This window comes from Halovivax cerinus (genome assembly GCF_024498195.1).
Taxonomy (GTDB): Archaea; Halobacteriota; Halobacteria; order Halobacteriales; family Natrialbaceae; genus Halovivax; species Halovivax cerinus.
Genome location: NZ_CP101824.1, coordinates 110,842 through 167,814 on the forward strand (window position 1 = coordinate 110,842; position 56,973 = coordinate 167,814).

Below are 56,973 nucleotides of genomic sequence, written 5' to 3' on the forward strand. Positions count from 1 at the left end.
CGTAGCGCTCGTCGGCGCGGCGGACTCGACCGACACCCACGATCGGCGAGCCGACACGCTCCGTCGACGAGCCGAACCCCGCCCTCACTCGGCGACGGAACCGGGGCGCCGATCCGCGGGCACCGTTCCCGGGGCCGACGCGACCGATCGGCTGAGTTCGACGTCGAGGTCGGTATCCGGATCGAGGACGAGTCGCACGGTGTCCCCGTCGACGGTGTGAATCGAAACTTCCGTCTCCCTGCGTCGTTCGAGCTGGACGCCGGCGCAATCGCTCGCGACCCGGCGAGCCGCCGAGAGCACGACGAGGCAGCCGACGGCGGCGACCAGCGTGACGAGCACGATCGGGGCGGGGCCGACAGCGGCGAGGGAGGCGAACGATCCGACGGCCGTCGCTCCCGCTATCCACCGCGAACGCGAACGAGTCCGTCTCGTAAGCGCTCGCGAGGCGACGCGGACCGGAGGGGTGAATCGGGTGCGGAGCGACGACACCGTTCGGGTCGCGTACTGCGGTCCGCCGACGAGCGCGCCCGGGACCCGGGTGGCGTCCGAGAGTACCCCACGGATCGATCGACTCGCTTGCTGGACTCGACGTCCCGGTCGGAGGCGGCGGGGATCGACGGCAGTTCCCACACCGGAGCGAGTGTTCATCGTCCGCGAGCATCGCCTGGCCGCGCGCCAGTTCGCCGCCACGACAGTTCGTCCGACCAGCCGGCCGAACCGTTCGGCCAGCCTGACGGGGCGAGTGGTGGCGGCCGCCCTCACCCCTCGAGCGATCGGGGCGAGCGGCCGATCAGTCCTGGTCGCGTACAGTCGATAGCACGCGTCGACGCTCGCCCCTGCCCAGCGTCCCAAGACCTGCACGCCGGACGTGATTCGCCACGCGAGCGTCGCCAACAGGGACCGACTCACCCAGTACAGGCGCCGCGACAGATCGTCGAACCACCGGCTCATCCCGGCCGACAGTCGCCGACTGCCCCAGAACGCGCGACGGGAGAGAGCGCCGACGGCGGTGTGGAGACGCCACCACGTGCTGGCGACCCATCGGCCGGCTCTCGCGAGCCCGGTCAGACGGGTTCGCACCCACATGGTCGCCCCAGTCGTGAGTCGCGTCGGGACGATGCGGCGACCGAAGAGAGCCCCGATCGTCCCGACCGTCGTGAGACAGACGAGGGCGGCCGGTATCCACGTCCCATCGGTCCGCCACTGGGCCATCGCGACGGAGAGCGCGACGGCGACGAAGACCGCCGACAACCCGCCGAATCCGCCGACCAAGAGCCGGCGATCGATCCCTTCGACGGCCAGTCGCGACCGCGTGAAACGCCGGATCGTGCCGATCGAGGCGTACTCCACGTCGACGAGGTCACCGGTCGGCGAGAGACAGAGGACGCGGCGGTCCGTGAGGCCGATCGCGACCGATCCCCGAACCGAGTCGTCGATCAGCCGTCCGTCGGTGACGACGCGCAGATCCTCGTCGGGGACGAGGCGCTCCTCGATCCGCCGCCGTGGTGGCTGCATCGACTCCCAGTGGGCCGTCGACGTGCTAAGTAAGTGACCCCCTAGCAACCGAGCCAACGAGGGAAACCGACGACGGACGGCCCACGGCCGCTGTCGACGAGTGGAACCCGGACACCCGAGGAGATTACAGAGCTAGAGCGGTTGTACGGCCGGTCTACGTACAAACCGCCGGCGTGGTCGGTCTATCGGTCGCGCAGGTACACCGCATCGGTGCCGTCGTGCGCTCTCGCCGTATACGCGTCGCCACAGCTGCACGTCCTCGATCCACTCCACGTCACCACAACTGCACGTTCCCGTTCCCTCCGCGTCACCATATTCGGGTGGACTCGAACCCCCGAGTCGACGTGTCAGCGTGTACTCACGCCCTTACGCGTCGACGGGTCAGCGCGCACTCACGCCCCCTACGCGTCGACGTCCTCGCGCTCTCGCAGCTTCGAGCGCTGGATCTTTCCCGTCTCGGTCGTCGGGAGCGTCTCGAGGTACTCGATCTCGCGGGGGTACTTGTACGGGGCGATCGAGGCTTTGACGTGGTCCTGCAGCTCCCGGGTCAGGACGTCGTCCGGATCGACGCCGTCCTCCGGGACGACGTACGCTTTGACGATCTGGCCGCGTTCCTCGTCCGGAGCGCCGATGACGGCCGTCTGGTAGACGGCGTCGTGTTCCAGGAGAACGTCCTCGACCTCGGGCCCGGAGACGTTGTTCCCGCCGGTGATGATCAGGTCGTCCGCCCGCGAGACGTACTCGAAGCGGCCGTCCTCGCGGTGGATGTAGATGTCCCCAGGGGCGCTCCAGCCGTCGTAGATCGCCTCGGCTTGCTTCTCCGGCCGCCCCCAGTACGTGACGCCGGTCGGGCCGCGGACGACGAGGAGGCCGGCCTCCCCGCGCGGGAGTTGCTCGCCCGTGTCCGTGTCGATCACCTTGGCCTCGTAGCCGGGGACGGGGAATCCGGTCGCAGTCGGGTCCATGTCGTCGTGGTACCGGTGACTGATGAAGATGTGGAGCATCTCGGTCGAGCCGATCCCGTCGGAGGCCTCGACGCCGAAGTGTTCGCCGATCTGCTCGTAGGTTCGCGGCGGAAGCGGCTCGCCGGCGCTCACCGCCCGGCGCAACGACGAGACGTCGGCCGCTTCGAGTTCGTCCTCGTGCTCGGCGAACAGCTGGTTGTACGCCGTCGGCACCGACGCGAGCATCGAGACGTCGTGTTCGTCGACGGCCGCGAGGAGGTCCGTCGGCTTCGGATCCTGGATGAGGACCGTGGTGGCACCGAACCGTAGCGGGAAGGCCACCTCGAACCCGTAGCCGAAGGTGAAGGCGATCGGCGCGTTACTCGCGAAGACGTCGTCGGGGTTCGGATCCAGGCAGTAGCGAGCGTAGCCGTCGCAGATGGCGAGCATCTGGCGGTGGGTGTGGACCGTCCCCTTCGGCTTCCCGGTCGTCCCGCTCGTGTACGCGATCATGACGAGATCGTCGCGGGTCGTGGTCGGCGCGGTGAGTTCCGGGCTCGCTGCGGCGATGCGGTCGTCGTAGCTGTGGTGATCGTGCTCGATATCGTTCTCCTCGACCACGACGATCTCCTCCAGCGAATCGAGATCGTGTTCCTCGCGAGCGATCTCGAGTTCGTCGAGCAGGTCGTCGTAGACGATGGCGACCGACGCGCCGGAGTCCTCGACGACGTAACTGATCTCGTTCGCCCGCAGGAGCTTCATCGACGGGACGGTGATCGCCCCGATTTTCTGCGTGGCCAGACAGCTCACCGCGTACTCGGGTCGGTTCGGGAAGCGCACGAAGACCCGGTCACCCGGCTCGACGCCCAGGTCGAGGAGGGCGTTCGCGAGCCGATCGACCCGTTCCTGGAGTTCGGCGTAGGAGATCTCCTCGTCCTCGAACACGATCGCCGGCGAATCGCCACGTCCGGCTTCGACGTGGCGATCTACCATCTCGACCGCCGCGTTGATCTCCTCGGGGTAGTGCAGTTCGGGAAGCGCGTGAAACAGGTCGGGTTGTACGTCGTCGTCCGGGAGTTTCTCGGTGGGAATCGACTCCTGCATATAGCGGGTGTGATTTTCTATGCCATACCATAATTGTACCGCTAGAGAGTGACGGAGGTCCACGATGTGAGGCACCAGCGTCAAATTCGGACATAATCGCCGGGAAATATATTCGATTGGTCAGAGATCGACACTCTTGTACAGATATGTGTCAGGTCGTGCTCTAAAGTTCGTAATCTGACACGTAGCCGCACGGTCGGATGAGTCACTCCATCGAGGTGTGATACCTCACAACGTACCTTTATTTTGCGGGCAATTGTTTCATCACTCGACCATGTCCAGTGGCACGTTCGGTGACTACGGTGGCAGACACGTACCGGAACCGCTCGAGGGACCGCTCTCGCAACTGGCGGAGGCGTACGACGAGATCGGCACGAGTGAGGCGTTCCAGGAGGAGTTTCGCGATCACCTTCGGGAGTACGCGGGGCGACCGACGCCGCTGTACCACGCACGGAACCTGAGCGATCGGTACGACGCGGAGATCTACTTCAAACGGGAGGACCTGCTCCACGGCGGCGCGCACAAGATAAACAATTGCCTCGGACAGGCCCTGCTGGCGAAGAAGGCGGGAAAGGAGCGCCTCATCGCGGAGACGGGCGCGGGTCAGCACGGCACCGCGACCGCGATGGTCGGCGCGCTCTTCGACCTGCAGACGGAGGTCTACCAGGGGAAGAAGGACGTCGAACGCCAGCGGATGAACGTCTTCCGGATGCGCCTCATGGGTGCGGAGGTGAACGAGGTCACCCGCGGCGGCGCGGGGCTGGCCGACGCCGTCGACGCGGCGCTAGAGGACCTGGTCGAGAACGTCGAGGACACGCACTACCTCGTCGGGAGCGTCGTCGGGCCGGACCCCTTCCCGCGGATGGTCAGGGACTTCCAGTCCGTCCTCGGCGAGGAGGCCCGCGAACAGTTCGTCGAGCGGACGGGTGACCTGCCCGACGCCGCGGTCGCCTGCGTCGGCGGCGGGTCGAACGCGATGGGCCTGTTCCACGCCTTCCGCGACGACGAGGTCGCCCTCTACGGCGCCGAAGGTGGTGGCAAGGGCGCCGCATCGACCCAGCACGCCGCGCCGCTTTCGGCCGGGCGGGACGACGTCATTCACGGCATGAAGACCCGCGTCATCGACGAAGACGTCGAGGTCCACTCCGTCTCCGCCGGCCTCGACTACCCCGGCGTCGGCCCCGAACACGCCATGTTCCGCGACGAGGGGCGAGTCACCTACGAGGCCGTCGACGACGACGCCGCACTCGCCGCCTTCCGCGAACTCAGTGAGACCGAGGGCGTCATTCCCGCCCTGGAGTCGAGCCACGCCGTCGCGCGGGCGATCCAGCTCGCCGAAGACGGCGACCACGACACCATCCTCGTCAACCTCTCCGGTCGCGGCGACAAGGACATGGAGACCGCGGCGAAGAAATTCGACTTCGCCTGAGTAGGGGGTGTGAACCCAACGATACGTCGCGACGACGGCTCGTCGCTCGTACAACCCCGCATCAATACGTCTCGACCGAAACGCCGAGCGCCTCGAAATCAACGACGGTTCCGGTGAGAACGGACTCGTCGAGACTCTCCGCCGTCGCCCCGATGAGCGCGTCGTTCCAGCTGACGCCACACCGGCCGCCGTTTTCGTCGTCGGCTTCTGCGAGGAGCGTACCGGCGATCCGGGCGATCTCCTCGTCGGCGTCGACGCGAGGGTAGCCGAGAAGGTGATTTCGCAGCTCGTCGACGGTGACGGTGCTGCGTTCGGTCGCCGCGCCGTAGTACGCCTCCGCCAGGACCGGGGCCAGAACCCACTGCATCTCTCCGTCGTCGACGAGTTCGACGCCGCGGTCAGGAGTTCCGCTCGCAAATTTCGATGGGTAAGCGAGAGCGAGGCATTACTCGGGCGGGTCGCCGTCGGCACCGAAACCGCTCCCGTACCGGTCGACGATTTCCGTGACGGTGACTTCGTAGGCGTCGTACCACTCGGTCCACCGTTGCTTCGCCAGTTCGTGATCCGAATCCGAGCCGAACGCGTCGAGCGCGTCCTGCGACTCCCAGTAGTAGACGACGAGCACCTCGTCGCTATCCGGATCGTGCCAGGTGCGTTTGCCGCGATACGCGTCCGACTGCTCGGCGACGGCCTGGATCGCGTCGTTCAACTCGTGGAATTCCGCGTCGTACTCTCCCGGATCGATCCGAAACGTGACGAGGTACATCGATACCCGTACACTCGCTTCCGCGGAGAAGAAGGTGGCCGTCCGTCGGCGAAGCGTCGTCGCGACACCCCGTTTCGAGACGGCCCTCGATACGACACTACAGGACGCCGGCAGACCGATTCACGCATCGAACCCGACCGCAAACGGGAGTGCGACCGGGCGGGTCCGCGACCGGAAGCGTTCTCGTGCCTGCGACGCATCCACCGACTGGAAGCGCTCGCGCACGTACGCTGATCGAACGAAGCCACGACCCCCGCCGTATCGCGTCGCGTCTCGGCTGGCCGTTCGCGACGGTCGCCATCTCCGTCGATCACGTGGACCCTCCAAAACCACCGATCGACGGTGCCACCGCCGTCGAGACCGCTGCCGGCGACAGTGAAACCACTGACGACGACGGAGACGGCGCTGGCGACACGCTGGCGATGTCGAGACGGTTCTCGAGAACAGAGTCGAGACGCGACGCTACCGGGACCGAGCGCGTGAGGGCTCGTAAGAGACGTTTATGTCTCGCGGGGCGGTACGGAATCATGGCTTCAGCCGATCAGGTTGGAAGCCACCGTCTCGGGTGTCTTCAGCACCCGGGACATTTCGCGCACGTCCCCTGGCGACGACCGATGGAGACGACGGCTTCCGGATTAGGCTACGACGGGTAGTGACATATATCCGACTCTAACTGACCGGGTTTTGGATCGCGAAAGCCGTTCGGACGGGATCGTAGAATTGCATCCCGACAGCGAAACGAGGTTCAGATCGTGCAAGAAAGAGCGGAACCGAGCCGGTATTCTCGAACGTCTGGATGGACGACTAGTGAAACGCGTCTTCGAGTCGGCGATGAGTGCGGAACTGACCACGTTCGCGTCGACATCCACTCATTCGTCGACCCTACACCGATTCCTCTTCGTCGCGCTTGCGCCCGCTTTCGTTGATCTTATCGGCTATTTCCTGCACGTCGCTCCCTGTGAGCCCGCTCTCGCTCGTGAGTGCGTCCATCACTTCGAGTGCGTCGACCGTTTCCTGGATGGCCAGCCGAATGACTGCACTCCTGGCGAAGCGACATTCGTTTTTCTGAGAGGGGCAGTGATACCTGCTCTCCATCCCGGATTCACGGGTCGACTGCGTTGGATTTCGAAGGCACGTCGCGCTCGATCCCGACTCACCCGAGCCTGTCCCGGATCGCGTCTGCCAACGCGTCCATCGCCTCGTCCGCTCGCGAGACGTCGTCGGTGAGACTCAGGAAGCCGTGGGTCATCGACGGGTAGTGATCGTGGCCGGTCTCGACGCCGTGATCGGCCAGCCGCTCGGCGTACGCCGCGCCTTCATCCCGAAGCACGTCGTAACCGGCGGTCACCACCGTCGCGGGTGCGACGTCGGCTACGTCCGGTGCGCGACAGACGGTCGCGAAGGGGTTGTGCTCGTCGACGGGGCTGCGGAGGTACTGGTCCCAGAACCAGCGGACGTCGGCCTCTGTCAAGAGGGGGCCGTCGCCGTGCTCGGCGTAGGACGGGCGACCGAAGCGACGATCGGTCATCGGGTACAGGAGGAACTGGCCGTCGAGGTCGAGTCCCCCGTCTCGCGCCCGGATCGCCGACGCGGCCGCGAGGTTCCCACCGGCGCTCGTCCCGGCGACGCCGAGGCGGTCGGGGTCACCGCCCAGTTCGTCGGCATGGTCGGCGGCCCACTCGAGGGCGGCGAAGGCGTCGTCCGTCGCGGCCGGGAACGGATGCTCGGGCGCGAGTCGGTAGTCCACCGAGAGGACCAGTGCGCCGGCGCGGCTGGCCAGTTCGCGACAGATGTTGTCCGAGGAGTCGAGCGTCCCGAGCGTCCAGCCGCCGCCGTGGGTGAAGACCAGCGTCGGCGGGTCCTCGCGGTCCGGCCGGTAGACGCGGATCGGCAGGTCGCCGCCGGGGCCGTCGATTTTGAGATCTCGTACCGTCCGCAGGTCGGGACTGGCCCCGCCGGAGAACACCTCGTCCTCGATGCGCCGCGCGCTGTCGACCGACAGCGCCGACCACTGGGGGACGCCGGCCGCCTCGATCTCGGCGACGACCGACGCGAGTTCCGGATCCAGTTCGTCCGTCGACGCGGCTTCTGGGTCGGACATACGGCCGACATCGGACGGGCGGTAGATGAGTCCTCCGCCCGACGGTGTCGGACGGACACCCGTCTAGAACAGTCCCGTCGAACTGACACCGAAGGTGCACACCAGCGGCGAAATTCGACCGTTCCGGCGTCGAACGCTACTTGTAGGTCGACGACGACACCCGACCACATGACCGGACGCGACGATGGGCCGACCACGGAGGCGGACGACGGCGGACACGATCACAACTTCGACACAGCGGCCGACGGCGGACACGAACACGACATCGAGGCGGGCCGTGAGTACGCCCGCGAGTGCGACGATTCCGATCCGCTCGCTGACTTCCGAAACCGCTTCGCCCTCCCGGACGCCTACTACATGGACGGCAACTCGCTCGGGCCCGTCTCCGACGCGGCCGAGGCGAGTCTGCAGCAGGCGGTCGACCAGTGGCGCGAGCAGGGGATCCGGGGCTGGACCGAGTCGGACCCGCCGTGGTTCTGGTACGGCGAACGCCTGGGTGACGAACTCGCGCCACTGGTCGGCGCCGACCCCGACGAGGTCGTCGTCGGCAACTCGACGACGATCAACATCCACACGCTGATCGGAACGTTCGTGGACGCGCTGGGTCCCGACGATCCACAGGGCGTCCTCGTCAACGACCTCGACTTCCCGACGGACCACTACGCGATCCAGTCCCAGCTGCGCCAGCGGGGGCTCGACCCAGACGAACACCTCCACCTCGTCGAGAGCCGCGACGGCCGGACGATCGAAACCGAGGACGTGATCGACGCGATGGACGCCCACGACGTGGGCATCGTCTTCATGCCCTCGGTGCTGTACCGCAGCGGGCAGCTGTTCGACCTCGAGACGATCACCGAGGCGGCCCACGAACGGGGGATCCTCGCCGGCTTCGACCTCGCGCACTCGATCGGCGTCGTACCCCACGACCTCTCTGGGATCAGCGTCGACTTCGCAGTCTGGTGTTCGTACAAGTATCTGAACGCTGGCCCCGGGGCCGTCGCGGGCCTGTACGTGAACGAACGCCACTTTGGCGAGGACCCCGCCCTCGCGGGCTGGTGGGGCCACGACAAGGAGACGCAGTTCGAACTGAACCTCGACTTCACTCCGGCCGACGACGCCGGTGCCTGGCAGGTCGGAACCGTCCCGGTCTTCAGCGCCGCGCCGCTGTTCGGCGCACTCGAACTCACGCACGACGCCGGCATCGAAGCGATCCGCGAGAAGTCCGTCGACCTCACATCCTACCTGATCGACCTCGTCGACGCACACCTCGCCGACCGCGGCGTCTCGATCGGGACGCCCCGCGATCCGGCCCACCGCGGCGGCCACGTCGCCCTGGAGCACCCAGAGGCCCGTCGCATCAGCGAGGCGCTGCGAGATCACGAAGTGATCGTCGACTTCCGCCCGCCGAACGTGATCCGCGTGGCCCCCGCGCCGCTGTACGTCCGGTACGAGGACGTCTACGACGTCGTCGAGATCATCGCCGACATCATCGACGAGGAGCGCTACGAGGCGTACGAGGCAGAGAACGAAGTGACGTAATCGGCGTACTGGTCAGTGACGAATCGGCAGGCCGAGAGAGTGTCGTGATCGGCGTACCGGGATCGACCGGTTCGAATCACCGCGTCTGGGCCGCCGTCTCCTCCTGCATCACCTGCAGGAACTCCATGTAGTCCGTTCCGCCGGTGCCGGTCGTGTCGCCGGTCACCTCGCGGATGTACTGGATGACCTGCCCGAAGTGGACCCGCCGGAAGGTGGCGAGCGCCTCGGTGCAATCGTTGTACGCTGCGGTGAGATCGTCACGACCCGTCTCGTCGACGTAGGCCCCGATCGCCGGCCCGCGATCGAACGCGTCGATGACCTCGCGGTGGGATTCCGGCATGTAGCTGCGCATGTCGGTGAGCTTCTCGATGAGCTCCGTGGTCTCGTGGTGGACGCCGAGTGCGGCGTCGATCGAGGGGAGGATCGAACTCTGGGCGCCGGATCCGCCGCGGTAGGTCCGCGCCTCGCCGTCGAAGTCGTCGACGCCCTCGTAGACGAGTTCGTCGAAGCCCTCGTAGTACGGACGGTACTCGTGGGCGAAGACCTCGGGATCGTTGCGCTCGGTCATCCGTCGCATGATCTCGGTCTGGGCGTCGATCGAGTCGGCGAGCGTCACCAGTTCGGACCGCAACGCGTCGGGGGTGCCGGCGCGTACGGCCTCCTGAGCGTTCGCGCAGGCGCGGATCGCCTCACCGGCGCGCGCTTCGATCGCGACGTGGATGGCGACGAACCAGCGCTCGTCGTCGTGGTCGGTGAACTGCAAGAGCGCCTCGAGGGACGTCGGGTCGGTGAGCCCGGCCTTCGGTTCCCGACGGGCCCAGTTGTGCAGACAGAGGAGATCGTACGAGAGGACGGGTTTTCGACCGAAGCGGCGCGACGTCTCGACGAGCGGGACGGCGACGGCTTCCGGCAGGCGGTCGACCGGATCGGCGTCGACCTGGTGGACGTACGCGCTCGCGAGGAAGCCGCTTTGTGTGCACAGCCGGATCGCCTCTCGATCGGACAGCGTGGCGATCGCCTCCGGCGAGATAGTCGGAAGCGCCTCGACGGCCGCTCGAAGTGAGCCGTCCGACAGCCGTCGAGACAGCGTGTCTCCGAGTCGATCGAAGGCCTCGAGGTTGGCTCCGAGGCGCGAATCGTGGTCGGTACGGTCGAACGCGCAGAGCGGATCCCGCTCGGGAAGAAATCCCCGGGCCGCAGAGATATCGTGCCGATCGAGCGCGGCTGGGGCGGAGCCAGACATTGCAGAAGCAGTACGAGACGATACGCCATCAATATTTGTCCATATAAAGACACATCGATGGCAGGCGATGCGAGGTACGACGGAGAGTCGGGCGGGAGTGTGAGGGAGTGGGCGTTCGGGCCCAGGTCACGACATCGATGTAAGGTACGGTACACCCATCGGACGGGAGTGGTTCGCTGTCTAACACACCTCGACGGCCGCTACCGTCAGGTATACGTGAGCACATTCCGAGCCTGTGTGTATGCAGGTAGGAATCGGACTGCCGAACACGCTAGACACCGACGGAGAGACGCTCCGGTCGTGGGCCCGGCGCGCCGACGACGGACCGTTCACGAGCGTCGGCGTCTTCGATCGGCTCGTCTACAGAAGTACTGACCCCCTGACGACGCTCGCGACCTGTGCCGGCGTCACCGAGGACGTGCAACTCGTCACCTCGATCGTCGCCGGCCCGTTGCGCAGCGACGCGTTGCTGGCCAAGCGAGCGGCGACCGTCGACCAGCTCTCAGACGGGCGGCTGTCCCTCGGGCTCGCCCTCGGTGCGCGCCGCGAAGACTACGAGATGGCAGACGCGAGCTTCGACGACCGCGGAAAACGCTTCTCGCGCCAGCTGAGTCGCCTCCGCGACATCTGGGAGGACGACGATATCGGCCCCGAACCGGCCACCGACGGCGGCCCGGAGCTGCTGGTCGGCGGCGACAGCGATCCGACGTTCAATCGAGTCGGCCGCTACGGTGACGGCTACATCCACGGCGGCGGCCCGCCGCGAGCCTTCGAACGGAAAGCGGAACAGGCCCGCGCCGCCTGGGACGAATCCGGCCGACCGGGCGATCCGGCGCTCTGGGGGCACGGCTACTTCGCCCTCGGCGAGGAGGCGGCCGAACGCGGTCGCGAGTACCTCCTCGACTACTACGCATTCACCGGACCCTTCGCCGAGACCATCGCGGACAGTCTGTTGACGACCCCCCAGGAGGTGCTCTCGTTCGTCCGCGGCTACGCCGACGCGGGCTGTGACGAACTCCTCTTGTTCCCCACCGTCGCCGACGACGAACAGTACGACGAACTGGAGACGCTCATCGAGACCGAGTGGCGGTGATACGATGCAGGTAACCGTCGTCGGCGGCGGTCCCGCCGGCCTGTACGCGAGTCTCCTGCTCAAGAAGGAGTACCCCGACTGGAACGTCACGGTCTACGAGCGCGACCCCGCGGACAACACCTACGGCTGGGGCGTCGTCTTCTCGGACGCGACGCTGTCGAACCTCAAAGAGGCGGACACGGTGAGCCACGAGCGGATCACCGACGCATTCGTCCGCTGGGACCCAATCGACGTCCACCTCAAGGGCGAGTCAATCCGCTGTGGCGGCCACACGTTCGCCGGCATCATGCGGGCGGACCTCCTCCAGCTCCTCCAGGAGCGCAGTCGGGAGGTCGGCGTCGAACTCATCCACGGCGAGACGATCGAGGAAGACGACGTCGACGAGCTGGCCGCGGAGGCCGACCTCCTGATCGGCGCCGACGGGCTCAACAGCACGGTCCGGGAGACTCACGAGGAGTCGTTCCGGCCGAGCGTCTCGGACGGTAGCGCCAAGTTCGCCTGGTTTGGGACCGCGAAACCCTACGACGTCTTCACGTTCATCTTCCGGGAGAACGAACACGGGCTCTGGCGTGTCCACGCCTACCCCGGTCGGATGAGCACCTTCATCGTCGAGTGTACCCAGGAGACCTGGGAGGCCGCCGGGCTGGACGAGAAAGGAGAAGAAGAGGCCCTCGCGTACTTCGAGGACCTCTTTTCGGATCACCTCGAGGGGTACGACCTGCAGAGCAAGCTCTACGGCTGGCGGAACTTCCCGGTCGTGTCGTGTGGCTCCTGGTCCAGCGGGGACGACATCGTCCTGCTGGGCGACGCCGCGCACACGGCGCACTTCTCGATCGGTTCGGGGACGAAACTCGCGCTGGAGGACGCCATCTCGCTACTCGATGGATTCCGTGAGCACGGCACCGACGTCCGGTCGGCGCTCAACTACTACGAGAAGGAGCGTCGTCCCCGTGTCGAAGGGTTGCAGGACGCCGCAGAGCGGAGCCAGACGTACTTCGAGAACGTCGAACGCTACTGGGACATGGAACCGGAGCAGTTCGCCTACAACATGCTGACGCGCAGCGGGCGGATCTCCTACGACAGTCTCAAACAGCGCGACGTCGGGTACGCCGACGACTACGACCGGTGGTTCGAAGCGAACGCGACCGATGCGGACGTCACGCCACTCGCCGCGCGTCAACCGCTGAACCAGTCGCTCACGCTCCGCGAGACGACCCTCGACAACCGGTTGACCGTCACCCGACCGCCGAGTAATGGGTCGACCGACGGCCGCCCGGGTGCCGACTATCTCGACGACCTCCGCGACCGGGCGCGCGACGGACCGGGCCTCCTGCTGACCGATCCCGTCGCCGTCAGCCCCGAGGGGCGGATCACACCGGGGACGCCGGGACTGTACGACGATTCGCACGTCGACGCCTGGGCCGCGTTCGTCGACGACGTCCACGCGGAGACGGACGCCGCGGTCGGGCTCCAGCTGGTCCACGCCGGCCGGCGCGGGGCCACTCGCCACCGCGAGTACGGACTCGACCGACCGCTCCCGTCGGGCGACCGCTGGGAGCTGTACGCCCCGTCCGCGAAGCCGTACGTCCCCGGCGGACCGAAACCGACGGCCGTGGACGCCGACGACTGCGACCGGATCCGCGACGACTTCGCCGAGGCCGCCGAGCGCGCGGCCGAAGCCGGGTTCGACTACCTGCAGCTTCACGCCGGACACGGCTACCTCCTCTCGTCGTTCCTCTCGCCGCTGACGAACGACCGCGAGGACGAGTTCGGCGGCTCGCTCGAAGCGCGGATGCGATACCCGCTCTCGGTCTTCGACGCGGTCCGTGAAGCCTGGCCGGACGAACGACCGCTCGGAACGGCGCTCCAGGCCACCGACTGGAACCTGAGCGGGCTGAAGACTCGCGAATCGCTCCAGGTCGCCCAGGCGCTCGCCGACCGCGACTGCGACCTGCTCTCGATCGTGGCCGGGCAGGCGACCGTTCGCGAGCGACCCCGCTACGACCCGACCGTCCTCGCCGACTTCACGGAGACCTACCGGAACGAGACCGGAGTCCCGGCGCTGTCGACGAACTACGTGACGACCTACGACGAGGTCAACACCCTCGTCGGCGCCGGCCGCGCAGATCTCTGCACCTACCGGCCCTGATCCGACCGCGGAGTCGATCCCGATCGAGGGTGCATCGGTCGATTGGGGTTCGAAACCGCCCCGTTCCCGGAGTGCCCGGACCGAATCAGCTATCGGTCGCCAGCCGACCCGATTCGACAGCCAAACCCGTGGACTGCAATGGCGCTTTCACCTAGCCGGTGGCTTATGCCGATCTTCGAGTACGTCTCGGTATGGACCGCCGCACCTACCTCGCAGGCGTCACCGCCGGATCGTCCGCCCTCTTCGCCGGCTGTAGCGCCGTCCTCGGCGACGGAGAGCCGTCCGCCGACGAGACGAACGGACCGGGTGACGATCCGGACGCGTACGACGTTCCGGGCGTCCTGGACACCCCGACCGTGGTCGACTTCGAAACCGCCCGACTAACGGCGAGCGTCGTCGGCGGTGGCGTGCACGTCGACGACAGGCTCTCCGGACGGATCGGGTTCGTGGAGCCGGCGACGCCGGAAGGCCCGGCTCGGCTGGTCGCGTCGCTCAGAAACGACGCGTCGTTCGCCGAAACCGTCTACGCGGAGCGGATCCCCTTCCTCGACAGCCCGACGACGGGGCGGACACGAGAGTACGACACGATGTACCTCGCCCCGACGGCCGAGTCGGACCTGGTGGCCGCCGCACCCGAGGCGACACGTGACGAGACCGGCCGGTGGCGGCTGGTCGAGGTCGGGTCGGACTGGTTCCCCGAGGCGGTGACGCTCGATCCGGGCGAATCGATCGAACTCGTGTATCGACTGCTGGGCCATCACGACGCGGACAGGGCGCCGATCGAGGCGGGTCGCTACCGGTTCGGCCACGGCGACGCGTCGTTCTCGATCGCGGTGTGGCCGACCGGCGAACCAGGCCCGACCGATCCGTCGACCCACGTCGGTGTCGACGTTCCGCGGCTCCCGACGCGTGGTGACGAGTCGACGAAACGAGCGACGCGCTGGTTCCACGAGGCGACGAGCGAGTCGGCGGTCTACCTGGAACCCGACGTCGAATCCATCGAGCTCCCCGGCCGCGTCGAGTTCGACTTCGTCAACCGGGCCCGCGAGTTGGCGACCGGCAATCCCTACTACTGGCGCCTCTACAAACTGGTCGACGAGCGGTGGTACCCCGTCTACCCCTGGGGCTGGAACACGCCGCTTTCGTCGGTCCCGCCGGGCGACGTCGACGAGACGGCACTGCACTGCTATCACGAGAACGCGCTCCCGACAGCCGACGGCCGGACGGTCGGCCACCTCGGCGGCGGACGGTACGCCTACACGGTGGATTACAGCGTCGATAACGAGTGGCACGCGGCCCTCTTCGACGTCGAAGCAGAGCCGATCACTGTCGACGTGGCGGACGACGCGACCGTGGCCGACGAGGGCGATCGACTCGTCGTGACGCTGCCGAATCACGCAGACGCGCGCGAACCGACGGCGGTGACCGTCAACCCCACCGGGTCGGCCGGCGAGCGGGTGATCCCCGAGCAGCTGGTTCGACGGCCCTTCCGCGCCTTCAGAAACGCACTCCCGCTGTTCGAACCCGGCGTCGAGCGCGTCGAGGTCCGGACGGATCGCGCCACCGGACTCGGACCCGTGGGGTACGAAACCGACGGAACCCGGACGATAAGCTACGACGGCCGAGTCTACGAGGCGACGGGTGACGAGATCGACTGACCCGAGGGAGAGACGAACGAGTCGAGTGGATCGACAGTCACACAGGTCGACGGCCGTAGCCTGCCGACATAGGAGCGTTTTTCACGCCGGTCGACTCATACCTGTGCATGCTCGACTACGTCTCGCTCGAGGACGACCTCGATGCCGAGGAGCGCATGATCCGCGACACCGCGCGTGAGTTCGTCGACGAGAAGGTCCGCCCCGACATCGCCGACCACTACGAGGCGGGGACCTTCCCCACCGATCTGATCCCCGAGCTCGGCGAGCTCGGCTTCTACGCCCCGAATCTCGAGGGGTACGGCCTTCCGAACGTCTCCGAGACGGCGTACGGCCTCCTGATGCAGGAGTTAGAGGCCTGCGACTCCGGCCTGCGCTCGATGGCGTCCGTCCAGGGCGCGCTCGTCATGTACCCGATCCACGCCTTCGGCAGCGACGACCAGAAGGACGAGTGGCTCCCGTCGCTGGGCGCGGGCGAGGCCGTGGGCTGTTTCGGTCTGACGGAACCCGAGCACGGTTCGAACCCGTCGGGGATGGAGACGTACGCTGAGCGGGACGCGGACGGCTACGTCATCAACGGCTCGAAGACCTGGATCACGAACGCCCCGATCGCCGACGTGGCGGTCATCTGGGCGCGCGATCGATCGGCCGACGGCGAACCGGTCCGCGGCTTCCTCGTCGAGACCGACCGGGACGGCTTCACGGCGACGAAACTCGACGAGAAACTCTCGCTGCGCGCCTCCATCACCGGCGAGATCGGCCTGAACGACGTTCGCGTCCCCGAAGAGAACGTCCTCCCCGGGGTCGAGGGCATGAAGGGGCCGCTGTCGTGTCTCACGCAGGCGCGCTACGGCATCGCCTGGGGCGCCGTCGGCGCCGCCCGCGACGCCTTCGAACAGGCCCGCGACTACGCGCTCGAACGCGACCAGTTCGACGGCCCCATCGCGCGCTTCCAGCTCCAGCAAGGGAAACTCGCCGAGATGGCCACCCAGATCACCACCGCCCAGCTGCTGGCCTACCGCCTCGCCGAGCTCAAAGAACGCGGCGACCTCCGCCCGCAGCACGTCTCGATGGCCAAACGAAACAACGTCCGCATGGCCCGCGACCAGTCTCGCGTCGCCCGCGAGATGTTGGGCGGCAACGGCATCACGCTCGACTACTCGCCGATGCGCCACATGGCGAACATGGAGACGGTCTACACCTACGAGGGCACCCACGACATCCACACGCTGATTCTCGGGCAGGATCTCACCGGGATTGCGGCTTTCGAATAGCGAGGGTTGAGCGTAGCGACGTCCTCGGTTACGCGAACGGTGAGGAACGACCCGTGAGCCCCGAAGGGCCGAGAACCGCGGGATAGCGAACGGGGAGCGGAGGCGACTCGTGAGTACCGACGGGCCGAGTACCGCGAAAGTACGAGTGAGAAGAGCGAGTCAGCTCGTCGACCGGTTCACTGGCCGCGCTCGGTGATGGTGAGGCTGTACTCGCCCCAGCCCTCCTCGGCGTCTACGAGGAGGCCAAGGTCTGTCGCTCCGTCGAGCGAGGCCTGGACGGTTTCGTCGCTTCCAGCGCCAGCCGAGCGGTCGTCGTAGTCGTCTCGCGTGGGTTCGCGGCCGTCGTAGGTGACGAAGAGGTCGAACTCCGCGACCGCTGACGGACTGGTCAGTTCGATCTCGATCCCACACGGTGCGTCGGTGGTCGTGCTGTACGTCGCGGTGTCGCTCCCGTTCCACCACGCGAGAAAGCCCTGTTCGGTGGTGGTCTCGGTTTCGCCGCCGCAGTCGCCACCCCCGTCGTCGCCGTAGTTGTCGAGGATCGACTGGACGCACCCCGGACTCGACTGGTACTCGAGGTGGCCGCCGACGGCGTCGGTGACGTCGACGTCCGCGTAGTTCTCCGGCGTCTCCGCACTCGCGCAGCTGGCGCCGCCGGCGCCCAGGCGGGCGAGGCCGTCGTTGGCCGACCAGTAGTTGTACATACCACCACAGGAGTTGGCGATCGCTTCGTAGTAGCCGACGCCCTGGCAGGGCGCGTCGGCGTACTCGTAGGAGCCGATCATGTCGGCGTTGGCGACGGTGAAGGAGCCATCGATCGCCGCCACGGTCTCCATGGTGACGATTCCACCCATCGAGAAGCCGAGCAGTCGGATCGTCGTCTCGGGGTTCTCCGCGCGAAAGCTGTCGAGCCAGTCGGCGACCATCGGGCCGGTGTCCCGGGCACTTTCCTCGGCCCAGCCGGGAAGGCCGCTGTCGTCCCAGGTGATCGCCGCGACGGTCCCGTCGTAGCCCTGATCCCTGGCGGTCGACCGGAACGTCTCCGCGATCCCCACGCTGTTGCCCGACTGCGTGTAGCCGTGTGCGTGGAAGACCACCTCGTCTCGTCCCTGGGGGCCGTCCGAGACGGGTGGGGTACCGTCGCGGAAGTCGATCTCTTCAATCTCGGCGGTTCGAGAGCCCGTCTCGGCAGGTGCGACACCTGCAATCGACGTGGCTGCGACCGTCACCGACGCGGCGCGCAGGACGCCGCGTCGCGTGAGTGGTCCGGTCGGTTCGTCGGCGTTCGCGCTCTCATCCGTCCGTCTCTGTCGTATCATGGTAGTCACACCGAGCAGTTGTATTATTATCCTTTAAGTAAATATTTATATTTAACCATCCATTTCAGTCTGTGAATTCTCACTGCTCAGTCCGTGCCGATACTCGCGAGTCGTCTGCGGGAAGTACGTGGTCCATCGCTACAGGCACGGCTCTCCCGAGCGGACCGACCACTCGAGGAGTATCGATGAGCGGCCGGTGATTCCACATCCGGCCGTCGTACAGGCGGTCTCCACATCCGGACGTCGGACAGACAGTCAGCTACATCCGGCTGCTGGGGTTCCCGCTGGACGGACGTGCGCGACGATCGACCGGACGTCCGTAGCGGGGCGACCGCTCGTATCGGCGGCCGGTGCCGGAACCGACGATCCTTTTTCCCGACGTCATCAGAGTCGGGTACAGAGGCCGGTGAGAACGCGAATGAGATGGTCCTACAGACGAACGGTACTCTCTCTGTGTACGCTCGCGTTCTTCGCGACGATGGCGGCGCGAATGGCGATCAGCCCCGTCGTTCCACAGATCCGTGCCGACTTCGGCGTCTCGAACACCGTCATCGGCGTCGCGCTGACCGGCCTGTGGATGACGTACTCGCTTTCGCAGTTTCCGAGCGGCGTGCTGGCCGACCGGTTCGGTGAACGGCGCGTTATCCTCCTCGCGCTCGGCGGAACCACGCTCGCGAGTCTGGCGCTCGCGCTGGCTCCCATCTTTCCGGTCTTCGTGCTGGCGACGCTCGCGCTCGGGTCGCTCGCCGGGCTCCACTACAGCGTCGGGACGACGCTCCTCACGCGAACCTTCGACGACGTCGGGAAAGCGATCGGTGTCCACACGGCGGGCGGGCCGATCGCGGGACTGTCGGTCCCTGTTCTCGCGGCCTGGATCGGCGTCCGGTACGGCTGGGAGCCCGCTATCGCCATCGGGGCGGTTGTCGCCGGGGTCACCTTCGTGGCGTTCGCGAGGTTCGTCCGACCGACGGAACCGAAACGACCGGATCAGCCGATGCGCGAGCGGTTCCAGGTCGGGCCGCTGTTCGAACTGCTCACCCGGCCGCCCATCGCGTTCACCGTCGTGATATCGATCCTCTCCGCGTACGTCTGGCAAGCGACGGCATCGTTCCTCCCGACGTTTCTCCACGAGTTTCGCGGCTACCCCGAACCGGTCGCTGGCACCCTCTTCGCGGCGTACTTTCTGGTTCAGGGGATCGCCAGTCCGCTCGTCGGGACGGCGTCGGACCGGTACGGTCGCGACGGGACGACCGCGGTGGCGCTCGCTGTCGCAGCCGCGGGGTTCCTCGTCCTCCTCGTCGTCCCGGGCTGGCTGGCGATCGGAGTCGGCGTCCTCGCGCTCGGCACCGGCCTCAGCTGGACGGCCGCGTTCCTCCCGCGCTTCTTCGACGAGTTCGAACCGGAAGAGGAGGGGACCGGGTTCGGATTCGTCCGGACTGTCTACGGCGTGCTCGGGGCGCTCGGGTCCGTCGGGACGGGCTTCGTCGCAGACCTGACGGACTGGGCCGTCGCGTTCGGCCTGCTCACCGCGCTGCTGGCCCTGATCAGTCTCGTGCTGGCGATCAATTACCGGTTCGACACGGGGTACTGAACGGCCATCTCCCGGTTCGTCCTGAGCCCTGTGACCGCGTCACGACCGGTTTCGACGGAACCGCGATGGTGGTCCGGACATAGATTTAAGGGCCGGCGGCCAGACACTCCTGCTAGCGATGGCCATCGACCCACAGTTCCACGAAAATCGCGAGAATGTAGACGAACACGAGGGACACGCCGTCTGGGGCCCCGTCGACGAACCGGAGGAACTCGGCATCCACGGAACGCACGTCGCCGTCGACTTCGACATCTGCATCGCCGACGGCGCGTGTCTGGAGGACTGTCCCGTCGACGTGTTCGAGTGGGTCGACACGCCCGGCCACCCCGAAAGCGAGGAGAAAGCCGACCCGACCCACGAGGCCCAGTGCATCGACTGCATGCTCTGCGTGGACGTCTGTCCGGTCGACGCGATCGACGTCGACGCCGGACGGACGGCGTAGGAACTTCCGGCGCGCCACTCTGCGTACCCGAACGACTGGTGTGATCTCCACCGAACAGGATTCAAAGCGGTAGCGATTCAGCCGAGATTCGACGATTCCAACCGAACAGTCACGCCGTTGTACTCCGGTGGGTTCTACCACGCTAGCACGGGCACGTGAGGCGGTGCCGGACGACCGACACGGCGACCGACCGTACAGCGAGCGCACTTCGACCGTTGAGTGCAGGCCAACCCGTTCGTCGTCCGTGTCGCTCAGTCAAGGTCGTGGTCGGGGTCGTCCTCGACGGAGCGTTTGAGCGAGTCGCGTCGGGCCTTCGCGTCGCGACCCGTCGCCTCGAGCAGGAAATCGTTCTTGGCGTCGACGGCGTCTGCGGCCGCCTCGAGTTCGTCGGGACCGAGTTCCGTCGGATCGCGCTCGTGGAACTCGACGGCGAGTTTGTCCTTCTTTCCGGAGTACTCGACGGCACCGACGACGATACGTTCGAAGACGGGATTGTCGGGTTCTTCGACCACGTGTAGCGAACTGCCCCTGAACTCCTCGGTCCCGGTGATCGGGCCGAAGTACTCCTCGATGGAGCCTTCCATGTCGGGAATTCGTTCTTCGAGGTACTCGCCGCGACGCATCTTGTACTCCTTCATGGATCGTTGGAAATACGGGAGGCTCTTTACCTCTTTTCATCCGACCCGGGCGCCTCAGCGCTCGCGTTCACCGAGGTAGCCCTTCTTACACTCGGGACAGATGTCGCCCGCCCGGAGCGAGCTTCGGTCACCGGGGGCGACGAACGAACAGCGCGGGCAGAAGAACTCGACGGGGACGTCGTCGCGATGGGTCGTCTCGCCCGGGGTAGGAGCGGCACCCGCACGCTCGATGCCGGTCGCCGACCCGGACCCCTGTCCGCCCTGGTGCGACGTCACCGTCGCCGCGCCGGTCTCGATCGCCGGATCCTCTGTCGATTGCTCAGGATCGTCGGTGGCGTCCGACCCGACCTCCGGCCACTGGGCCGGTTCTTCTGAGCCGGGGCTCGGCTGGCCGACGTCGTCGGAGTCGGGCCAGGCACCGTGTTCGCGCTCGCGAGCCGGTTCGTCCGTGGCGTCGTCCAGGATCTCCGCATCGTCGGTGATCGGGTCGCCGTGGTCGTCGGTCGGAAGCCCCTCCGGGTCCGAATCGTCGGCCTCGGCGTCGAGTGTGGCCGGTTCTTCGGCGGAGTCGGGTGACGGGTCGATCTCTGGGTCTGTCTCGTCACGAGCCTTGGTCGGGTCGACGTCTATATCGTCACGGGCGCCTGTCGGGTCGGCGTCGGTTGGGTCCGGTTCGACGGGCTCCGGATCGAGTCCACGGACCTCCGTATTTTCACTCTTTACGTTTCGCGTCCCACACCGTGTACAGGCCTCGTACTCGGTGACGGTGACGACGACCTCACTCCCGCGCTCTTCGCGCTCGCGCTCGACTTCGGTCGCACCGAAGTCGTGGCCGAGCAACGAACATCGGACAGCCATTGCAAGGGGTAGCCGACGCGGGAGTGAAAAGCGTACCGCCTGTCGTCAGACGGGCGTCGCATGCTGCGACAACAAACGTCAAATCCTGCCGGCACGAAGGGGTCGCTATGCGAGCCAAGCGCGAGTACCGCGACCGGGAGGAGACACAGGTCGCGATACTCGACGCCCTGGTCGACCGGGTGGACGATGGGATGACGGTCTTCGAACTCCGGGCGGCCGCGTCGGTCGACATCGATCGACTGGAGACGGCGCTTGCAGACCTCAAGGCCGACGACCTCATCGTCGTCGACGGCTCGTCGAACGAGACCGTCATCAAACCCGCGGATCGCGTGGTGCCCGAACCGGGGGACACGGACGACGACACGGTCGTCGAGCGGCTCCGCGATCGATTACCGTTCTGACCCGGACCCACGGCGGCGGTCGACTCGGCGAGCTGGCGGCCCAGGCGCGGTCGCGACGGTGTGGCCGGCGGGTACCGCCACGTAAAAGGGTACGCAGGCCCCAGAACGAAGGTAATGACGAGCATCGAGTCGGTTCACGCCGATCACGGGGCGACGTTCGACGAACGGGGCAGGCGGACGGTCGTCTCCCACTACGGTCGGCCCGATCGCGCCCACCGCGCCGTGCGAAACGGCGTCGGGTTGATCGAACCGGCGTACGGTATCGTCACCGTCGCGGGTGACGACCGGGTCGAGTACGTCGACAACGTGGTGACGAACGACGTCCCGACGACGGACGGAACCGGCCGGTACGCCCTCTTGCTCGATCCGCAGGGCCGGATCGAAACGGACCTGTACGTCTACGACGCCGGCGATCGACTGCTGTGTGTCACGCCGCCGGGTCGCGCCGGGCCGCTCGCCGAAGAGTGGGCGGAGAAGGTGTTCATCCAGGACGTCGAGATCGATCACGCGACGGACGAGTTCGCGATCTTCGGGGTCCACGGTCCGCAGGCGACCGAGAAGGTGGCGAGCGTCCTCGGCGGGAGTGCGACCCCGGACGAACCACTCACCTTCGTTCGCGGGACCATCGCCGACGCCGGCGTAACCGTGACGAGAACCGACGGCCTCGCGGGCGAGGAGGGCTACGAGGTCGTCTGCGCCGTCGAACACGCCGAATCGGTCTACGAAGCGCTTTCGGTCACGGGGATGGGTGCCGCACCCTTCGGCTACCGGACCTGGGAGTCGCTCACGCTCGAGGCCGGGACACCGCTCTTCGAGACGGAACTCGAGGGGACGATCCCCAACGTACTCGGACTCCGAAACGCCCTCGACTTCGAGAAGGGCTGTTACGTCGGGCAGGAGGTGGTTTCACGCGTCGAGAATCGCGGCCAGCCGAGTCGTCGGCTGATCGGGCTGGTCGTCAGCGCGTCCGACACACCGGACCCATCGGACTCGACCGCGGACGAGCAGGACATCGCAGACGAGCGCCCCGTCCCCGAGGTCGGTGCGGCCGTCTTCGACGGCGATACCGCCGTCGGAGCGGTGACGCGAGCGGCGGTGAGTCCGTCGCTCGACCGGACCGTCGCGCTAGCGCTGGTCGAGTACGACCTCGACGTGACCGACCTCACCGTCCGCGTCGACGGATCGGAGCGACCGGCCGAGCGACGACCGCTTCCGCTCGTCGAGGGGTCGGCGTCCTCGGCGCGTCGTCCGACCTACCCGTAACCCGATAGCTCGTACCGAGCAGGTACCGAATCGAACCGAACGGCACGCCGCCGGTCACCGGAACGAGAGCATCGCCCGGAGGTGTTCGCGAGAGAACATCGACGTGGGCCGGTCCATGTGGACACCGACCTCGCCGGAGAGCGCCCGAAGACCGACGTGCTGGACGCCCTCCGGAAGCGAGTACGCCCGCCGGAGCCAGTGGCCGAGCGTCTGGTCGCTGCCGATGTCTCGCCGCCAGGCTCGTTCGTAGGCGGCCGTCGACGCGGGGTGATCGGGGTCGACCTCGCGGGCCGCGTGATCGCCACAGCGCATGCCGTAGAGGATACCGCCGCCGGTGAAGGGTTTGGTCTGGGCCGCCGCGTCGCCGACGAGGAAGCCTCGATCGCTCGTGACGCGGTCCGGTGGACCGATCGGGATCGCGCCGGAGCACCGGTGCGAGACGGAGACGCCGTACTCGTCGACGAGGTCGTCGAAGTGGTCTGTGACCGCCTCGCCCGGCGGCGCGGCCAGGCCGTACTCGACACCGGCCTCCCCGCGCGGGATGCGCCAGGCGAAGAAGGTCGGCGCGGTGAGGTGAACGTCGACGAAGTCGTCGTGATCGGGTTCGTCGGCGAAGGCGAGGACGCCGTGGAGGAATTCGTCGGGTTCGGGGAGCGAGAGGGCCTCACGAACCCTGGACCCGGGACCGTCGCAGCCGGCGACGAGCTTCGCGCTGACGGTGTCGGTACCGTCCGGTCCGGAGACGGTGAGGACGACCCGGTCCGGCCGTTCGTCGATGGCCGTCACGGTGTGGTAGTCCCTGACGTCGGCGCCGGCCGCGCGAGCCAGGTCGGCGAGGTGACGATCGAGTTCGACGCGGTCGATGACGTTCGAGATGGGAGTCTCGCGGTAGAACGGGTAGGCCTCGCTGCCAGGTCCGTCGACGTGAAATCGCGCGCCGCGAACTTCGTTCTGCAGGAGGGTCTCGCGGGCGCCGTCGCCGGTGAACCCCCAGACGTCGGTGCTCACGTGGCCCGAACAGGCCAGCGGCTGGCCGATCTCGCCGCGCTCGAACGCGACGACGTCGTGGCCGGCTTCTGCAGCCCGCCTGGCGAAGCGCGCGCCCGCCGGCCCGACGCCCACGACCGCGAAGTCGTACATAGGTGAGATACGGTCAGCGACCACTAAATAACTTCTCGACGGCGTCGATCGACGCGACGCACGTGGGCTGGCCGACTCGGCCGACCGGCGCTCGACGGGACGGTCGCGGACCGCCCGGTTTCTTTGTGCTGGCGACCGAACGCGACGTCACGATGGCACCCACGAGCGTAAATTACGCGGACGTCGAACCGACCGCCGGCGCGCTGCACTTCCTGCGCGACGAACTGGACTGCGACCGACTCGGATTCACCGTCCTGGAGTGTGAGCCCGGCTGGGAGGGGATGGAACACGACCACGCCGACGACGACCACGAAGAGATCTACTACCTCGTCGAGGGGTCGGCGACGGTCGACGTAGACGGCGAGGAGCTATCGATGGATCCCGGCGACGCGGTCCATCTCGGCCCGGAGGAAACGCGCCAGATCCGAAACGACGACGAACCGAGCACGTTCGTCCTCGCCGGGGCGCCGTAGGCGTCGAAGCGGGGACACCCGCCGACAGGAAGAAACGTCGACCACGCGACCGAGAGATCACGCTCGACCGGTAGTCGTATCCACGGAATCCACACTGGCAGTCTGGCCTCGACGGGCCCTCACACCGCCAGTCGACTCCCCTGACGGCCCACACCGCCAGTCGACTCCCCCCGATCGACCGTCACCGCCAGTCGATTACACAGCAGGGTCGGAGACTGGGAGCCGATCGCACAGGAGGAGCGCACCTCCCGGCAACGTGCTTCGACGAGACCGCACACTCAACAGCCGTTCGTTCAGCGATGGGAAAGGATAATAGTAGCCCCGCGTCCGTACCCAATATGGACGTTCTCGAACGTTTCAACGATCGGTATCCGTTCGGCGAGCACCTCGGTGTCGACGTCACGCACGTCGAGGAGGGCTACGTCGAGGGGAAGATCGAACTCGACGACCACCACTCCCTCTCGGAATCCACCCAGCTCGCCCACGGCGCGGTACCGTTCGGGCTCGCCGACTCGCTCTCGGCGGCCGCGATCGCTTCCGTCGAAGGCGCGCCGGGTCCGACCCTCGACGTGCGGATCGACTACTTCCGCCCCGCGACGGGCGACATCTACGGCGCCGCGGAGGTCGTCAGGTACGGTGGCGACACCGGCGTCGTCGAGGTCGAACTCACCGACGCCGACGAGCGCCGCCTCGCGACGACGCGTGGGGTCTACAAGACGAACCTCGTCGAGGGCGAAAACCCGTTCGTCGACTCCTGAGCGGTCGTGACGAGTCGGTGCCGGACCGCATCCGGGGCGGCTGGGCGCTCCGGCGGCGCGTGTCGACACGTTCGTCGGTCGTGTATCGAACACACACACACACACACACACACACACACACACCGCTTGACGTGTACCGATCCCGTTCACCTGGCGTGGTTCGAACCCGCTCACCGATCGAGGATCGAAAACAGCGCCTCCGTGTCTCCGTCGAATCGGGCGAGGAGCGAGCGGATCTCGGCGCGTACCTCGTCGGTGACCGTCACCCGGACCATCCCTTCGTCGGGCTGGCCGTAGACGACGCTCGCACCGTTCGGTGCGGCGACGATCGCCGGGAGTGCCGCCAGGTCCTCCTCGCCGTCGACCACAATCGTGACCGGGTCAGGGTCGTCGATCGCCGCGACGACTTCGCGGGCCAGCGCGGCCGTGATCGTCCCCTGTGGGTTCGAAACGTCGACCGTCTCGCCGGTCGTCACCGTCTCACGGATCGTCTCGTCGACCGCCTCGCGTTTCGTGATGCCGTCGACGAGCGCGACGTCCGGCCGTCGCCCGGCCGCTAGCAGGTGGTAGGTGACCACGTCGCCGACGGTCACGATCGGGTCCCCGGCGGCGGCCCAGAGGGCGTCGGGATCCGTCTCGACCGGACCGATAGGATCTTTGAGTTCGTGACGAAGGGGTTTCGGAAGCGAGACCAGCGGCTCGGAACGGTCGTCGGCTGGGCCGTCCGACGTGGAGGGATTCGTCACCGATCGGGTCGCGTCACCGCACCTTCAGCGCGTACGCGCCGGGCTCGGTGACCTGCATCTCGGTGGCGATCTCCGACTCCTCGGGGTGGGCGATGACGACGTAGCCAGCCCAGTCCTCGGTGAGCGACGACGACGCACAGGACGAACAGGTCTCCGCGTCGGCGTCGTTGACCAGGTGACACTCCCGACAGACGAGTCGATTCGATGCCATGATTATTCACCGGCGGTGGCTTCGCGCTCCTCGCGCGCTTCCTCGAGCCAGCCGTGTTTGCCGAGGCCGGGCTGTTTGGCCGTCAGCCCGATCTTCGAGTCGCGCGGGTTGCGCTCGTCGATGCTCTTCGTGACGATGCGGGTCCGAATGGCGTCCTCGACGCCGAGGGCCTGGTCTGACTCCGACGAGGAGAGGCGCTGGTTCTCGCGATCGAACGCGAGGTACTCGTCGGAGATCTGCGAGACGTGCAGCAGGCCGTCGACGGGGCCGATCCCGACGAACGCACCGAACTCGACGACCTCGACGACGGTCCCGTCGACGACTTCCTGCATCTTCGGGTCGAACGTGACCGCGTCGAACTCCGCCTCGTAGTAGACCCCGGGGCGGTTCGGCAGGACGGTCCCCTCACCGATATCTTCGACGTCGGTGACGGAGACGATGGAGCCGACCTCCTCGTCCATCCGGCCCTCCAGTTTGTCCTGGAGCAGTCGCTTCACGAGGTCGGGCGTAACGTCGCCCAGTTCCTCCGGCGGCACTTCTACCGTGTCTTTCAATCTAACCCGTTTGTACATCTATGGTCGAGTGAGTCCCAACTTGTTTCTCCCGCGTAATGCAAGTACCGGTATTCCCTCCGCGAGCACTCGTTCTCGCAGCGGCCGGTCGTTCGTGACGACGGCGTCGACCATCCCCTCCCGGGCGAGTTCGACGAGCGCGTCGTCGGCGTACGATTCTTCGGTATCGACGGGCAGGCATCGCTCGGTCGCCAGGTCGTGGCCGACCGACGCGGCCGTCCCCTCCGTGCCGCCCTTCTCCGACAGACGGCGGAGCTCTTCGAGCACCGGTTGCGGCGCCACCGGTTCGTACCCGCCCGCTTCCGTGAGTTCCTCGGCCCCCTGGAGGTCGATCGGGCGCGGCCCGCTGGCGAGCAGTCGGTCGAGTTCGTCGAACAGCCGTACGTCCAACTCGACGGGCATCATGAGCGCGCTCGTATCGAGGGCCACGCGCGTCGCCATCTCACTCCGTGAGGGTTCCGACGCCGATCAACCGCCAGCGGGCGCCGATGCGGCGGTTGATCGCGATCTTCGCGCCGGGTTCGGCACAGACTGGTCGCTTCAGGTTCACTTCCGCCTCGCCGGAGCGGGCACTCGTGACCGCCCCGACGGTCGTCGCGGTCCCGACGGTCATCATGAGTGGCTCGCCGGTCGAGATCTCGTCGATCTCGCCCTCGGCCTCGTCGGCCCCGACAACGCGGTCGAGTAGTTCGACCGACATCGTGAAGGATTCCCACGTCGGTGGGAGCGAGCCAGGCGGGCCGGCGAGGCGCCCGGCCAGCGCGTCGCCCTTCGTCAGCGACGGGTCGAGGCCAGTTCCAATGCCGAGCAGGCCGCCCGGCCGCGCCGTCTCGACGGATTCGCCGCCCGCCTGCAGCGATCGGATCGACGTCTCGATGGGAACGTACTCGGACTGACCACCCTCGGTGACCTCGCGGCCCGGACGGACCTCGATGTCGTCGCCGACCGCGAGTTCACCCTCGACGAGGCTGCCGCCGAGGACGCCGCCCGAAAGCTCGTCGGCCGTCGTCCCTGGCTTGTTGATGTCGAAACTGCGAGCGACGTGCAGCCGCGGGTCGGCATCCGGGTCGCGATCGGGTGTCGGAATCTCCGCCTCGATGGCCTGGATGAGCAGGTCCATGTTGACGTTCTGGCCCGCGCTGACCGGGACGACCGGCGCATCTTCGGCGACGGTCCCCGCTACGAAGTCCTGAATCTCCTCGTAGTTCTCGCGGGCGCGACTCGCGTCGACGAGGTCGACCTTGTTCTGGGCGATGACGATGTTGTCGATCCCGATGATGTCGAGCGCCATCAGGTGCTCTTCGGTCTGGGGCTGCGGGACGGGTTCGCTCGCAGAGACGACGAGGACGGCACCGTCCATCAGTGACGCCCCAGAGAGCATCGTCGCCATCAGGGTCTCGTGACCCGGCGCGTCCACGAACGAGACGGTCCGCATCGGCTCGCTCTCCGAGCCGTCCGGACACTCCTCCTCGACGGTGTAACACTCGGGTTCGTCGACGTCCGGACACTGCCGGAACGTCGCGTCGGCGTAGCCGAGGCGGATGGAGATACCGCGCTTCATCTCCTCCGAGTGCTGGTCCGTCCAGGCGCCCGAGAGCGCCTGCACCAGCGTGGTCTTGCCGTGGTCGACGTGGCCGACGAGCCCGATGTTCACCTCCGGTTGATCGTTTCCTGACATAAGACGAGAGTAATCTCTACCGGGTTTTCGCCGTCTGCGATTGATAAACCTACTGTTCCGACCCAGTACTCCGCACGCGCCGTGCGAATACGTGTAATGTACCCAACGTAAACGGGGTTTGGCGAACGTTTTAGCGGGTGTGGGGGAAGATTCGAGTATGAGCGGAACGAACGAGGCGGCGTTCGACCCCTTCACTGAGGAGAAGACGAGACCGGCGGACGATCCCGCCTTCGCGTGTACGGACTGTCTCGATCCGGCCGAGGCGTTCGCGCTCGTCGGCAACGAGACGCGACTTGCCATCCTGCAAGCGCTGTGGGCGGCCGACGAGCGCCCCGTCTCGTTCTCCGATCTGCGGCGAGCCGTCGGGATGCGCGACTCGGCGCAGTTCAACTACCACCTTCAGCAACTCGAGGGGCACTTCGTGACGAAGGTCGACGGCGAGTCGGGAGCCGACGGACCTGGCGCCGGGTCCACCGCCAGCGGCTACGACTTCAAACACGCCGGCGAGAAGATCGTCCGATCGGTCATCGCCGGCTCGTTCAACGAACACCCGACGATCGAGCCCTTCGCCGTGCGGGGGACCTGCGTGGACTGTGACGGCGCGCTCGAAGCCCGCTACGTCGAGGAACACCTCTCGATCGTCTGCAGCGAGTGCGGGCACGGGCACGGGGAATACCAGTTTCCACCCGGCGGCCTCTCCGGTCGCTCCCGCGAGGAGATCGCCGACGCGTTCGACCAGCGCGTGCGCCACCTCCACTGCCTGGCCGCCGACGGCGTCTGTCCGGAGTGTAGCGGCCGGATGGCGACCCGCGTCGTCGAAACCGACGGCGAGTGCTGTCTCGGCGCCGAGACCCGCGTCGACCACGAGTGCAGCCAGTGTGGCCACACCCTCTGTTCCGCACCGGGCCTGCGCCTGCTCGATCACTCCGCCGTCGTGACCTTCCACCGCGAACGTGGCGTCCGCCTCGATGACCGTCCCTACTGGACGCTCCCCTGGTGTGTCTCCGACGAGTACACCGACGTCGTCGGGCAGGACCCCGTCCGGCTCGAGGTTCGCTTGCCCGGAGACGGCGACGAACTCCGCGTGACTATGACCGAGAGCCTCGAGGTCTGCGAGACACGCGTCGTCGAGGCGGTCTGACCGGGAGCTGGACGCAGTCGGTCACCGGATTTCCGTGAGACAGAGCCCGAAATCCGGTCGAAGGAGCTGGATCCGTCCCGAGGTGATCGCTCGCATCGAGTCCGCCGCCACGACGAGCGCCAGCCGAACGACGTCAGTTTCGAGAACAGGCCCCTGTGTTTCCAGTTCTGGATCGACGGAGTTGGGACACACATAAAGTCATTGGACAGTAACGGTGCACCGCCGTCGTCGCCATCCGCTGGATCCCTAGCTCGCCGCCCTCCATCACCCGCTGGGCGGTTGCCTCGGCTTCGCGCTCCAGTTGCGGATCCGGGTCGATCACCAACTCGACGGTCTGCTGGGGCATCATCGAGATCGCCCCACCGGTCTCGCGTGTCGTCACTGCGTTCCTCCCGCTCGCTCCTCCGGCGGCCCTCACTCCGTTCGCGCCGCCCGGCTGTTGTCGAACGTGGGCTAATTCGTGGGCCAGCAGGTGTTGGCCCGCTGCACTCTCCGGATCGTATTCCCCGGCGGTGAACGCGATGTGGTTGCCGACCGTAATCGCCCGCGCGTTGATGTCCTCACAGGCCGTCGCGGCTGTCAGAGCCGTGTGAATCTGTACGTCGCCTATCCGATCCTCGACCGCCCGCTGAATCGACGCGTCGAGCGACACCCGAATACGAATCGCGCGGGCGCGAGTGCTACCGCTGTGATCGCGGCGTGACACCCCAGTTCCGCTTCCGGGTCACCGTCGAGTCGCCAGTCACGCTGTCGGGGACGTACACCCACGGCGTCCAGTACGTCGTGAACACTGCGCCGCCGCGACGACCCGCTCTCAATTCTCCTGCCGAGTCCGACACCACGATCGCCAGGGTAACGAGTCGACGGAGAACTGGTGAGGCGCAGGCGGTGAGGCGACACCGGAACGGTGAGGGCCACCGGGGAAGGCGAACGGGCGCGGCCGACGCTCGAATCCGCTCATTCGATCTCGTCGCTCGTCGCGCCATCGGGGTCCTCCGTCCGCGAGAGGCGGAGGTCGCGGTCGCTGACGCGCTCGAACGGAGTCCGGACCGTCGAGTCGATCAGGATCGGGCCGACGCGGTAGGTCGCACACGGCTGTTTCGGGACGTCCGTGAACGACCCCCAGAGGTCGAGTACGTCGATCTCGTCCAGGTCGCCGTGCGTGATCGTGAGTTGCCCGTCGCCAACCGACGGCGGGACGTTCTCGGGTTCGATGACGCTGTTGTCGTAGAGCGCCTGCATCGCCGTCCCCAGGATCAGCTGCTGGTCGAGGACGCTGTTGACCGCCTCTTCGAGCGTCGTGTCCGGAAACACCGTGAGCAGGTAGTGAGCTTCGAGCCGAAGCGGCGGCCGGGTCTTGTGGCCGTCGTCGATCTCCGGCGACTCGCTCGCCCGGCCGGTGTCCGTCGAGACCGAGTGCAGGTAGAGGCCGACGCGGACGTTCGAATCGTCGTCCATCGCCGCAGGCGACAGCGGCTTCACCTGGTGCTCTTCGACGAGCGGCTCGTCCCCGCCAGTGAGCCTGGCCTGCAGCACGTCGAGCAGGAGCGTCGTGAGGTCGCGAAAGGCCGACGGCGACCCCATCAGACACGCACCCCGGTACTCGCCGCCGGCGCGGACGGCGGTTCGTCCCGACAAGTCGCCCGCAACCCCGCTGGCTTCGATCTCATACGTCGGAGTGGACACCCAATCTACAATTACGTTTGGGTGTGGAACCAACGCCACCTAGACCCGCTCAAAAGCCGAGCGACGGCCGGGATCGGCCGAGGGCCGATGATCGACGGGGACCCCCACGATCGACGGTCGGCAACGGTGGCTGGCCGAGACCGCGACTAAAGCGATTTTCAGTACAGCCGCCAACAAAAGTGTTTTTCAGAAATCATTTATGGCCGGTGCCGACCGATTCTCGACCGAGTGATGAACCGAATTGTCGCGGTCGACGACACGGTATCGACGCACAGAACGATCGGCCAAACGGCGGTCGTCGCGCTGGTGACGAGTCTCACATTCGTCGGTGGGTCGGTCGCCGCCGTACCCACGTGGTCGGTGACGAGCGGCGTTCCCGTCGTCGGGTACGTGATATCGCTCGCAGCCACCATCGCCGTCGTGGTCGGTCTCCCGGCCTGGGCCGATCGAATCGCGCGATAGTGCCTCGACGCAGTGTCGAGATTGTAGCGTCACGTCGACCGTCACCGTCGCGGCGACCGTCACTGTCACGTCAGCCGTCACCGTCGCGGCGACGAGTCGGCGAACCGCCGACCGACCGAACCAGCGTCTTTTTCGTCGCGAGGGCCGTTTCCCCATCCGTGCGCGAGTTCGCCTTCGAACTCGAACTGTGTGCAACCCTCGAAGAGCGTCGTGACGGCATCGTGGCCCGGCAGCTGGGCGCGAGCGTCGCGAATCCCGGCGGGCGCATCGTCGACGTGGTCTGTGTGGAACCGGGACCCCAGTTCGACCGACGAACCGCGCTCACGCCCGAGACGGTTCCCGATAGTCTCCTCGACGCCGACCTCGGCCCTGGCCGGTGGACACCGGTGCGAGCGGCGTTCGACTGCCATCCCGACCGGGCCGAGGCGGCCGTCGAACGCGGCATCGAAATCGGCTTTCTCGAGCGGACGCGCACCCGTGGCCGCGACTGTATCCGACAAGGTACCCGCTATCCGTCCGACTGGGCGGGTCGGATCGTCGGTATCGAGAACAAGCCCGATCTCGGAACGCCGGGCGACCTCGAACGCCAGCTACGGACGGACGTCTCGCTCGCACTCGTCGACGAGATCGTCCTCGCGACGGAGAGTTACGTCACCGGCGCCCACCGCAACCGGCTCCCGGACGCGGTCGGCATCTGGCGTGTCCACCGCGACGACACACTCTCGGTACCCCCCGAGATCGAGGTGGTCCGCGAGGCGAGGCCGCTCCCGGTCGACGAACCTGGCATCGAGCCGCTCGCAACTCACCCGGGACGAACGGAGGTCGCGATCGTCTCCGCAGACGAGAAGGCAGCAGCCCGGAGACGGATCGCGGAACGGGCCTACGGCAAGGGCTGGCGAACGTACGACTTCCCTGCGTGTGCGAGGTGCGAGCCAACGGGCGTCCACGGCGTCACCGGAGAGAGCGTGACCGACAGGACGGACGAAGCCGCAACCCTGCCCCACTGTCCCTGGAAGGGGCGAATCGTCGACGCCGCCTCGGAGTGTGACCAGTCCTGTCCCGGGCACGAGCCGGCCGAACCATCGACCGTCGATCTGGCGACAGAGCGCGACGCGCGAACGCCGTGGACGGCCGATCCGGAGACGACGACACGACGGCAGGTCGGCCTCGACCGCTTCGGTGACTGACGAACGACGGCGTCGCTCCGACGCGAACGCCGCGATCAGGATAGCCGACCGGCGTCCTCACAGATCGTAGACTTCGCCGTCGACGGCGAGCGGGTCCTCGAACGCATCCTCTACGGGGTAGAAGTGTGCGAGATGGACGAGGCGAGTTTCCCCCGCGCCGAGCGCGTCGGCCAGCGCGAGTGCGCCTTCGCGGGTCATGTGCTTGGTCCCGAACGTCCGGGGTGTTCCGTCAGGAGCCTCGTGACGGCCGCCGAGTGGATGGTACTCACAGAGCGAGGCGGGGACGATAGCGTCGGCCAGAAAGAGGTCCGGGTCGGCCATGACAGCCCGGGATCGATCGGGGACGGCGTAGGAGGTATCGCCCGAGACGGTCAGTTTCGCACCCGTTTCTGGGTCCTCGACGACCACCCCGTAACAGACCAGCGGCGGGTGGTCGACGGGAACGAGCGTGACCTCGAAGCCGCAGGTTTCGAACGGCTCGTACGGCGTCCGGGCGTCGGGCGTAATGGCGTCGAGGTAGTGGTAGTCCGCGGCGACCGTCTCGGCGACGCTCTGCCCGGTCTCGGGATCGGTCTCGTCGGCCGCGAAGACTGGGACGTCGTCCAGCAGCCGGAAGACGTTGCCCAGCCCGTCGAGGTGGTCGAAGTGAATGTGCGTGATTACGATCGCGTCCGGAAGCGAGACGTCCTCGCGGAGGAACTGGTACCGGAAGTCTGGGCTGGCGTCGATCAGGATCGCCTCGCCGGTGCGCTCGTTTTCGACGTGGACGGAAAATCGGGTCCGCTCGACGTCGCGCTCGCGAGCGGCGTCGCAGGTGTCGCAGTCGCAATCGACGGTCGGCGTCCCGGTCGTATCGCCGGTTCCGAGCAACGTCACCCGCACGTCAGCATCCCCTCCGGCGGCGGTGGTGCAGGATGCCGGCGTCGCGATGACCGTCTCGCGCTCGTGCCGGTGGGGATCCCGTCATTACCTCGCCGTTCGAAGCCGCGATATAAGGGTGTTTCTCGACGGGAACGGCATCACCATACCCGACCGATCGAACGTCACCGGTGACCTGCTCACCACGAGGTGATACCGCCCACCTGACCGGTTTCACGTCGATTGGGACGGAGTCTCCGTGGGACGTGACGAGGACGCCGGGTGTACGATCACTCCGATCGATCCGACGAGTTATCCGTCCGAACAGTACTCGCTCGAGAAGTCGTCAGGACTCGTCACCGCCTGGAGGTGACTCTCGAACCACCGGTCCGCGTCGGGATCGACCGGTTGCCCCGGGTGCCAGTCGCTCTCGAGATCGGCGTCGATGTACGCACAGCCGTTCCACGAGAAGTCGTCTGCGGGAAACTGTCGCTCGTACGTCGCGTCACCGGTCGCCGCCGCGAGGTCGATCCGGTACCGGGCCGGTTCCACCGACCACGCGGGCTCGAACGAGGCCACCGATCCCGGTTCCCCAAGCGGTGCGAGCGACAGGTTCTCGGCGAGAACAGATTCACCGTCGCGGAACAGTTCCAGGCGAATGTCGGACCCGTCGTGCGTCCAGTTGTGGACGCGAACGCCGGTCACGGCGACCGAGGGCCGGTCGAGAACGCGACCGACGCACCCGCCGGTACTGGCGGCCGTGAGTACGCCGAGAACCGTTCGTCTGGAAAGCGGAGCGCGTCCCATCGACCGGAACACGCCTGCGGAGGCACAATTACGTTTCGGCATTCCGTCACGAGAGGGGCCGGTTCGGTCGGATCGAACAGCCGAATCCCCCGCGCCTTCGCCACGGCCCGTCAGTGGTCGTGTGCGTGGTCGTGGCCACCGCCATCGCTCGCCGCGCCACTGCCACCCGACGCACCGCTGATGTCACCGCCCGCGACGAGGGCGTCGTGGTCGCCCTCGATCATATCCATGTTCTTCAGGTTGTCCCGTTCCTCGAAGCCCTCGACCGCGTCCTCCAGGTCGTCCTGGGTCAGCGTCGTCCTGTTCTCGGTGAGCGCCTCGAGGACGGCCTCGCGCATCACCATTCGGAGGTCGCTCCCTGTCAGGCCCTCGGTGATCTCCGCGATGGCCTGCGGGTCGAACTCCTCGATGTCCATCGTGCGTGTGATCACCCGCAGGATGTCGCTTCGCATCCGGGTGTCGGGCTTTGGGAAGTTGACGATCTCGTCGAAGCGGCGCCAGGCGGCTGCGTCGAGCTGGTCCGGGTGGTTCGTCGCGCCGATGAGCAGGACGTCGTCCTGGATGAGCGAGACGTCGTCGATACTCTTCAGGAGGGTGTTGACCGCCCGCTTGAGCGCGGCGTGTTCGTCACTGCGGCGGGTCTTGGCGACGAAGTCGAACTCGTCGATGAAGAGGATACACGGCGAGAGTCGTTTGGCCACCTCGAAGGTCTTGTCGACGTTCTTCGCCGTCTCACCCAGGTACTGTGAGGTGATCATCGACAGTTTCACCTCGACGAACGGCAGGTCCATGTCACGTGCGAGTGCCCGTGCGGTCGAGGTTTTCCCCGTCCCCGGCGGCCCGACGAACAGGAGTTTGCCGATCTCGCGCAACCCGATGTCGGCGAGGTAGTCGCGGTGCTCGATCGCCTTCGCGATCTTGTTGATCTCGGCCTCCTGGTCGGCGGTGAGGACGAGGTCGTCGAGCGTGATATCGACCTCTTCCGGCGCGCGGACGTCGACCAGATCGAGCATCTCTTCGTCCTCCTCGCCGTCGAAGTACTCCGCGAGCAGGCCGTCGATCCAGACCCGATCGGCCTGGATCGGTCGGTTCCGTTCCCGGGCCGTCTCGTAGTCGGCGTCTACACCCTCCGCATCCGCGAAGGCCTTCGCGAGGACCGGATTGTCGAGAAGGCGGTCGTCGTCGACGCGATCGAGGTACCACTGCTCCGCCATCTCGCGGTCGGTGAGCGAGATCGTTCCGGAGAAGTCGTCACGATCGGTGAACAGCAGCTCCGAGATCGTCTCCCAGGGCTGGGTTACGCCGGTCGCCTCGCGAGCGGTCGTGTTCGTCGTCGAGAGCGGCCGCTCGATTCCACCGTTGGTCACGCCGCGCCGATCCGGCTCGGTCCCGTCGTCACCGTCGTCGGACCCGCTCGGAACGGTCCAGAACACCCGCCGATACGCCGGCGGTACGTCGTTCTCGTCGAGCGACCGATCGTCCGTATACTCGTTCGCCGTGAGGAGAAACTCCACGACGTCGACTGCCCCGTCAACCATTCTCCGGAACTTCACCCCTGACGGCCTTAACGGCGTCGTCTCCGAGACGGGGTGGACGGAGACGACCGATACGAGAACCGACCGGTCCGTCTCGGAGACGACATCGCCCGTCGAGGACGAATAGCGTGTTCGATCGTCTCCAGTTCCGATCGATCGGCGCTCACGCTCACGGGGTGAAAATTCGAATAACGATCGGTCCGACGCGGTCGGTTACTCGACGACGATAGAGCCTTCCATGCCCGAGTGGGGCCGGCAGCGGTAGGTCGTGATCTCGCTGGTCGCCTCGAACTCCAGGACCTGGTCGTCGCCCGGCTCCATCGCGATCTCCGTCGCCAGGTCGTCGACGACCGAGCCGCTGTCGTCGCGCAGTTCCATGTTGTGGCCCGCGCCGTTGCCCTCGTTCCACCCGATCGTGTACGTCTCACCCTCCGTCAGCACTAGCGTCGGGTTCCGAACGCCCTCGATCGACGACGGCGCGTTACCCTCCCAGTGCGTCGTCAGACCCGCGAACATGATCTCCGTCCCCGGGTCGATCGTGTACTCGTCTCCGCCGCCACCGCTTCCGTCGCTTCCGCTCCCCCCTGATCCGCCCGAGCCGTCCTCCGGATCGCTACTCCCACACCCCGCGAGTGTGACGGCCGCGAGTGACGCGCCAGTCGCTTTCAGTACCGTTCGTCGGTTGGACGTAGAATCGTGCATGATCTGTACACCCGACCGTTCGAACGGCTACCCGTTCTAAAGCGGGTACGATTCCCGTTCCCCGGGACCGGGCCCGAACATATTAGGGTTCGGCCCCGCCCGTTCGATTCGAGGAACGTCCGTCGTCGGCTGTCCGATTGGATGACGGCCGCTATCACCCGCCCGTGTCGGTGACGCGGACGGGGCCGCAAGGGGTGAACGGTGGTGGCTCGCGACGTTCTCACTCCTCTGTGCTCGTCCCAGCCGACACCGGTTCCGGGTCGTCGATCGCGTCCGCCGGCGTTCCGGACGGTCCGCCCGGGTCGTCGATGTACTTCTCTCGCCAAGTTCCGCGACTGAACCACGCGACGCCGACGATCGCGCCCACGACGTTCCCCAACGCCATGCCGATCCAGAGACCACGCGCGCCGAGACCGAGCGCCCCGACGGTGATGCCGACGAGAGGGAGCGTCACCGTCCAGGAGAACGCGAGCACGAGGACGCTCACGACGCGTCCCACCCAGAGGGTGACCATCGAGATGACCATCGCCGTCTTCGTGTTCCCCGCGCCGCGGAACCCGCCGAGGATCACCTGCGAGACGCCGATGAAGGCGAACTCGACGGTCCGTGTGCGGACGTACTCGACGCCGTATCCCTCGGCGATGGCGGCGTTCTCCACGTCGGGGCCGATGAAGACCGAGACGATCGGTTCCGTAAACGCGAGCGCGAGCACGGCGACGACGAGCATCACGCCGGCCCCTGTCGAGGCGGCGAGCCGAACGGCGCGGGCGGCACGATCTGGGCGGTCGGCACCCAGATTCTGCCCCACCATCGTGTCGATCGCGCGTCCGAGTCCCATCGCAGGGAGGAAGACGAGCGAGATGAGCCGGTTTCCGAGTCCGAAGGCGGTGACGACCGGCGGCGAAAACGTGACGACCATCGCCGTCAGGGTGATCATCGCCAGTGCCGACATCGACTGCTCGACCATGCTCGGCGTGCCGAGGCGAACGATGTCCTCGACGACGGCCAGGTCGGGGACGAGGTGCCCCACGTCGATCGTCGGCCCGCGCGACGTCGCGAAGAGGACGTAGATCCCGATCGCGGTCGCGACGGCACGGGCACCGACGGTCGCGGCGGCCGCCCCTTCGATTCCCATCCCCGAAAATCCGGTCAGCCCGTACAACGACGTCTCGAGGGCCACGAAGTCGATCGCACCGATACCCGGGAGCCCGTTCAACATCCCGAACAGCGGGTTGTCCGCGAACCCGAAGATCAAGAACGGATCGGCGACGACGTTGACGACGACCGAGACCACCATCACCAGCATCGGCGTCCGCGTGTCGCCGTACCCGCGCATGAGCGCGGAGAAGACGAAGAACCCGCCGATGAGCGGCATCCCGAGGAAGAACACCTCCATGTAGTCGGCGGCGAGCGGAATCACCCGCGCCGCCGTCTCCGGGTCGCTCGGCAAGATCGACAGCGCCGGTCTGGTGTAGAAGTAGCCGACGACGGCGATCAGGACCGAGATGATGCCGACGAACGAGAGCGTCTGGCCGGCGACGAGTCCCGACGATCGTTCGCCCCTGGCGCCAGTGTACTGGGCGACCAGGATCGCCCCGGCGGTCGTAAAGCCGCCGGCGATGGCGATCAACAGAAAGATCAACGGGAACGCGAGGCTGATCGCGCCGACGGACTCGGTGGAGAGACGACCCAGCCAGATCGTATCCACCACGTTGTAGGTGACCTGCAACAACTGGATGACGACGATCGGCCACGCCAGCTGGAACAGCGGTCTGATGAGGCTCCCCTCGGTGATCGAACTGGACGCCGACGGTCCAGGTCCGCCGTCGGTCGCGCTGCCGTCCGCGTCGGGAACGGCTGGGTCACCGTCGCCGACGGGGTCGGTTCGGCCGGCGTCGGCCCCACCATCGTCGGCAGAGTCGGTTCGGCCGGCGTCGGCCCCACCATCGTCGGCAGAGTCGGTCCGGTCGGCGTCGACCCCACCATCGTCGGACGCGGCGCTCTCGCCGGGAGCGTCCGTCGGGTCGGAGTCGGCTGGATCGGTCATGGTCGAAAGGCGTTCGATCGTCGGCGATGGGACGGCGTCGCGGAGGGGCGGTTCGGCGGATCACCACGGAGGGGTCGGTGGAACTCGACTGTGCAGAGTGTGGGGGCGTGACGGCCGTGAACGCGGGGCCGTCGGCCCGGCATCGTGACGTGCTGGTCGAACTCGGCGGTGAGGCCGGGCTCGAAACGTACCTACTCGTCGGTCGGAGCGCCCGCCCATCAGTATTGTGATACGCGTCCGTCGACCGCCGAACGGATCGGTCACCGTCAGGATCGACGCGGTACTTCGTGGCGGCCGAATCCGTACCGCAGGCGGTTCGCGAGTCGGCGTGAGAACCGGCCCTCGTCGGCCCGCGATCCGAATCGTTCGCCGAGGGCGGTGTAGATGAGCGGGAGTGGAACCTCCTGCTCGAGACCCTCCTGGACCGTCCAGGTGCCCGTCGACCCACCCTCGACGCGATCGGCGACGTCGCCGAGGTCGGTCCCCTCCTCACGGAACGCCTCCTCGCAGAGTTCCAGCAACCACGAGCGGATGACGGCCCCGTTGTTCCAGACGCTCGCGACGGCCTCCAGGTCGAGGTCGTACCGTCCCTCGTGTAAGAGTTCGAATCCCTCGCCGTACGCCTGCATGAGCGCGTACTCGACGCCGTTGTGGACCATCTTGACGTAGTGGCCCGACCCCGCGGGACCCATCCGTGCGTGGCCGTCGGGACCGGTCGCCACGGCGTCGAACGCGGGTTCGAGCGCCTCGTACGCCCACGCCGGTCCCCCGATCATCAGCGAGAAGCCCAGTTCCGCGCCGGCGGGACCGCCGGAAGTGCCGCAGTCGAGGTAGGCCGCCGAACACGACTCGGCGCGACGGACCGAGTCTTCGTAGTACGAGTTACCACCGTCGACGACCACGTCCTCGTCGGTGAGGTGCGGTTCGAGGTCGTCGAGCGCCGCGTCGACCGGTTCACCAGCCGGGACCATCAGCCAGACGTACGCCGGACCGTCGGTCGCGTCGAGTCGATTCGCGAGGTCGGTCACCGAGTCGGCGGGTTCGGCGCCCGCCTCGGCCGCCGTCGCGACGGCATCCGCGTCGAGATCGAACGCTACCACGTCGATTCCGGCGTCGAGACAGCGATCGGCGACGATCTGGCCCATCCGTCCCAGTCCGATCAGACCCAATTGCATGGTGACACCTCCTCGGGGTGGCGTCGTGAGGGTTGCGGTTCGTGGAATCGGTGTGGCGGCTAAAAACGCACGGTGTGCTGTGGCGCGACGCACGACGCGTCGGCACCGTCGATCGATCAGTGCGTCGGCGTCTCGACGTGGGCCCAGCCGATGGCATCCAGCACGACGACTCGGTCGCCCCGTCGGACGTAGACGCCGTTGTACTCACCGTCGTCGCCGTCGTAGTACGGGAACGCCCCGCGGAGTGCGTCGACGACGTTCCAGGCGCCGTCGTCCGAGAAGGTCACCTCCGTCCACTGTGAGGGGTCGTCCGCGCACACGGCACGCTCGATCGCGCGGCGGGCGCCGGGAATGTCCCGCAAGCGTTCTGACGAACTGTCGACGACCGTCGCTGCGGTCGGGACATCCTCGACGATACGGGCACCGATACTGGCCCGAACGCGTCCGCGAGCGCGCGTCCGGCCCGAGCGAAGGGCGTATCCGACGACGGCTGCCGCGCCGACGACCAGCGCGGACAGCCCGAGTGTCCTCCCGCGTCGCATCATGCCAGTACCTAAAATCGGACGGGTAAGTATCTTTCGTAGAGATTTTCAAATGTGAGAACCGGTAGCGAACGCGCGACAGGCCGCGAACGGGGCGAAAACGAGCGCTGTAAGCTCAGTGTACGAGCGCTTGCTGCTCAGAGCAGGGTGGCCGCGTTCGAAGAGATCGCACCCGCCACGACGAGGAGCGCCAGCGAGACGACGGCGGCGGCCCGAAAGAGGCCGAGGGTCTCTCGTGCCGGCCCGCGAAGCTGCTTCGCGTCGAGACCCGTCTCGAACCGCTTCGCGGCGACCTCGACGAGAATAGTGAGGACGAGCCACAGGGCAGTCATGAGCAGGACGAGTTGCCCGTTCACCGTCGAGACGAGCGTCTCGCTGGTGTATATTCGCCCGGCCATGTGTCCACCCGTCAGCAGCAGGAGGACCGAGCTCGCCCGGGAGACACGTTTCAGCGTCCCGAGGAGTGTGGTGAGCGGATCGGTGGTCGTGAACACGCCGTCGCGAGCCGCCGGAACGACCGACAGCGCGACGAAACAGACGCTACCGGCCCAGATGGCGGCGACGAGCAGGTGCGTCGTCCGGGCGAGAACGAGATCGATCATACCCGAAGGACGTGACGACACGCAGTTGAACGTTCCGATGCGTCCAACCGGTCGGGACAACCGCCGAACGAGACAGGTTCGGGACCGGCGTCGGGACGGGGTCCGGGTTCGACGTCTTGCTGACGGAGGGACGCGGAACGGAAACGGGAGAGTGAGTGAGGGTGAGTAAGTAAGAGAGTGAGTAAGAGTGGGTGAGAGCGGTCGACTCACCCGTGAGCGTCGAGCCAGGCCGGAATTCTGCGTCTGACGAGCGCGTACCCGAGCGAGAACGCGAGCCCGAGGACGACCAGCACCCGAACCCACCCGTCGAAGACGACGAACGCGGGAATCGCGAGTGCGACGCCGAGAGCGGCGTCTTCGGGCGCGCCGTCGTAGCGAATCCACCGTCTCGGGCGGATCCACCGGCCGCGCCGGTGGTCGAAGACGGCCCGGTCGATCGGGTCGGTCCAGGGATCGAACCCGGAGCCGCCGCCGACCGCATCGCTCGCGGCGTGGACCCAGGCAGCGACGAAGAACGTCGCGATCGCGATCGCGATCGGTGACGGCACGAGGGCCACGACGGCGAGCCCGAAGACCGCCGGACCGGCGCCGAGTACGGGGAAGTGAAGCGTTCGTCGGTGCTCGAACGCGACGTCCAGATCGGGCGCGAGTCCGCCGGCGACGGCACCGATGGAGAGCGGCGTCGCCAACTCCGGCGCGACGGTCGCGACCGGCGTGACGAGCGCCAGGGCGACGAAGCCGTGGGTCGTGGCCATCACGGGAGTCTCCCTCCGAACATACGGCACCTCTGGCGCGAGACGATAAAACTCCGTCCGTCGAACGCGCTCGGCCGAGCGGACGCCAGGTGACGGGACGCGTCGCCGGGACCGGCGTGCAGTATCGGACCCGATGCGATCACGGTCCGGCGCGACGGGTGTCGGACGGGACAGGATCACGGTCCGGCGGGACGTGTGTCGGGCGAGATAGGATCACGGTCCGGCGAGACGTGTGTCGGGCGAGTTGCGGTCGGGCAGCTACAGGTTCTCGCCCTGGTAGCTGCCGTCGTAGACGTCCTCGTGATCGGCTTCGGCGAGGACGAACTGGGCGACGCGGGCGCCACGTTCGAGTTCGACGTCGTGGTGGACCTGCAGCAGGCCCTCGCCGCGGCCCTCGTAGCCCGCGTCCCAGACGGCCGTGTTCAGCATACAGGAGTTGCGCATCAGCGACGAGCGCGGGTAGACGAACCCGACGTGGCCCTCCGGAACGCTGATTTGCTCGCTGTAGCGCGCGACGTAGGTGCCTTCGGGGAGGTAGAACGTCGCCGGTGCCTTCTCCTCGAGTTCCTCCAGCGGGCGGGCGACCCGATCGCCGATCTCCTTCCCGTCGCGTGTGATGCGACCCGGCTCGAGTTGCTCGAAGACGACGTCGAGCGTGAGGTCTACGCCGTTCGGCTGGATCTGTTCGTCCGTCGTCGGTGTGACGCACTCGGCCACGAACGCGCCGGAACGGTACATAGAGGAGAGAGTCTTCGGTACCGGCAAAAACGTATCGCGTTGGGAGCGCTGCGCCGATCGGCCACTCGGCTCACGCCCCACGCTATCTACCCCCAGCGAGTCGGTCGTCACCACCGATCGATCCGCCGACGGCGACCGATTCGACGCGGTACTCGCTGGGCCGATCGCCGCCACCGCGTGTCGTGGAACCGTCGTCGAACGTGCGTACGTCAGCGGTGCCGAGAATGTCCGTCCGTTCTACTGGGTCCGTGCGTGCAGGCACGAGAGGTGGGGACGGAGACGACGGATCGACGAAACCGACCCGGCGAGACCGGTTCCGGAACGGCCAAGTAGTTGACGTCTCGAATCGGAGAGACGAATGACGGTCCCCGATTCATCACGATGCAGACGCCGGTTCCTCCAATCGGCCGCGTGCGCTGGAACGGCGTCACTCGCCGGGTGCACGACAGCGCTATCGAACGCCCTCTCCTCCGGTCCACCGACCGCAGAAACATCGATGACGGCCGGTCCCGACGACGACGGCCTGACGGACGACGAGCGGACCCGGTACGTCGACCGGATGGTCGACCGGTACGGGTCGGCGGCGGCCGAGCGGATCGGATCCGGCCCCGAACCCGTGGATCTAGGACCGGGCGTCACGCTCGGCGACCGCCGCTGGGCCGACGAGCACTCGCTCGTCGTGACAGACTCGTCGGGTGACGCGCTCGCCGAATCCGACAACTACGCCGCGGTGTACGAGAACGTCTACCCCTCCTCGATGGAGGAGGATCGCTACGTCTACTGGCTCTGGTCGGCAGCGCGTCCGGCGGATGGGTGCGTACTCCGCGAGTGCTGGTCGCACGTGGACCTCTCGGACAGTGACGTGCTGCTGTACGATCCGGGTGGGGACCGACAGGACAACGGGACGATCGGTCCACACCCCGAACGGACGGGAATGGACGACGACGAGTTCGCCGTTCGGTGGCGCGGCGAGCACGCCGGCGTGCAGGTCGTAACCGCCAGTCTCTCCGAGGGACGGGAACCGGGAGCACCTCGCGCGTTCGAGTGGAGCGTCCATCTCGCGGGGGAACCCCGCTGACCCGCGCACAACGGTCCGTCGTATCGGATCGTCACGGGGTGTGGTTCTCCGGACCGAATCGTCACGGGGTGTGGTCAACCGGACCGGATCGACACGGGACGTGGTCCGCCGGATCGAACCCTTCCAGCGTAGCGAGCACCGCGTCGGCCCGACCGTCAGCGATAGCGTCGCGCGCCCGGTCGACCGCCGTCGAGAGCGTCGACGCGTCTCCGCGGGCGTAGATCCGAACGCCGGCGTTCAGGGAGACGACGTCCGCCGCGGCGTCCCGTCGCTCGCCGCGGACGACCTCTCGAGCGAGTCGGGCGCCGTCGGCCGCGAGGTCGTCGCCGGGAGACGGGACGTCGCCGGCCACGCCGAATTCACCGGTTTCGATCTCGGAGAGTTCGACGGTCTGGTCCTCGGTCCCGCTCCCGGTGTCGACCGCCGACGGGCCGTTCCCGCGGGCGGTCCACTCCACGAGTCGGACCGTCCCCGGGCGCACGTCGTCGGACCCTTCCTGGCCGTTGACCATCACGACCCGATCGACGGCGAGCGTCCGGCTCTCGCGGAACGTCGCGATCATCCGCTCCGCGAAGGGGCGGTGGAAGAACGAGCCGAGGTGGACGTCGGTCTCCGTCGGGTTCGCGAGCGTCTCGATCGTGTTGACAAACGTCCTGAGGCCGAGGGCTCGCCGACGGTCGAGGAGCGCGTGAAGGCCCGGATTGAACCGCACGGCGTCGTAGAATCCGAACCCGATCTCGTCGACCATAGCCGCGCTGGCCGCGGGCGAGAGGTCGGTCCGGACGCCGAGTTCGTCGAGGACGTGTCGATAGGTGACGCCGTCCGTCGTCGGAACCCGGTCGGCGCTGTGGACCGCGACGGGCGTCCCGGCGGCGGCCGCGACGATCCCGCTCGCGACACCCAGCGGCGGAGTGTCGGCTTTCCCGTCGTAGTTCGCGCCGATATCAACGGGGTCGGTGTCCGGGACGGCCGGCTCGACGGACGCCGTTCGCATTGCGTCGACGAAGGCGGCCAGTTCGGTCGGCGTATTACCCTTCCACCGGTTCGCGATCCAGAAGCCGCCCAGCACTGTCGGGTCCGGCTCGCCGGTCAGGATACCCTCCATGGCGGCGAACGCCTGCTCGTAGGTCATGTCCGAGGACGATCGCGGTCCGGATCCAACGACGTCGCTCAGCAGCCGATCGAGGGGCGAGTCCCCGCTCATCGGGACCCTCCGTCCGACAGCACCACGCCGGTGCTGGCCCTCGCGTTCTCGACCGTTCGGGCGGATCGCACACGGTCGATCACCCGATCACGGACGGCGACCACGTCGCCGACGACGGTGACCGCCGGCGGTTCGATTCCGGCGTCGGTCGCACGCGCCACGATCGTCGAGAGCGTCCCGGTGACGGTGGACTCGTCGTCCCAGGTCGCCTTCTCGACCATCGCGACCGGCGTGTCGGCCGAGAGGTCGTGTTCCCGGAGGGTCGCGACGATCTCCGGCAGTCGCCCGACGCCCATGAGGACGACGAGCGTGCCGCCCGCTGCGACGGTATCGGCCAGCGCCGCCCAGTCGAGGGCGCTCTCGGCTTTGGTCGGGTCCTCGTGGCCAGTGACGACCGTCAGGCTGGAGGCGTGGTCACGGTGCGTGACGGGAATGCCCGCGACGGCCGGCGCGGCGACGGCGCTCGTCACCCCGGGGACGACCTCGACGTCGACGCCGGCGGCCGCGAGGAACTCGGCCTCCTCGCCTCCGCGGCCGAAGACGTACGGATCGCCACCCTTCAGGCGAACCACCGCCCGGCCTCGCCTCGCCAACCGGACCAGCAGTCGATTGATCTCGTCCTGCGTGGCTCGCTCGCCGGCGCCAGCCGCTCGCTTTCCGACGTCGACGACGTCCGCCGACGCCGGGACGGTATCGAGGAGCGCGTCGGTGACCAGCGCGTCGTGGAGGATCACGTCCGCCTCGTCGAGTCGACGGCGCGCCGTCACGGTCAAGAGGTCGGGGTCGCCCGGTCCCGCGCCGACCAGCGCCACCGATCCCGCGGCGCCGCTCATCGGTCGACACCCCGGTCGGACGAGCCGTCGACGACCGACTCACGCGCCCGCTCCAGAACCATCGAGCAGGGTTCGCGACAGGGAAACGTCCCGTTCCCTCGCGGGACGTCGACGGACTCTTTGTCGTCGTACTCCCAGCGCCGGCGCTTCAGACACGCGTCGTCTACACAGCACGTGCGGACGACGGCGTCGAGCGCCGATCGGTCGAGCGCGGCGACCCGATCGTAGATTCCCGTCTGCCGGTCGGCGGTCACCCGGAAGTGGGTGACGTCGAGCGACCCCTCGCACTCGCGGGCCCAGTCGGTGATCGTCGCCGGGTAGACGGTTTCGACGGCACGGGCCAGCGTGGCCCCGTCGAGACCGGGACAGTACCAGCCGGTCGGGAGCGTCGGTGCCGATCGGAGCGGGCGGAATTCGCCCTCGTCGTCGAAGCGAATCCGATCGCGAAGGTCTCGCAGACGATCGAGCCTGTCGAGTGCGGCGGGGTTCGCGTCGCGATCGGCCTCGTTGCGCAGTTCGTACGTTCGGGAGCCGTCGACCATCGTGGACGCGGTGATCAGCAGTTCGCCCCACGTGCGCGCCACCCGTCCGCCCGACGGTGTCCGTCGGACGGTCACCCCCGCTCGCGATTCTTCCCGATCCGAAGTCGCCGGGGACGACCGTCGGGACGTGGCCCCCGTCGGAGTGGCCGCACCACCGGATTCGATCCACCGCAAAAACGCCCGACTGGATCGGGAATTTGGCTCACCGGGAGCAGGACGCAGCGCCGGTCCGGCTCCGGTCGGTCTGGCGTCGGTCGACGTCGGGCGAGCACTCCCAGGGGAAGTGCGATTACCACTCGCTGTCGAGTCGCAACGACCGTTCGCCGACGAGTCACAGCGACCATTCACCGACGAGTTGCAGCGACCGTTCGCCGACGAGCCGCTGCGATCGGTCGTCGACGGTTCGTCGGCACGGCCGAGTTCGCCATCCTCGCCAGCGGCTACCTCCCTGGCCCGGTCGAAGATCACGTCCGCGATGCGAGGATCGGTCCCGACAGGGCCGGCATACCAGACGCGGCAACCGTCTACGTCGGCCGGGACCGCGTACTCGTCGCCGGGTCCGTCGGCTAGGCCCGCGACCGCCGGAACGTCCGCCCGGGCGTGCCGGCCCGCGGCGACGAACAGCGGAACCAGCACCACCTCGTCGGTCGCGAAGTGGTCGGTCAGCGTGCCGACCGAGGGCGACTCGTCCAGGTAGAGCGCTCGCACCTCGTCGAACCGGTCCCGGTCCCGGATCCGCGTCGCGTGTTCGCGGGCCGCCGCCGCGCTGTTCTCGTTGCGTTCGGTGCCGTGAGCGACGATCGCGAGGCCGAGCTCGTCGCCGATGGGTCGGTCGCCCGCGACGCGATCGGCCCGTTCGACGACGATGTCGGTCACCGCGTCGTGCGTCCCCACGGGCGACGTGTACCTGACGGTGCCGCCCAGGTCCGGCGTGGATTGCCCCGTCAGGCCGAGTTCGCGAGGGATCACGTCCTCCGTGAAGTATCCCGCCGCCACGAACAACGGGACGACGACCGCGGCGTCGGTCTCGACGGTCCGCAGGACCGACCGCGGCGACGGCGCTTCCTTCCAGAGGGCCGTTCGAACGTCGGCGAAGACGCCGCGATCACGGAGGCCGTCGGCGTGCGCGTAGACAGGGGCCGCCGATCGAGCGTCGTGGTGCGAGCCGTGGCCGACGATCACGAGCGTCGTCGACGCGAGCGACGCGGACGAACCGACGCGCCGCCCCGAGACGCCCTCAGGCATCGTCATCCCGCCGTTCGGCGAGGTGTTCCCAGATCTCCGTACAGCCGCTCCCGACGGGAACGTCACGGAGATGGGCGGCGGCGTCCGCCCGCTCGTCGCGTTCCTCGTCCGCCCGCTCGTCGTCCGGCTGCAGATCGCAGTCTCCGTCCGTCCGTTCGTCGGCATCGGTCGTCCGTCCGGCGCGGTCCGCAGACGCGTCTCCACCGCCTGACGCGCCCGCACCGTCCCATTCGTCCGATCCGTTCGCCCCGTCCGCGCACGGGTCGGCGGCCGAACCCGGTTCCGGATCCGGTTCGCCCGTCACGGTCGATCACCATGGCGGTTCGTATCGTCGGGCGCCGATCTCAGCGGTCGCGTCCTGCAAGGTCGATGCGTCGGCATGGAAGAGCAGTCGCGTCGACCGTCTATAGGAGGTCTCACCGCGTCACGTCTGTCCGGCGAACCGCCACCGGGTCGATAATTGCCGCCACCCGCGACGTACCGAGCGGACGATCTGGGAACGAATCCAAAGAAAATAGGACGCCAATACCGGATCGATCGAGAGTCGACGCAGAGTCGATTCAGAAGCGAAGCCGATACACGAGCGACGCGACGGATTCTGTTCGCTCCATGCGTCGCCGGCGGACATCCCGTGCGGCCGCCCGAGAATCGACCCGACGAATCGACGCCGGTCGGTTCGAAACAGCCGGACTGTACGGGTCCAAGGCCCGACCGACACTCCCCGGTGGCGGGCGACCGTCCGCCGCAGACGGGGCGAGTCGTCGGCAAGTGTTGCCACCGTTTCCAACCCCTGTCAGTTCGTGCCTGGACGCCCAGCTACATCCACCGGGCTTGCGATTGGCCGGTCACGATGACTCACGCAGGAGCGATCGAGTCCGTGACCGCAGTACCGTCCGATCGGGAGCTGACGTCGGTCTCCGGGGTGATCCGGCCGTGAACGCCGTCGAGGCGTACAAGCGGGAGAAGCACCCGCTCGACGTGATCGAGGACGTACGGGAGTACGCCGAGGCCGGGTTGTCGTTCGCGGAGATCGAAGCGCGGGCGGGCGACGGCGAGTGGGAGCGGCTGAAGTGGGCCGGCATGTACGCCCACGGGAAGCAGGACGACTACTTCATGCTGCGGACGAAGGCGCCGGGCGGGTTCGTTACCCCGGAGCAGGCCGAGGTCGTCGGCGAGGTCGCCGACGAGTACGCCACGGCACCCGAGGCGTTCGGCGGCGAACAGCAAAACGAGCTCTGGGGCGACGCCTTCCTCGACCTCACGACGCGACAGGACTTCCAGATGCACTGGATCGAAGTCGAGGACGTGCCCGAGATCTGGGAGCGCTACGACGAGGTCGGCCTCTCGACGATCCAGGGTTGTGGCGACTCCGCACGGAACGTGCTCGGCTGTCCCGCCGCCGGGCTGGACGACCACGAGTGTTTCGACGCCCAGCCGGTCGTCGACGCGGTGACGGACTTCTTCACCGGGAACCGCGAGTACGCGAACCTTCCCCGGAAGTTCAAGATGACAATAACGGGGTGTAAACACGACTGCGCGCAGTCCCAGATCAACGACGTCGGGCTGACGCCGGCCAAGAAGGACCTCGGCGGGGAGCCCCACTACGGCTTCCACGCCCGCGTCGGCGGCGGCCTCTCGGACGGGCCGCGGATGGCATCAGATCTCGACGTGTTCGTCCGCCCCGAGGACGCCGTGGAGTTCTGCCGCGCGGTCGCCCAGACGTTCAAGGAACTCGGCGACCGGACTAACCGGGGCGTCTGCCGGATGCGCTATCTCGTCGAGCAGATGGGACCCGACGCGTTCGAGGACGCCGTCCGGGACCGGTGTGCTGTCGACCTCCGCGAGCGCGGCGTCGACCGCACCGAGGGCTACGTCGGCGATCACGTCGGCGTTCACGACCAGCGCGAGGACGGCCTCACGTACGTCGGCTTCAACGTCGTCGGCGGTCGGATGGGCGGCGACGAGTTCGTCCAGGCCGCCCGCGCCGCCCGAGAGTACGGCACCGACGACGCGTCCATCCGACTCGCGACCGACCAGAATTTCCTGATCACCCACGTCCCCGAAGAGAACGTCGATGACTTGCTCGCCGAGCCGTTCGCCGCCGACTACCAGCCCGATCCCGGGCCGTTCTCCCGCGGCGCGGTCGGGTGTACGGGCAGCGAGTTCTGCAACTACGGCATCATCGAGACGAAAAAGCGCACGAAACGATGGGCGCGCGAACTCGACGAGCGGATCGACACCCCCGACGACCTCGAGGTCGTCCGGGTGCACATGTCGGGCTGTTCCGCGTCCTGCGCCCAGCCCCAGATCGCGGATATCGGCTTCCGCGGCGAGACCGTGAAGGTCGACGGCGACGAACTCGCCGGGGACGTGACGACCAACGAGGAGGGCGACGCCATCGTGGAGGGCATGGACGTCGGGCTCGGCGGGGCTCTCGGCGGCGACAACGGCTTCCTCGACTGGGTGGAGACGGCCGTGCCGGCTGCTGCCGTCGTCCCCGCCCTCGAATCGCTCTTCGAGGCCTACGTCGACGACCGGCTCGACGGCGAACGCTTCTACGAGTGGAGCCGCCGGACTGACAATGAACACTTGCGGACGATCATGCGCCGGGCGGACGCGCCGGTCTCCCGCGGGGTGGCTCACGATGACTGAGCGCGACGAGCCGGGCGTCCTAGCGGAGCCGACCAATGTCGACGAGCCGACGGACGCTGACGTCCGGACCGACGGCGGTTCGCGGCCGATTAACGTCGACGAATCGGGGAATCTCGGCGACGTCGCGTTCACCGAGCCCGCGGTCGGGCAAAGTCAGGACGTGGACAGTCCGGGTGCGGATCCGACGGCCAGACCCGGCGTGCCTGAGGGTGTCGAACTCGACACGCCCAGCTACGCGATCCGCTCGTCGATGAACGACATCGACACGCCGGACGCAAAGACGTGGTTCATGGAACTGGACGAGGCCGTCATCGAGGCGGATCGCTGTATCCAGTGTGGGACCTGCGTCGCGGCCTGTCCGTCGGATTCCATCGGGATCGGCGACGACGGGAAACCGGAGCTGGTGAAGATGTGCACCGGCTGTTCGATGTGCTGGGACTTCTGTCCGCGGGGCGGGCTGCGCTACGAGCGCCAGTGGAAGATCACGGGCGGCGACGACAACGTCTCCGGCGCCGGCGACCCCATCACGGAGTTCTCCGCGCGGGTCACCGAAGACTGGCGCCGCGGTGCCCAGGACGGCGGCGTCGTCACGTCGATCCTCTCGCACCTGCTCGACGCGGGCGAGATCGACGGCGCGCTCGTCGCCACCGAGTCCGACGAGGATCCCTGGAAGGCCGAATCCGTCCTGGCGACGACCCGCGAGGAACTGATCGAGAGTGCCGGGTCGTTCTACAACCAGACGATGGCCCTGGGCACCCTCGACCTCTCGCGGTGGGAGCACAAGCTGCCCGACAGAGATCCCGCGGACCTCAGCCTCGCCGTCGTCGGCACGCCCTGCGAGATCGAGGGGATCCGCGCGCTGCAGGACTTCGACTGGGACCTGCAGGCCCAGGAGGCGGGCCTCCAAGCCGTCGAGTACCGCATCGCGCTCATGTGTACGAAAAACTTCAACTACCAGCGGCTCCTCGGCGACGAACTCGAATCGAAACGAGGGATCTCGCCCGACGAGATCGGCAAGATGGACGTCATCGAGGGCGAGATGCGCGTCTACGACGAGGATCTGGAGCCCCTCCTCGCGGAGGACGTCGCGGACTTCCACGACGCCACGCTGAAGGGCTGTGACGAGTGCGCCGACTTCACCGGCTACACGGCGGACCTGACCGTCGGCTCCGTCGGTTCCTCCGACGAGTTCTCCTCCGTCATCGTCCGCACCGAACGCGGCCTGCAGGCGTGGGAACTCGCCGAGCCCGACCTCGAGTACCACGATCTCGAGGACCGAAGCGCCATCGGAAAACTCCAGAGCTGGGACAAGAAGCAGGCGTTCGAGTCGCTCGAACGGCCGTTCGACCCCGACGCACCGCGGTTCATCGAGTACGCCGACCACGCCGAGTGGTACGAGACCGAACTGAACCCCCACGAAGCGGATCACTGAGAGAGCGCCGGCGACCGGTCGATCTGCCGCGTCGTGTCCGCGTATCCGAGAACTGGCGGACCCCGTGCCAGACTCGACCCACGTTTGCAGAGTTTCTGCCGCAAATATTGCTCAGAATTGGACGTTTATACTATTCACTATCCGCGATATGCGACGAACACGCTGGTTTTATGCCCCCTCACGGCCGATTTCGTGGTGCTATGGGACAAACGCTCACCGAAAAGATTCTCGATGACCACCTCGTCGAGGGCGACCTCCAGACGGGCGAGGAGATCGGTATCGAGATCGATCAGGTACTCACACAGGACACCACGGGAACGATGGTCTGGCTACAGTTCGAGGCGATGGGGCTGGACGAGGTCCAGACCGAGATCGCCGCCCAGTACTGCGACCACCAGACCTACCAGTTCGACTTCAAGAACACCGACGACCACCGCTTCCTGCGCTCCGCTGCCGGCACCTACGGCGCCCACTTCTCTCGCCCCGGCAACGGTATCTGTCACAACGTCCACCGGGAGAACTTCGCCGCCCCCGGCAAGACGCTGCTCGGTTCCGACTCCCACACCCCCACGCCGGGCGGCCTCGGCGAACTCGCCATCGGCGCCGGCGGGATCGACGTCACCGTCGCGATGGGCGGTGCGCCGTACTACATCGAGATGCCCGAAGTCGTCAACGTTCGCCTCGAAGGCGAACTGCCCGACTGGGCGACCGCGAAGGACGTCATCCTCGAACTCCTGCGACGCCTCACCGTGAAGGGCGGCGTCGGCAAGATTCTGGAGTACACGGGCCCGGGCGTCGAGACGCTCACCGCCCCCGAGCGGATGACGATCACGAACATGGGCACCGAACTCGGTGCGACCTCCTCTATCTTCCCGACGGACGAACAGACCGAGGACTACTTAGAACGCGTCGGCCGCGGCGGCGAGTACGTCCCGCTCCAGCCCGACGACGACGCCGAGTACGACGACGAGATCGTCGTCGACCTCTCGGACCTCGAACCGCTGATCGCAGAGCCGTCGATGCCGGACAAGGTCGTCCCCGTCAGCGAAGTCGCCGGCACCGACGTCGACCAGGTCATCGTCGGCTCCTGTACGAACGGCGCCTACGAGGACGTCCTCCCGGCCGCGAAGATGCTCGAGGGTCGCGAGGTCAACAAGAAGACCGAGATGATCGTCGCTCCCGGCTCGAAGCAGGCCTCGGAACTGCTCGCCCGACAGGGCTGGGTCGCGGAGATGATGGCCGCCGGCGTCAACTTCTCCGAGGCGACCTGCGGCGCCTGCATCGGCATCGGCCACGTCCCGGCCTCCGACTCCGTCTCGGTGCGAACCTTCAACCGCAACTTCGAGGGTCGTTCCGGCATCGAGGACGACAACGTCTACCTCTGCTCGCCGGAAGTCGCCGCCGCTGCCGCGCTCAAAGGCGAGATCGTCGATCCACGCGACCTGTCCGACGAACTCGGCGACCTCGAGGCGCCCGGCTTCGAACTCGCCGAGGAGTACGACGCCTCGAAGGCCGACCTCATCACCCCCGACGAGGCCGTCGACGACGAGCTCGTCAAGGGCCCGAACATCGGCGAGGTACCCCTGCGCGACGGGATCGACGAGGACATCGCGGGTGAGGTCCTGCTCAAGATGGACGACAACATCACGACGGACCACATCATCCCCGCGACGCAGGACATCCTGATGTACCGCTCGAACATCGACAAGCTCTCCGAGTTCACCCTCAGCCGCGTCGACGAGACGTTCGCCGACCGCGCGGCCGAGGCCGACGGCGGCGTCCTGCTCGCCGGCGAGAACTACGGGCAGGGCTCCTCGCGCGAACACGCCGCGATGTGCCCGATGCACCTGGGCGTCGAGGCCGTCCTCGCCCAGAGCTTCGCCCGGATCCACCGCGCGAACCTCTTCAACTTCGGCATCGTCCCGCTCGTCATCGACGAGGACGCCTACGACGGCATCGACCAGGGCGACGAGGTCGAGATCGTCGAGGACGTCGAATCCGGCGTCTCCGAGGGTCGCTCGGAGTTCACCGTGACGGTCAACGGCGACGAGGAGTACACCGCGACGCTCGACGCCTCCCAGCGCGAGCGCGACATCCTCGCCGCCGGCGGCAAGCTCTCCTGGACCAAAGCGCAGGCCGAGGAGGGCGGGGCCGCCACCGCAGACGACTGAGGCGATTCTCGTTTTCGGATTCGGCCACGGGCCGCAGCATCCGCACGGTCCACTGTGTTCGGCCGACTGTATCGTAGGCGTGGATCGAGATCCTCGATATCTGCGTGACATCGCGTTCCTCAGGAGTCTCGGCTCGGGAGCGACACGGTGACGACCGAAACCGTGTCGGCGATGTCTTCTTCGCCGAGGGCGATCGCGTAGGACGAGTGAGCCGAGGAGCCTGTGCTCGGTCCGTCCTCGAGGGTGCGAGTGACGGCAGTGACGTCGGGAGTCGTTTCGACTGAGAGGGAAGCCGGTGGGCGATCAGCGAGCGCCGAGAGAGGCTCGTCGACCGCCCAGGACAACGACTCGTCGACGCCATCGTCGGATGGCCCGGCCACGGAGACGGTCGGGCGTGCGATCGACGGCGTCGGTTCGACGACGAGTACCAGCCGCCCGGGACGGCGCGAGGGAAAGGCCGTACAGTCGCGCCGCACTCCCCTCGTGCGATCGGAGACGACGAGCGAGACGGTATCCGATCGATCGCACCGATAGAGTGAGAGGAGGTAGGCCCGGTCCGTGACCCTCGCAAACGGTGCCGCGTCGACGGTGATCGACCGCCGTGCCTCCGCAGTCGTCGTACCGGTGACCGTCCGGGCCCGGATCCGAATCGCGTCGGTGACGGTCGTCTCGTCATCGCCAGGCGACACGGCGACCGTGTGCGCGGTCCCTGGCTCGATAGCGGTAAGTTCGAGCGATCGGGTGCTCTCACAGAGACAGCCCTCCGGCGCGGCGCGTCGAAATCCCAGTCGGTGGCTCGCCGAATCGAGAGTGACGGTGACGGCCGTCGACAGCTGGTTGGCGACAGCAAACGTCGCCGGCGCCGGCCGCGCCCGGTCGGTCTCGAAGAGCTGTCCGGCCGTCACGATGCCGTCTCCGTCTTCGATGAGACCGAGGTACGCGTCGGCGTCGTCAGCGACGGCGATCGGACTTTCGCGCTCGATTTCCGAGGTTGGCGAGCCGAGCGATCGGGTGAGCAAGAGCGTTCCCGACCCGACCAGCCCCATCGTCGCGGCACGTCTCGTGTAATTCACGGTCGATCACCCTCGTATCCGATGTCGATCGGGTCCTCGTCGATCCCGAGCCGGGACCGTCGCGAGTAGAACCGGTGTGCGAGCGCGAACACGCCGAACGACACGACGGCGAAGACGGAGCCCCCGTACGGTGGAAGCACCGAAAACGGGAACACCGAGAGGGCCGAGGCGGTGATGACGAGTCCGGAGAACACGGCCAGGCCGAGGTAGTAATCGCTCCAGGGGTGGTCCCGTCCGTGGACGACATCCATGTAAATCTCGACGTCTTCGAGCGCGGGCGTCGGCGTGACCGTCCCCCGCTCACGATCGAACGAGACGACGCCCGATTTATCGAGTTTCGGCAAATGTGATTGCTGTAGCGCCGTGTAAACACGTTTTCTATCGGAACTCGACACCTCCTCGTAGTCGAGGCCGTCCTCCCACGCCGCGATCTCCTGTGAAAGCGTGCCGATCTCGAGTGGTTCGTCCTCGCGGACGAGCGCGTGGAGGATGTGACGCCGTCGCTTGTTTGCCAGCAGTTCGAACAGTTCACCCTCGGTCAGGTGATCGTCTGGCGACGGTTGTGCCCCTGCCCTGGCGTGTGTGTCACGAATTGCGCTTCCCATTCGAAGAAAAAGAGTACGATGCATACCATAAACGTACGTGATTATCTCATTGTATAAATTACAACTGATAGCTGTATACTGTCTATTGATATTCGATAAATTTCTCACTTACCGCCAGTATTCCTCGAAATTCCGCTGTTCGAGTGACGTCGAGAGCGTGCACGGTGTGGACCGGATCCGACTATCACGAGTCGTTGACTGTCGGTCAATCGATCGTATCGGGCGACCGGCTGCGTACAGTCCGCCGTTGACTACCGGTCAACCCGAACGGGAATTACTTCCACGATCGTATTACAATATCACCTGCCAGTATCTGTCGATTCGCCCTTCGAGGGGCGAGATCACCATGCAACGACGAAAATTCGTCATCGGAATGGGAGCACTGGCATCGGGCGCGGCAGCGACCATCGGAACTGGGGCGTTTACCTCCGTGACTGCCGCCCGCGACATCGACGTCGAGGTCGCCGACGACGCTTCTGCGTACCTGCGACTGAAAGGGGCCAACTCGCACTACGTCGTCGACGACGGTGTGGGCGGGACGCTCGAGATCGACCTCAGCGGGGACAACCCGACGCCTGCAGGCGGCACGGGTGTGAACCCGAACGCCGTGACCGAGTTCGGCGACCTCTTCGAGATCGCGAACCAGGGGACCCAGACGGTCACCGTCGAGGCGTCGAAGATGGGACCGCACCCGGACGCCGTCACGTTCGAGGACGGAAACGGCACGTCGCTCTCGGACGGTATCGAACTCGATCCGGGTGAGAGTGCCATGATCAGCCTCACCGTGGATACGACGGACGGTTCGATCGGCCACGACGAGATGCTGATCGACTCGGTCGTCTTCCACGCGGTGGCCTGAGACGATGGATCGACGAACCTTCGTCCTGAGCGCGGGTGCCGTCGCTGCCGGCGGGGGTCTCGTGCTCGGAACCGGAGCATTCGACAGCGTCCAGGCGGAACGAGACGTCACGGTCGCCGTCGCCGACGATCCCGACGGCT

54 protein-coding genes and 2 pseudogenes (1 of these 56 only partly in view) are annotated in these 56,973 nt (G+C 67.1%); 21 read left to right on the plus strand and 35 right to left on the minus strand.

The features are described from left to right. Positions 1 to 84 precede the first annotated feature (84 nt). Both NO366_RS00620 and NO366_RS00625 read right to left on the minus strand, forming a co-directional pair. On the minus strand, positions 85 to 1,515 hold the full coding sequence (locus NO366_RS00620; protein ID WP_256532386.1) for a hypothetical protein: 1,431 nt from the start codon (positions 1,513 to 1,515) through the stop codon (positions 85 to 87). A 401-nt stretch (positions 1,516 to 1,916) separates the two neighbouring features. After that, complete coding sequence (locus NO366_RS00625; protein WP_256532387.1) at positions 1,917 to 3,563, minus strand: acetate--CoA ligase; 1,647 nt, start codon at positions 3,561 to 3,563, stop codon at positions 1,917 to 1,919. A gap of 274 nt (positions 3,564 to 3,837) precedes the next feature. Here NO366_RS00625 and trpB point away from each other — a divergent pair, with 274 nt between their 5' ends. Beyond that, positions 3,838 to 4,992, plus strand: a complete 1,155-nt coding sequence (gene trpB, locus NO366_RS00630) for a tryptophan synthase subunit beta (RefSeq protein ID WP_256532388.1) — start codon at positions 3,838 to 3,840, stop codon at positions 4,990 to 4,992. Positions 4,993 to 5,053: 61 nt separating this feature from the next. On the opposite strand, the gene NO366_RS00635 is transcribed toward trpB, so the two are convergent. The 4 genes from NO366_RS00635 to NO366_RS00650 form a co-directional block, all read right to left on the minus strand. Then, the gene (locus NO366_RS00635; RefSeq protein WP_343217309.1) at positions 5,054 to 5,359 is read right to left on the minus strand and encodes a type II toxin-antitoxin system VapC family toxin; all 306 of its coding nucleotides are present in this window, start codon (positions 5,357 to 5,359) and stop codon (positions 5,054 to 5,056) included. 78 nt (positions 5,360 to 5,437) lie between these two features. After that, positions 5,438 to 5,758 carry an antibiotic biosynthesis monooxygenase family protein gene (locus NO366_RS00640; protein WP_256532389.1) on the minus strand — a complete coding sequence of 107 codons (321 nt, stop codon included), beginning with the start codon at positions 5,756 to 5,758 and terminating at the stop codon, positions 5,438 to 5,440. An 882-nt stretch (positions 5,759 to 6,640) separates the two neighbouring features. Continuing rightward, entirely contained in the window at positions 6,641 to 6,853 is a 213-nt protein-coding gene (locus NO366_RS00645; RefSeq protein WP_256532390.1) for a hypothetical protein, read from the minus strand. Between the two features lie 58 nt (positions 6,854 to 6,911). Next, the gene (locus NO366_RS00650; protein ID WP_256532391.1) at positions 6,912 to 7,859 is read right to left on the minus strand and encodes an alpha/beta hydrolase; all 948 of its coding nucleotides are present in this window, start codon (positions 7,857 to 7,859) and stop codon (positions 6,912 to 6,914) included. Between the two features lie 168 nt (positions 7,860 to 8,027). Between NO366_RS00650 and kynU the strand changes: the two genes are divergently transcribed. Further along, entirely contained in the window at positions 8,028 to 9,398 is a 1,371-nt protein-coding gene (gene kynU, locus NO366_RS00655; RefSeq protein ID WP_256532392.1) for a kynureninase, read from the plus strand. Between the two features lie 76 nt (positions 9,399 to 9,474). Here the strand turns inward: kynU and NO366_RS00660 are convergent, their stop codons facing one another. Beyond that, positions 9,475 to 10,641: an indoleamine 2,3-dioxygenase gene (locus NO366_RS00660; RefSeq protein WP_256532393.1), complete on the minus strand. Its 1,167-nt coding sequence runs from the start codon at positions 10,639 to 10,641 to the stop codon at positions 9,475 to 9,477. Between the two features lie 241 nt (positions 10,642 to 10,882). Here NO366_RS00660 and NO366_RS00665 point away from each other — a divergent pair, with 241 nt between their 5' ends. The 4 genes from NO366_RS00665 (at position 10,883) to NO366_RS00680 (ending at position 16,812) form a co-directional block, all read left to right on the plus strand. After that, positions 10,883 to 11,734, plus strand: coding sequence for an LLM class flavin-dependent oxidoreductase (locus NO366_RS00665; RefSeq protein ID WP_256532394.1), 852 nt, complete (start codon positions 10,883 to 10,885; stop codon positions 11,732 to 11,734). 4 nt (positions 11,735 to 11,738) lie between these two features. Then, positions 11,739 to 13,883, plus strand: a complete 2,145-nt coding sequence (locus tag NO366_RS00670) for an oxidoreductase (RefSeq protein ID WP_256532395.1) — start codon at positions 11,739 to 11,741, stop codon at positions 13,881 to 13,883. Between the two features lie 191 nt (positions 13,884 to 14,074). Then, the gene (locus NO366_RS00675; protein WP_256532396.1) at positions 14,075 to 15,541 is read left to right on the plus strand and encodes a hypothetical protein; all 1,467 of its coding nucleotides are present in this window, start codon (positions 14,075 to 14,077) and stop codon (positions 15,539 to 15,541) included. Positions 15,542 to 15,648: 107 nt separating this feature from the next. Further along, positions 15,649 to 16,812, plus strand: a complete 1,164-nt coding sequence (locus tag NO366_RS00680) for an acyl-CoA dehydrogenase family protein (protein WP_256532397.1) — start codon at positions 15,649 to 15,651, stop codon at positions 16,810 to 16,812. Positions 16,813 to 16,988: 176 nt separating this feature from the next. Here the strand turns inward: NO366_RS00680 and NO366_RS00685 are convergent, their stop codons facing one another. Next, positions 16,989 to 18,131, minus strand: coding sequence for a lipase family protein (locus tag NO366_RS00685; protein WP_256532398.1), 1,143 nt, complete (start codon positions 18,129 to 18,131; stop codon positions 16,989 to 16,991). 418 nt (positions 18,132 to 18,549) lie between these two features. Between NO366_RS00685 and NO366_RS00690 the strand changes: the two genes are divergently transcribed. Together NO366_RS00690 and NO366_RS00695 are read left to right on the plus strand one after the other, a co-directional pair. After that, a complete protein-coding gene (locus NO366_RS00690) occupies positions 18,550 to 19,722 on the plus strand; it encodes an MFS transporter (protein WP_256532399.1) in 1,173 nt (390 codons plus the stop codon). A 118-nt stretch (positions 19,723 to 19,840) separates the two neighbouring features. After that, entirely contained in the window at positions 19,841 to 20,164 is a 324-nt protein-coding gene (locus NO366_RS00695) for a 4Fe-4S dicluster domain-containing protein (protein ID WP_256532400.1), read from the plus strand. 251 nt (positions 20,165 to 20,415) lie between these two features. On the opposite strand, the gene NO366_RS00700 is transcribed toward NO366_RS00695, so the two are convergent. After that, a complete protein-coding gene (locus NO366_RS00700) occupies positions 20,416 to 20,802 on the minus strand; it encodes a DUF5611 family protein (RefSeq protein ID WP_256532401.1) in 387 nt (128 codons plus the stop codon). A 54-nt stretch (positions 20,803 to 20,856) separates the two neighbouring features. Continuing rightward, entirely contained in the window at positions 20,857 to 21,660 is an 804-nt protein-coding gene (locus NO366_RS00705; protein WP_256532402.1) for a DUF7093 family protein, read from the minus strand. 107 nt (positions 21,661 to 21,767) lie between these two features. Here NO366_RS00705 and NO366_RS00710 point away from each other — a divergent pair, with 107 nt between their 5' ends. Beyond that, positions 21,768 to 22,061: a DUF6432 family protein gene (locus tag NO366_RS00710; RefSeq protein WP_256532403.1), complete on the plus strand. Its 294-nt coding sequence runs from the start codon at positions 21,768 to 21,770 to the stop codon at positions 22,059 to 22,061. 114 nt (positions 22,062 to 22,175) lie between these two features. Further along, positions 22,176 to 23,324 carry a CAF17-like 4Fe-4S cluster assembly/insertion protein YgfZ gene (ygfZ, locus tag NO366_RS00715; protein WP_256532404.1) on the plus strand — a complete coding sequence of 383 codons (1,149 nt, stop codon included), beginning with the start codon at positions 22,176 to 22,178 and terminating at the stop codon, positions 23,322 to 23,324. 54 nt (positions 23,325 to 23,378) lie between these two features. Here the strand turns inward: ygfZ and NO366_RS00720 are convergent, their stop codons facing one another. After that, positions 23,379 to 24,464, minus strand: coding sequence for a geranylgeranyl reductase family protein (locus tag NO366_RS00720; protein WP_256532405.1), 1,086 nt, complete (start codon positions 24,462 to 24,464; stop codon positions 23,379 to 23,381). A 152-nt stretch (positions 24,465 to 24,616) separates the two neighbouring features. Here NO366_RS00720 and NO366_RS00725 point away from each other — a divergent pair, with 152 nt between their 5' ends. Both NO366_RS00725 and NO366_RS00730 read left to right on the plus strand, forming a co-directional pair. After that, entirely contained in the window at positions 24,617 to 24,937 is a 321-nt protein-coding gene (locus NO366_RS00725; RefSeq protein ID WP_256532406.1) for a cupin domain-containing protein, read from the plus strand. A 338-nt stretch (positions 24,938 to 25,275) separates the two neighbouring features. Beyond that, positions 25,276 to 25,695: a PaaI family thioesterase gene (locus NO366_RS00730; RefSeq protein ID WP_256532407.1), complete on the plus strand. Its 420-nt coding sequence runs from the start codon at positions 25,276 to 25,278 to the stop codon at positions 25,693 to 25,695. Positions 25,696 to 25,865: 170 nt separating this feature from the next. Here NO366_RS00730 and NO366_RS00735 read toward each other — a convergent pair whose 3' ends face one another. From NO366_RS00735 to NO366_RS00755, 5 genes are read right to left on the minus strand one after another with little or no spacing between them, the layout of a single operon-like run. Further along, positions 25,866 to 26,441 (minus strand): GTP-dependent dephospho-CoA kinase family protein, encoded by a 576-nt coding sequence (locus NO366_RS00735; protein WP_256532408.1) that lies wholly within the window; start codon positions 26,439 to 26,441, stop codon positions 25,866 to 25,868. Positions 26,442 to 26,454: 13 nt separating this feature from the next. Next, positions 26,455 to 26,652 (minus strand): transcription elongation factor subunit Spt4, encoded by a 198-nt coding sequence (gene spt4 / locus NO366_RS00740; RefSeq protein WP_256532409.1) that lies wholly within the window; start codon positions 26,650 to 26,652, stop codon positions 26,455 to 26,457. 2 nt (positions 26,653 to 26,654) lie between these two features. Beyond that, positions 26,655 to 27,224 (minus strand): DNA-directed RNA polymerase, encoded by a 570-nt coding sequence (locus NO366_RS00745; RefSeq protein WP_256532410.1) that lies wholly within the window; start codon positions 27,222 to 27,224, stop codon positions 26,655 to 26,657. Next, positions 27,225 to 27,665: a type II toxin-antitoxin system VapC family toxin gene (locus tag NO366_RS00750; RefSeq protein WP_256532411.1), complete on the minus strand. Its 441-nt coding sequence runs from the start codon at positions 27,663 to 27,665 to the stop codon at positions 27,225 to 27,227. 1 nt (position 27,666) lies between these two features. Next, the gene (locus tag NO366_RS00755; RefSeq protein ID WP_256532412.1) at positions 27,667 to 28,902 is read right to left on the minus strand and encodes a translation initiation factor IF-2 subunit gamma; all 1,236 of its coding nucleotides are present in this window, start codon (positions 28,900 to 28,902) and stop codon (positions 27,667 to 27,669) included. A gap of 157 nt (positions 28,903 to 29,059) precedes the next feature. Here NO366_RS00755 and NO366_RS00760 point away from each other — a divergent pair, with 157 nt between their 5' ends. Continuing rightward, positions 29,060 to 30,043: a winged helix-turn-helix domain-containing protein gene (locus NO366_RS00760; RefSeq protein ID WP_256532413.1), complete on the plus strand. Its 984-nt coding sequence runs from the start codon at positions 29,060 to 29,062 to the stop codon at positions 30,041 to 30,043. A 214-nt stretch (positions 30,044 to 30,257) separates the two neighbouring features. Here NO366_RS00760 and NO366_RS00765 read toward each other — a convergent pair. Next, positions 30,258 to 30,749: pseudogene (locus NO366_RS00765) on the minus strand (eCIS core domain-containing protein); the annotation flags it as partial. A gap of 251 nt (positions 30,750 to 31,000) precedes the next feature. Then, the gene (locus NO366_RS00770) at positions 31,001 to 31,681 is read right to left on the minus strand and encodes a Pvc16 family protein (protein ID WP_256532414.1); all 681 of its coding nucleotides are present in this window, start codon (positions 31,679 to 31,681) and stop codon (positions 31,001 to 31,003) included. A gap of 279 nt (positions 31,682 to 31,960) precedes the next feature. Between NO366_RS00770 and NO366_RS00775 the strand changes: the two genes are divergently transcribed. Both NO366_RS00775 and NO366_RS00780 read left to right on the plus strand, forming a co-directional pair. Then, on the plus strand, positions 31,961 to 32,191 hold the full coding sequence (locus NO366_RS00775; protein ID WP_256532415.1) for a hypothetical protein: 231 nt from the start codon (positions 31,961 to 31,963) through the stop codon (positions 32,189 to 32,191). A gap of 158 nt (positions 32,192 to 32,349) precedes the next feature. After that, positions 32,350 to 33,378 (plus strand): DUF5787 family protein, encoded by a 1,029-nt coding sequence (locus NO366_RS00780; RefSeq protein ID WP_256532416.1) that lies wholly within the window; start codon positions 32,350 to 32,352, stop codon positions 33,376 to 33,378. A 57-nt stretch (positions 33,379 to 33,435) separates the two neighbouring features. Here NO366_RS00780 and NO366_RS00785 read toward each other — a convergent pair whose 3' ends face one another. The 10 genes from NO366_RS00785 to NO366_RS00830 form a co-directional block, all read right to left on the minus strand. Next, positions 33,436 to 34,260: an MBL fold metallo-hydrolase gene (locus NO366_RS00785; RefSeq protein WP_256532417.1), complete on the minus strand. Its 825-nt coding sequence runs from the start codon at positions 34,258 to 34,260 to the stop codon at positions 33,436 to 33,438. 288 nt (positions 34,261 to 34,548) lie between these two features. Then, a complete protein-coding gene (locus NO366_RS00790) occupies positions 34,549 to 35,043 on the minus strand; it encodes a hypothetical protein (RefSeq protein WP_256532418.1) in 495 nt (164 codons plus the stop codon). 110 nt (positions 35,044 to 35,153) lie between these two features. Continuing rightward, positions 35,154 to 36,581 carry an ATP-binding protein gene (locus NO366_RS00795; RefSeq protein WP_256532419.1) on the minus strand — a complete coding sequence of 476 codons (1,428 nt, stop codon included), beginning with the start codon at positions 36,579 to 36,581 and terminating at the stop codon, positions 35,154 to 35,156. 210 nt (positions 36,582 to 36,791) lie between these two features. Next, the gene (locus NO366_RS00800; protein WP_256532420.1) at positions 36,792 to 37,280 is read right to left on the minus strand and encodes a plastocyanin/azurin family copper-binding protein; all 489 of its coding nucleotides are present in this window, start codon (positions 37,278 to 37,280) and stop codon (positions 36,792 to 36,794) included. 220 nt (positions 37,281 to 37,500) lie between these two features. Beyond that, positions 37,501 to 39,327, minus strand: coding sequence for an MATE family efflux transporter (locus tag NO366_RS00805; RefSeq protein ID WP_256532421.1), 1,827 nt, complete (start codon positions 39,325 to 39,327; stop codon positions 37,501 to 37,503). A 266-nt stretch (positions 39,328 to 39,593) separates the two neighbouring features. Next, on the minus strand, positions 39,594 to 40,502 hold the full coding sequence (gnd, locus tag NO366_RS00810) for a phosphogluconate dehydrogenase (NAD(+)-dependent, decarboxylating) (RefSeq protein ID WP_256532422.1): 909 nt from the start codon (positions 40,500 to 40,502) through the stop codon (positions 39,594 to 39,596). 116 nt (positions 40,503 to 40,618) lie between these two features. After that, entirely contained in the window at positions 40,619 to 41,047 is a 429-nt protein-coding gene (locus NO366_RS00815; RefSeq protein ID WP_256532423.1) for a hypothetical protein, read from the minus strand. Positions 41,048 to 41,181: 134 nt separating this feature from the next. Continuing rightward, positions 41,182 to 41,646: a copper resistance protein CopD gene (locus NO366_RS00820; protein ID WP_256532424.1), complete on the minus strand. Its 465-nt coding sequence runs from the start codon at positions 41,644 to 41,646 to the stop codon at positions 41,182 to 41,184. Between the two features lie 206 nt (positions 41,647 to 41,852). Continuing rightward, complete coding sequence (locus NO366_RS00825; protein ID WP_256532425.1) at positions 41,853 to 42,401, minus strand: metal-dependent hydrolase; 549 nt, start codon at positions 42,399 to 42,401, stop codon at positions 41,853 to 41,855. Positions 42,402 to 42,659: 258 nt separating this feature from the next. Continuing rightward, the gene (locus NO366_RS00830) at positions 42,660 to 43,166 is read right to left on the minus strand and encodes a deoxyuridine 5'-triphosphate nucleotidohydrolase (RefSeq protein ID WP_256532426.1); all 507 of its coding nucleotides are present in this window, start codon (positions 43,164 to 43,166) and stop codon (positions 42,660 to 42,662) included. A gap of 469 nt (positions 43,167 to 43,635) precedes the next feature. On the opposite strand from NO366_RS00830, the gene NO366_RS00835 reads away from it, so the two are divergent. Further along, positions 43,636 to 44,217 (plus strand): hypothetical protein, encoded by a 582-nt coding sequence (locus NO366_RS00835; RefSeq protein WP_256532427.1) that lies wholly within the window; start codon positions 43,636 to 43,638, stop codon positions 44,215 to 44,217. Between the two features lie 61 nt (positions 44,218 to 44,278). On the opposite strand, the gene NO366_RS00840 is transcribed toward NO366_RS00835, so the two are convergent. From NO366_RS00840 to NO366_RS00855, 5 genes and pseudogenes are all read right to left on the minus strand, one after another. Further along, positions 44,279 to 45,421: an anthranilate phosphoribosyltransferase gene (locus NO366_RS00840; RefSeq protein ID WP_256532428.1), complete on the minus strand. Its 1,143-nt coding sequence runs from the start codon at positions 45,419 to 45,421 to the stop codon at positions 44,279 to 44,281. Next, a complete protein-coding gene (gene cobA, locus NO366_RS00845; RefSeq protein WP_256532429.1) occupies positions 45,418 to 46,254 on the minus strand; it encodes a uroporphyrinogen-III C-methyltransferase in 837 nt (278 codons plus the stop codon). The genes NO366_RS00840 and cobA overlap by 4 nt, the downstream gene beginning before the upstream one ends. After that, complete coding sequence (locus tag NO366_RS18560; RefSeq protein ID WP_382274854.1) at positions 46,251 to 47,144, minus strand: DR2241 family protein; 894 nt, start codon at positions 47,142 to 47,144, stop codon at positions 46,251 to 46,253. The genes cobA and NO366_RS18560 overlap by 4 nt, the downstream gene beginning before the upstream one ends. Before the next feature lie 36 nt (positions 47,145 to 47,180). Then, positions 47,181 to 48,041, minus strand: a pseudogene (locus NO366_RS18565) (CbiX/SirB N-terminal domain-containing protein); the annotation flags it as partial. Next, positions 48,034 to 48,345: a hypothetical protein gene (locus tag NO366_RS00855; protein ID WP_256534066.1), complete on the minus strand. Its 312-nt coding sequence runs from the start codon at positions 48,343 to 48,345 to the stop codon at positions 48,034 to 48,036. The gene NO366_RS00855 and the pseudogene NO366_RS18565, both read right to left, overlap by 8 nt. Before the next feature lie 629 nt (positions 48,346 to 48,974). Between NO366_RS00855 and NO366_RS00860 the strand changes: the two genes are divergently transcribed. The 3 genes from NO366_RS00860 (at position 48,975) to NO366_RS00870 (ending at position 54,296) form a co-directional block, all read left to right on the plus strand. Next, positions 48,975 to 50,693, plus strand: a complete 1,719-nt coding sequence (locus tag NO366_RS00860) for a nitrite/sulfite reductase (protein WP_256532431.1) — start codon at positions 48,975 to 48,977, stop codon at positions 50,691 to 50,693. Further along, the gene (locus NO366_RS00865) at positions 50,686 to 52,125 is read left to right on the plus strand and encodes a Coenzyme F420 hydrogenase/dehydrogenase, beta subunit C-terminal domain (RefSeq protein WP_256532432.1); all 1,440 of its coding nucleotides are present in this window, start codon (positions 50,686 to 50,688) and stop codon (positions 52,123 to 52,125) included. Before NO366_RS00860 ends, NO366_RS00865 begins: the two co-directional genes overlap by 8 nt. A 200-nt stretch (positions 52,126 to 52,325) precedes the next feature. Continuing rightward, positions 52,326 to 54,296 (plus strand): aconitate hydratase, encoded by a 1,971-nt coding sequence (locus NO366_RS00870; protein ID WP_256532433.1) that lies wholly within the window; start codon positions 52,326 to 52,328, stop codon positions 54,294 to 54,296. A 119-nt stretch (positions 54,297 to 54,415) separates the two neighbouring features. Here NO366_RS00870 and NO366_RS00875 read toward each other — a convergent pair whose 3' ends face one another. Further along, on the minus strand, positions 54,416 to 55,369 hold the full coding sequence (locus tag NO366_RS00875) for a hypothetical protein (protein WP_256532434.1): 954 nt from the start codon (positions 55,367 to 55,369) through the stop codon (positions 54,416 to 54,418). Next, a complete protein-coding gene (locus tag NO366_RS00880) occupies positions 55,366 to 55,974 on the minus strand; it encodes a DUF7344 domain-containing protein (protein ID WP_256532435.1) in 609 nt (202 codons plus the stop codon). The genes NO366_RS00875 and NO366_RS00880 overlap by 4 nt, the downstream gene beginning before the upstream one ends. 346 nt (positions 55,975 to 56,320) lie before the next feature. On the opposite strand from NO366_RS00880, the gene NO366_RS00885 reads away from it, so the two are divergent. Both NO366_RS00885 and NO366_RS00890 read left to right on the plus strand, forming a co-directional pair. Beyond that, complete coding sequence (locus NO366_RS00885; RefSeq protein ID WP_256532436.1) at positions 56,321 to 56,833, plus strand: DUF1102 domain-containing protein; 513 nt, start codon at positions 56,321 to 56,323, stop codon at positions 56,831 to 56,833. A gap of 4 nt (positions 56,834 to 56,837) precedes the next feature. Then, positions 56,838 to 56,973, plus strand: the 5' portion of a protein-coding gene (locus tag NO366_RS00890) for a hypothetical protein (RefSeq protein WP_256532437.1). Its footprint extends 434 nt past the window's final position; the window shows 136 of its 570 coding nt (coding positions 1–136); its start codon is at positions 56,838 to 56,840; its stop codon lies off the right edge, out of view.

Coding starts and splice junctions, on each gene's coding strand:
- NO366_RS00620 (WP_256532386.1), bottom strand. CDS start 1,515: ATGCAGCCACCACGGCGGCGGATCGAGGAGCGCCTCGTCCCCGACGAG.
- NO366_RS00625 (WP_256532387.1), bottom strand. CDS start 3,563: ATGCAGGAGTCGATTCCCACCGAGAAACTCCCGGACGACGACGTACAA.
- trpB (WP_256532388.1), top strand. CDS start 3,838: ATGTCCAGTGGCACGTTCGGTGACTACGGTGGCAGACACGTACCGGAA.
- NO366_RS00635 (WP_343217309.1), bottom strand. CDS start 5,359: ATGCAGTGGGTTCTGGCCCCGGTCCTGGCGGAGGCGTACTACGGCGCG.
- NO366_RS00640 (WP_256532389.1), bottom strand. CDS start 5,758: ATGTACCTCGTCACGTTTCGGATCGATCCGGGAGAGTACGACGCGGAA.
- NO366_RS00645 (WP_256532390.1), bottom strand. CDS start 6,853: ATGGAGAGCAGGTATCACTGCCCCTCTCAGAAAAACGAATGTCGCTTC.
- NO366_RS00650 (WP_256532391.1), bottom strand. CDS start 7,859: ATGTCCGACCCAGAAGCCGCGTCGACGGACGAACTGGATCCGGAACTC.
- kynU (WP_256532392.1), top strand. CDS start 8,028: ATGACCGGACGCGACGATGGGCCGACCACGGAGGCGGACGACGGCGGA.
- NO366_RS00660 (WP_256532393.1), bottom strand. CDS start 10,641: ATGTCTGGCTCCGCCCCAGCCGCGCTCGATCGGCACGATATCTCTGCG.
- NO366_RS00665 (WP_256532394.1), top strand. CDS start 10,883: ATGCAGGTAGGAATCGGACTGCCGAACACGCTAGACACCGACGGAGAG.
- NO366_RS00670 (WP_256532395.1), top strand. CDS start 11,739: ATGCAGGTAACCGTCGTCGGCGGCGGTCCCGCCGGCCTGTACGCGAGT.
- NO366_RS00675 (WP_256532396.1), top strand. CDS start 14,075: ATGGACCGCCGCACCTACCTCGCAGGCGTCACCGCCGGATCGTCCGCC.
- NO366_RS00680 (WP_256532397.1), top strand. CDS start 15,649: ATGCTCGACTACGTCTCGCTCGAGGACGACCTCGATGCCGAGGAGCGC.
- NO366_RS00685 (WP_256532398.1), bottom strand. CDS start 18,131: ATGATACGACAGAGACGGACGGATGAGAGCGCGAACGCCGACGAACCG.
- NO366_RS00690 (WP_256532399.1), top strand. CDS start 18,550: ATGAGATGGTCCTACAGACGAACGGTACTCTCTCTGTGTACGCTCGCG.
- NO366_RS00695 (WP_256532400.1), top strand. CDS start 19,841: ATGGCCATCGACCCACAGTTCCACGAAAATCGCGAGAATGTAGACGAA.
- NO366_RS00700 (WP_256532401.1), bottom strand. CDS start 20,802: ATGAAGGAGTACAAGATGCGTCGCGGCGAGTACCTCGAAGAACGAATT.
- NO366_RS00705 (WP_256532402.1), bottom strand. CDS start 21,660: ATGGCTGTCCGATGTTCGTTGCTCGGCCACGACTTCGGTGCGACCGAA.
- NO366_RS00710 (WP_256532403.1), top strand. CDS start 21,768: ATGCGAGCCAAGCGCGAGTACCGCGACCGGGAGGAGACACAGGTCGCG.
- ygfZ (WP_256532404.1), top strand. CDS start 22,176: ATGACGAGCATCGAGTCGGTTCACGCCGATCACGGGGCGACGTTCGAC.
- NO366_RS00720 (WP_256532405.1), bottom strand. CDS start 24,464: ATGTACGACTTCGCGGTCGTGGGCGTCGGGCCGGCGGGCGCGCGCTTC.
- NO366_RS00725 (WP_256532406.1), top strand. CDS start 24,617: ATGGCACCCACGAGCGTAAATTACGCGGACGTCGAACCGACCGCCGGC.
- NO366_RS00730 (WP_256532407.1), top strand. CDS start 25,276: ATGGACGTTCTCGAACGTTTCAACGATCGGTATCCGTTCGGCGAGCAC.
- spt4 (WP_256532409.1), bottom strand. CDS start 26,652: ATGGCATCGAATCGACTCGTCTGTCGGGAGTGTCACCTGGTCAACGAC.
- NO366_RS00745 (WP_256532410.1), bottom strand. CDS start 27,224: ATGTACAAACGGGTTAGATTGAAAGACACGGTAGAAGTGCCGCCGGAG.
- NO366_RS00750 (WP_256532411.1), bottom strand. CDS start 27,665: ATGGCGACGCGCGTGGCCCTCGATACGAGCGCGCTCATGATGCCCGTC.
- NO366_RS00755 (WP_256532412.1), bottom strand. CDS start 28,902: ATGTCAGGAAACGATCAACCGGAGGTGAACATCGGGCTCGTCGGCCAC.
- NO366_RS00760 (WP_256532413.1), top strand. CDS start 29,060: ATGAGCGGAACGAACGAGGCGGCGTTCGACCCCTTCACTGAGGAGAAG.
- NO366_RS00775 (WP_256532415.1), top strand. CDS start 31,961: ATGAACCGAATTGTCGCGGTCGACGACACGGTATCGACGCACAGAACG.
- NO366_RS00790 (WP_256532418.1), bottom strand. CDS start 35,043: ATGGGACGCGCTCCGCTTTCCAGACGAACGGTTCTCGGCGTACTCACG.
- NO366_RS00795 (WP_256532419.1), bottom strand. CDS start 36,581: ATGGTTGACGGGGCAGTCGACGTCGTGGAGTTTCTCCTCACGGCGAAC.
- NO366_RS00800 (WP_256532420.1), bottom strand. CDS start 37,280: ATGCACGATTCTACGTCCAACCGACGAACGGTACTGAAAGCGACTGGC.
- NO366_RS00805 (WP_256532421.1), bottom strand. CDS start 39,327: ATGACCGATCCAGCCGACTCCGACCCGACGGACGCTCCCGGCGAGAGC.
- gnd (WP_256532422.1), bottom strand. CDS start 40,502: ATGCAATTGGGTCTGATCGGACTGGGACGGATGGGCCAGATCGTCGCC.
- NO366_RS00815 (WP_256532423.1), bottom strand. CDS start 41,047: ATGATGCGACGCGGGAGGACACTCGGGCTGTCCGCGCTGGTCGTCGGC.
- NO366_RS00820 (WP_256532424.1), bottom strand. CDS start 41,646: ATGATCGATCTCGTTCTCGCCCGGACGACGCACCTGCTCGTCGCCGCC.
- NO366_RS00825 (WP_256532425.1), bottom strand. CDS start 42,401: ATGGCCACGACCCACGGCTTCGTCGCCCTGGCGCTCGTCACGCCGGTC.
- NO366_RS00835 (WP_256532427.1), top strand. CDS start 43,636: ATGACGGCCGGTCCCGACGACGACGGCCTGACGGACGACGAGCGGACC.
- NO366_RS00840 (WP_256532428.1), bottom strand. CDS start 45,421: ATGAGCGGGGACTCGCCCCTCGATCGGCTGCTGAGCGACGTCGTTGGA.
- cobA (WP_256532429.1), bottom strand. CDS start 46,254: ATGAGCGGCGCCGCGGGATCGGTGGCGCTGGTCGGCGCGGGACCGGGC.
- NO366_RS00865 (WP_256532432.1), top strand. CDS start 50,686: ATGACTGAGCGCGACGAGCCGGGCGTCCTAGCGGAGCCGACCAATGTC.
- NO366_RS00870 (WP_256532433.1), top strand. CDS start 52,326: ATGGGACAAACGCTCACCGAAAAGATTCTCGATGACCACCTCGTCGAG.
- NO366_RS00880 (WP_256532435.1), bottom strand. CDS start 55,974: ATGGGAAGCGCAATTCGTGACACACACGCCAGGGCAGGGGCACAACCG.
- NO366_RS00885 (WP_256532436.1), top strand. CDS start 56,321: ATGCAACGACGAAAATTCGTCATCGGAATGGGAGCACTGGCATCGGGC.